The 55,336-nt window shown below is 62.0% G+C and carries 54 protein-coding genes and 2 pseudogenes (1 of these 56 only partly in view); 32 read left to right on the top strand and 24 right to left on the bottom strand.

Annotated elements, in window-relative coordinates; genetic code table 11:
- From fadD1 to ACIPO9_RS19855, 3 genes are all read left to right on the top strand, one after another.
- Positions 1-453: the final stretch of a long-chain-fatty-acid--CoA ligase FadD1 gene (gene fadD1, locus ACIPO9_RS19865; RefSeq protein WP_274134306.1), read on the top strand. It extends 1,245 nt beyond the left edge of the window; only the last 453 of its 1,698 coding nucleotides appear in the window; its start codon lies off the left edge, out of view; its stop codon occupies positions 451-453.
- A 335-nt stretch (positions 454-788) separates the two neighbouring features.
- A complete protein-coding gene (hrpA, locus tag ACIPO9_RS19860; RefSeq protein ID WP_400782937.1) occupies positions 789-4,700 on the top strand; it encodes an ATP-dependent RNA helicase HrpA in 3,912 nt (1,303 codons plus the stop codon).
- Between the two features lie 298 nt (positions 4,701-4,998).
- Complete coding sequence (locus ACIPO9_RS19855) at positions 4,999-6,120, top strand: beta-ketoacyl-ACP synthase III (protein WP_400604404.1); 1,122 nt, start codon at positions 4,999-5,001, stop codon at positions 6,118-6,120.
- A 264-nt stretch (positions 6,121-6,384) separates the two neighbouring features.
- Here the strand turns inward: ACIPO9_RS19855 and ACIPO9_RS19850 are convergent, their stop codons facing one another.
- Positions 6,385-7,701, bottom strand: a complete 1,317-nt coding sequence (locus tag ACIPO9_RS19850) for a putative porin (RefSeq protein WP_274134309.1) — start codon at positions 7,699-7,701, stop codon at positions 6,385-6,387.
- Between the two features lie 279 nt (positions 7,702-7,980).
- Between ACIPO9_RS19850 and ACIPO9_RS19845 the strand changes: the two genes are divergently transcribed.
- Positions 7,981-9,105 carry a GNAT family N-acetyltransferase gene (locus ACIPO9_RS19845; protein ID WP_400782936.1) on the top strand — a complete coding sequence of 375 codons (1,125 nt, stop codon included), beginning with the start codon at positions 7,981-7,983 and terminating at the stop codon, positions 9,103-9,105.
- 98 nt (positions 9,106-9,203) lie between these two features.
- On the opposite strand, the gene ACIPO9_RS19840 is transcribed toward ACIPO9_RS19845, so the two are convergent.
- From ACIPO9_RS19840 to ACIPO9_RS19825, 4 genes are all read right to left on the bottom strand, one after another.
- Positions 9,204-11,063: an ABC transporter ATP-binding protein gene (locus tag ACIPO9_RS19840; protein ID WP_400782935.1), complete on the bottom strand. Its 1,860-nt coding sequence runs from the start codon at positions 11,061-11,063 to the stop codon at positions 9,204-9,206.
- Positions 11,064-11,244: 181 nt separating this feature from the next.
- The gene (locus ACIPO9_RS19835; protein WP_274134312.1) at positions 11,245-11,802 is read right to left on the bottom strand and encodes a peptidylprolyl isomerase; all 558 of its coding nucleotides are present in this window, start codon (positions 11,800-11,802) and stop codon (positions 11,245-11,247) included.
- A gap of 179 nt (positions 11,803-11,981) precedes the next feature.
- Positions 11,982-12,779, bottom strand: a complete 798-nt coding sequence (locus ACIPO9_RS19830) for an alpha/beta fold hydrolase (protein WP_400782933.1) — start codon at positions 12,777-12,779, stop codon at positions 11,982-11,984.
- 24 nt (positions 12,780-12,803) lie between these two features.
- A complete protein-coding gene (locus ACIPO9_RS19825; protein WP_400604395.1) occupies positions 12,804-13,730 on the bottom strand; it encodes a LysR family transcriptional regulator in 927 nt (308 codons plus the stop codon).
- A gap of 51 nt (positions 13,731-13,781) precedes the next feature.
- Between ACIPO9_RS19825 and ACIPO9_RS19820 the strand changes: the two genes are divergently transcribed.
- From ACIPO9_RS19820 to ACIPO9_RS19795, 6 genes are all read left to right on the top strand, one after another.
- Entirely contained in the window at positions 13,782-14,096 is a 315-nt protein-coding gene (locus ACIPO9_RS19820) for a 3-phosphoglycerate kinase (RefSeq protein WP_274134315.1), read from the top strand.
- A gap of 153 nt (positions 14,097-14,249) precedes the next feature.
- Positions 14,250-14,849, top strand: a complete 600-nt coding sequence (locus tag ACIPO9_RS19815) for an FMN-dependent NADH-azoreductase (RefSeq protein WP_400782932.1) — start codon at positions 14,250-14,252, stop codon at positions 14,847-14,849.
- A gap of 316 nt (positions 14,850-15,165) precedes the next feature.
- Positions 15,166-16,032, top strand: a complete 867-nt coding sequence (locus tag ACIPO9_RS19810; RefSeq protein WP_400782931.1) for a carboxylate/amino acid/amine transporter — start codon at positions 15,166-15,168, stop codon at positions 16,030-16,032.
- A 152-nt stretch (positions 16,033-16,184) separates the two neighbouring features.
- Positions 16,185-16,421 carry a hypothetical protein gene (locus ACIPO9_RS19805; protein ID WP_274134318.1) on the top strand — a complete coding sequence of 79 codons (237 nt, stop codon included), beginning with the start codon at positions 16,185-16,187 and terminating at the stop codon, positions 16,419-16,421.
- A gap of 243 nt (positions 16,422-16,664) precedes the next feature.
- Positions 16,665-17,000: a hypothetical protein gene (locus ACIPO9_RS19800; RefSeq protein WP_400782928.1), complete on the top strand. Its 336-nt coding sequence runs from the start codon at positions 16,665-16,667 to the stop codon at positions 16,998-17,000.
- A gap of 229 nt (positions 17,001-17,229) precedes the next feature.
- Positions 17,230-17,457: a hypothetical protein gene (locus tag ACIPO9_RS19795; protein WP_400782927.1), complete on the top strand. Its 228-nt coding sequence runs from the start codon at positions 17,230-17,232 to the stop codon at positions 17,455-17,457.
- Positions 17,458-17,660: 203 nt separating this feature from the next.
- Here ACIPO9_RS19795 and ACIPO9_RS19790 read toward each other — a convergent pair whose 3' ends face one another.
- Genes ACIPO9_RS19790 through ACIPO9_RS19775 form a run of 4 tightly spaced genes read right to left on the bottom strand, consistent with a single transcriptional unit; the run spans position 17,661 to position 22,796 of the window.
- Positions 17,661-17,882 carry a formate dehydrogenase subunit delta gene (locus tag ACIPO9_RS19790; RefSeq protein WP_274134321.1) on the bottom strand — a complete coding sequence of 74 codons (222 nt, stop codon included), beginning with the start codon at positions 17,880-17,882 and terminating at the stop codon, positions 17,661-17,663.
- Complete coding sequence (fdhF, locus tag ACIPO9_RS19785) at positions 17,879-20,764, bottom strand: formate dehydrogenase subunit alpha (RefSeq protein ID WP_400782925.1); 2,886 nt, start codon at positions 20,762-20,764, stop codon at positions 17,879-17,881. The genes ACIPO9_RS19790 and fdhF overlap by 4 nt, the downstream gene beginning before the upstream one ends.
- Positions 20,761-22,320 (bottom strand): formate dehydrogenase beta subunit, encoded by a 1,560-nt coding sequence (locus ACIPO9_RS19780; RefSeq protein ID WP_400782923.1) that lies wholly within the window; start codon positions 22,318-22,320, stop codon positions 20,761-20,763. Before ACIPO9_RS19780 ends, fdhF begins: the two co-directional genes overlap by 4 nt.
- A complete protein-coding gene (locus tag ACIPO9_RS19775) occupies positions 22,320-22,796 on the bottom strand; it encodes a formate dehydrogenase subunit gamma (RefSeq protein ID WP_274134324.1) in 477 nt (158 codons plus the stop codon). The genes ACIPO9_RS19780 and ACIPO9_RS19775 overlap by 1 nt, the downstream gene beginning before the upstream one ends.
- Before the next feature lie 392 nt (positions 22,797-23,188).
- Between ACIPO9_RS19775 and ACIPO9_RS19770 the strand changes: the two genes are divergently transcribed.
- On the top strand, positions 23,189-24,541 hold the full coding sequence (locus ACIPO9_RS19770; protein ID WP_400782920.1) for a DEAD/DEAH box helicase: 1,353 nt from the start codon (positions 23,189-23,191) through the stop codon (positions 24,539-24,541).
- Between the two features lie 113 nt (positions 24,542-24,654).
- Here the strand turns inward: ACIPO9_RS19770 and ACIPO9_RS19765 are convergent, their stop codons facing one another.
- The gene (locus tag ACIPO9_RS19765; RefSeq protein WP_400604377.1) at positions 24,655-24,930 is read right to left on the bottom strand and encodes a hypothetical protein; all 276 of its coding nucleotides are present in this window, start codon (positions 24,928-24,930) and stop codon (positions 24,655-24,657) included.
- Positions 24,931-25,111: 181 nt separating this feature from the next.
- On the opposite strand from ACIPO9_RS19765, the gene ACIPO9_RS19760 reads away from it, so the two are divergent.
- Positions 25,112-25,507, top strand: coding sequence for a transcriptional regulator (locus ACIPO9_RS19760; RefSeq protein ID WP_274134327.1), 396 nt, complete (start codon positions 25,112-25,114; stop codon positions 25,505-25,507).
- Between the two features lie 116 nt (positions 25,508-25,623).
- Here ACIPO9_RS19760 and ACIPO9_RS19755 read toward each other — a convergent pair whose 3' ends face one another.
- The 4 genes from ACIPO9_RS19755 to ACIPO9_RS19740 all read right to left on the bottom strand — a co-directional run bounded on the left by ACIPO9_RS19755 (position 25,624) and on the right by ACIPO9_RS19740 (position 28,317).
- Positions 25,624-26,493, bottom strand: a complete 870-nt coding sequence (locus tag ACIPO9_RS19755; protein WP_400782919.1) for a DUF6279 family lipoprotein — start codon at positions 26,491-26,493, stop codon at positions 25,624-25,626.
- 63 nt (positions 26,494-26,556) lie between these two features.
- Entirely contained in the window at positions 26,557-27,300 is a 744-nt protein-coding gene (locus tag ACIPO9_RS19750; protein ID WP_400782918.1) for a TorF family putative porin, read from the bottom strand.
- 170 nt (positions 27,301-27,470) lie between these two features.
- On the bottom strand, positions 27,471-27,956 hold the full coding sequence (locus ACIPO9_RS19745) for a hypothetical protein (RefSeq protein WP_400604370.1): 486 nt from the start codon (positions 27,954-27,956) through the stop codon (positions 27,471-27,473).
- A gap of 181 nt (positions 27,957-28,137) precedes the next feature.
- Positions 28,138-28,317 carry a hypothetical protein gene (locus ACIPO9_RS19740; RefSeq protein ID WP_274134331.1) on the bottom strand — a complete coding sequence of 60 codons (180 nt, stop codon included), beginning with the start codon at positions 28,315-28,317 and terminating at the stop codon, positions 28,138-28,140.
- Between the two features lie 368 nt (positions 28,318-28,685).
- On the opposite strand from ACIPO9_RS19740, the gene ACIPO9_RS19735 reads away from it, so the two are divergent.
- Both ACIPO9_RS19735 and ACIPO9_RS19730 read left to right on the top strand, forming a co-directional pair.
- Positions 28,686-29,522: a S1 RNA-binding domain-containing protein gene (locus tag ACIPO9_RS19735; RefSeq protein WP_274134332.1), complete on the top strand. Its 837-nt coding sequence runs from the start codon at positions 28,686-28,688 to the stop codon at positions 29,520-29,522.
- A 27-nt stretch (positions 29,523-29,549) separates the two neighbouring features.
- Positions 29,550-29,957 carry a DUF2177 family protein gene (locus ACIPO9_RS19730; protein ID WP_274134333.1) on the top strand — a complete coding sequence of 136 codons (408 nt, stop codon included), beginning with the start codon at positions 29,550-29,552 and terminating at the stop codon, positions 29,955-29,957.
- Positions 29,958-30,090: 133 nt separating this feature from the next.
- Here the strand turns inward: ACIPO9_RS19730 and ACIPO9_RS19725 are convergent, their stop codons facing one another.
- Entirely contained in the window at positions 30,091-30,471 is a 381-nt protein-coding gene (locus tag ACIPO9_RS19725) for a hypothetical protein (protein ID WP_274134335.1), read from the bottom strand.
- A 241-nt stretch (positions 30,472-30,712) separates the two neighbouring features.
- On the opposite strand from ACIPO9_RS19725, the gene ACIPO9_RS19720 reads away from it, so the two are divergent.
- From ACIPO9_RS19720 to def, 3 genes are all read left to right on the top strand, one after another.
- Entirely contained in the window at positions 30,713-30,904 is a 192-nt protein-coding gene (locus ACIPO9_RS19720) for a CsbD family protein (protein WP_274134337.1), read from the top strand.
- A gap of 244 nt (positions 30,905-31,148) precedes the next feature.
- A complete protein-coding gene (locus ACIPO9_RS19715) occupies positions 31,149-32,135 on the top strand; it encodes a YihY/virulence factor BrkB family protein (protein ID WP_274134339.1) in 987 nt (328 codons plus the stop codon).
- A 58-nt stretch (positions 32,136-32,193) separates the two neighbouring features.
- Complete coding sequence (def, locus tag ACIPO9_RS19710) at positions 32,194-32,733, top strand: peptide deformylase (protein ID WP_274134341.1); 540 nt, start codon at positions 32,194-32,196, stop codon at positions 32,731-32,733.
- Between the two features lie 138 nt (positions 32,734-32,871).
- Here def and ACIPO9_RS19705 read toward each other — a convergent pair whose 3' ends face one another.
- Positions 32,872-33,702, bottom strand: a complete 831-nt coding sequence (locus ACIPO9_RS19705; RefSeq protein ID WP_274134342.1) for a class I SAM-dependent methyltransferase — start codon at positions 33,700-33,702, stop codon at positions 32,872-32,874.
- Between the two features lie 155 nt (positions 33,703-33,857).
- Between ACIPO9_RS19705 and ACIPO9_RS19700 the strand changes: the two genes are divergently transcribed.
- From ACIPO9_RS19700 to ACIPO9_RS19670, 7 genes are all read left to right on the top strand, one after another.
- Entirely contained in the window at positions 33,858-34,799 is a 942-nt protein-coding gene (locus ACIPO9_RS19700) for a fatty acid desaturase (RefSeq protein WP_400782917.1), read from the top strand.
- Positions 34,800-34,814: 15 nt separating this feature from the next.
- A complete protein-coding gene (locus ACIPO9_RS19695) occupies positions 34,815-35,594 on the top strand; it encodes a phosphate/phosphite/phosphonate ABC transporter substrate-binding protein (protein WP_400782915.1) in 780 nt (259 codons plus the stop codon).
- A 218-nt stretch (positions 35,595-35,812) separates the two neighbouring features.
- Positions 35,813-36,319 (top strand): sigma-70 family RNA polymerase sigma factor, encoded by a 507-nt coding sequence (locus ACIPO9_RS19690; protein ID WP_400782914.1) that lies wholly within the window; start codon positions 35,813-35,815, stop codon positions 36,317-36,319.
- A gap of 65 nt (positions 36,320-36,384) precedes the next feature.
- Positions 36,385-37,398, top strand: coding sequence for an ABC transporter substrate-binding protein (locus tag ACIPO9_RS19685; RefSeq protein ID WP_274134272.1), 1,014 nt, complete (start codon positions 36,385-36,387; stop codon positions 37,396-37,398).
- Positions 37,399-37,495: 97 nt separating this feature from the next.
- Complete coding sequence (locus ACIPO9_RS19680; RefSeq protein ID WP_400782913.1) at positions 37,496-38,044, top strand: GNAT family N-acetyltransferase; 549 nt, start codon at positions 37,496-37,498, stop codon at positions 38,042-38,044.
- Between the two features lie 82 nt (positions 38,045-38,126).
- Positions 38,127-38,627 (top strand): hypothetical protein, encoded by a 501-nt coding sequence (locus ACIPO9_RS19675; RefSeq protein ID WP_400604350.1) that lies wholly within the window; start codon positions 38,127-38,129, stop codon positions 38,625-38,627.
- A gap of 26 nt (positions 38,628-38,653) precedes the next feature.
- A complete protein-coding gene (locus ACIPO9_RS19670; protein ID WP_274134270.1) occupies positions 38,654-39,091 on the top strand; it encodes a nucleoside deaminase in 438 nt (145 codons plus the stop codon).
- 111 nt (positions 39,092-39,202) lie between these two features.
- Here ACIPO9_RS19670 and ACIPO9_RS19665 read toward each other — a convergent pair.
- The 5 genes and pseudogenes from ACIPO9_RS19665 to ACIPO9_RS19645 all read right to left on the bottom strand — a co-directional run.
- Positions 39,203-39,640: pseudogene (locus ACIPO9_RS19665) on the bottom strand (methyl-accepting chemotaxis protein); the annotation flags it as partial.
- Between the two features lie 99 nt (positions 39,641-39,739).
- A pseudogene (locus ACIPO9_RS19660) lies at positions 39,740-40,522 on the bottom strand (PAS domain-containing protein); the annotation flags it as partial.
- A 435-nt stretch (positions 40,523-40,957) separates the two neighbouring features.
- Positions 40,958-41,959, bottom strand: a complete 1,002-nt coding sequence (locus ACIPO9_RS19655) for a diaminopimelate epimerase (protein WP_400782912.1) — start codon at positions 41,957-41,959, stop codon at positions 40,958-40,960.
- Between the two features lie 55 nt (positions 41,960-42,014).
- Positions 42,015-42,626, bottom strand: a complete 612-nt coding sequence (locus ACIPO9_RS19650; RefSeq protein ID WP_400782911.1) for a LysE family translocator — start codon at positions 42,624-42,626, stop codon at positions 42,015-42,017.
- 54 nt (positions 42,627-42,680) lie between these two features.
- Positions 42,681-43,517, bottom strand: a complete 837-nt coding sequence (locus ACIPO9_RS19645; RefSeq protein ID WP_400782909.1) for an AraC family ligand binding domain-containing protein — start codon at positions 43,515-43,517, stop codon at positions 42,681-42,683.
- A gap of 370 nt (positions 43,518-43,887) precedes the next feature.
- Between ACIPO9_RS19645 and ACIPO9_RS19640 the strand changes: the two genes are divergently transcribed.
- On the top strand, positions 43,888-44,223 hold the full coding sequence (locus ACIPO9_RS19640) for a hypothetical protein (RefSeq protein ID WP_274134265.1): 336 nt from the start codon (positions 43,888-43,890) through the stop codon (positions 44,221-44,223).
- Between the two features lie 59 nt (positions 44,224-44,282).
- The gene (locus ACIPO9_RS19635; RefSeq protein ID WP_400782907.1) at positions 44,283-45,443 is read left to right on the top strand and encodes a PQQ-dependent sugar dehydrogenase; all 1,161 of its coding nucleotides are present in this window, start codon (positions 44,283-44,285) and stop codon (positions 45,441-45,443) included.
- 19 nt (positions 45,444-45,462) lie between these two features.
- On the opposite strand, the gene ACIPO9_RS19630 is transcribed toward ACIPO9_RS19635, so the two are convergent.
- Positions 45,463-45,894 carry a PACE efflux transporter gene (locus ACIPO9_RS19630; protein WP_274134263.1) on the bottom strand — a complete coding sequence of 144 codons (432 nt, stop codon included), beginning with the start codon at positions 45,892-45,894 and terminating at the stop codon, positions 45,463-45,465.
- 114 nt (positions 45,895-46,008) lie between these two features.
- On the opposite strand from ACIPO9_RS19630, the gene ACIPO9_RS19625 reads away from it, so the two are divergent.
- Positions 46,009-46,908, top strand: a complete 900-nt coding sequence (locus ACIPO9_RS19625) for a LysR substrate-binding domain-containing protein (RefSeq protein ID WP_400782905.1) — start codon at positions 46,009-46,011, stop codon at positions 46,906-46,908.
- 127 nt (positions 46,909-47,035) lie between these two features.
- Here ACIPO9_RS19625 and ACIPO9_RS19620 read toward each other — a convergent pair whose 3' ends face one another.
- On the bottom strand, positions 47,036-47,674 hold the full coding sequence (locus tag ACIPO9_RS19620; RefSeq protein ID WP_400604337.1) for a LysE family translocator: 639 nt from the start codon (positions 47,672-47,674) through the stop codon (positions 47,036-47,038).
- Positions 47,675-47,845: 171 nt separating this feature from the next.
- On the opposite strand from ACIPO9_RS19620, the gene ACIPO9_RS19615 reads away from it, so the two are divergent.
- Complete coding sequence (locus ACIPO9_RS19615; RefSeq protein WP_400782902.1) at positions 47,846-50,017, top strand: TonB-dependent siderophore receptor; 2,172 nt, start codon at positions 47,846-47,848, stop codon at positions 50,015-50,017.
- Between the two features lie 264 nt (positions 50,018-50,281).
- Positions 50,282-50,758: a GNAT family N-acetyltransferase gene (locus ACIPO9_RS19610; protein WP_274134259.1), complete on the top strand. Its 477-nt coding sequence runs from the start codon at positions 50,282-50,284 to the stop codon at positions 50,756-50,758.
- A gap of 105 nt (positions 50,759-50,863) precedes the next feature.
- On the opposite strand, the gene ACIPO9_RS19605 is transcribed toward ACIPO9_RS19610, so the two are convergent.
- Entirely contained in the window at positions 50,864-51,331 is a 468-nt protein-coding gene (locus ACIPO9_RS19605) for an REP-associated tyrosine transposase (RefSeq protein ID WP_400782901.1), read from the bottom strand.
- A 246-nt stretch (positions 51,332-51,577) separates the two neighbouring features.
- Between ACIPO9_RS19605 and ACIPO9_RS19600 the strand changes: the two genes are divergently transcribed.
- The 3 genes from ACIPO9_RS19600 to ACIPO9_RS19590 all read left to right on the top strand — a co-directional run bounded on the left by ACIPO9_RS19600 (position 51,578) and on the right by ACIPO9_RS19590 (position 55,139).
- Positions 51,578-52,348 (top strand): AraC family transcriptional regulator, encoded by a 771-nt coding sequence (locus tag ACIPO9_RS19600; protein WP_400782899.1) that lies wholly within the window; start codon positions 51,578-51,580, stop codon positions 52,346-52,348.
- 110 nt (positions 52,349-52,458) lie between these two features.
- Entirely contained in the window at positions 52,459-53,778 is a 1,320-nt protein-coding gene (locus tag ACIPO9_RS19595) for an MFS transporter (protein ID WP_400782898.1), read from the top strand.
- Between the two features lie 83 nt (positions 53,779-53,861).
- Complete coding sequence (locus ACIPO9_RS19590; protein WP_400782896.1) at positions 53,862-55,139, top strand: RNA polymerase sigma factor; 1,278 nt, start codon at positions 53,862-53,864, stop codon at positions 55,137-55,139.
- The last annotated feature ends 197 nt before the right edge of the window (positions 55,140-55,336 follow it).

The following is a 55,336-nucleotide window of genomic DNA, read 5'->3' as shown; positions in this document are numbered from 1 at the left end:
AAAGGCTACTGGCAGCGCCAGGAAGCCACCGACGAAATGCTCGACGCCGAAGGCTGGCTCAAGACCGGCGATATCGCGGTGATCCAGCCCGATGGCTACATGCGCATCGTCGACCGCAAGAAGGACATGATTCTGGTGTCCGGCTTCAACGTCTACCCCAATGAACTGGAAGACGTACTCGCGACCCTGCCGGGCGTGCTGCAATGCGCAGCCATCGGCGTGCCGGATGAAAAATCGGGCGAGGCGATCAAGATCTTCGTGGTGGTCAAGCCGGGCGCGACCCTGACCAAGGAACAGGTGATGGAGCACATGCGCGCCAACGTCACCGCCTACAAGGTGCCACGCAGCGTGGAATTCCGCGATGCATTGCCGACCACCAACGTCGGCAAGATCCTGCGCCGCGAGTTGCGTGATGAAGAGCTGAAGAAGCTGGCGCTGAAAAAACCGGCTTGATTCATCGCAACACCGACAGACCCCGCCTTCGTGCGGGGTTTGTTGTTTAGAACCCGACACGGTCCTGTAGGAGTGAGCTTGCTCGCGAGGCGGAGTGTCAGGTGCACCGCCATCGCGAGCAAGCTCACTCCTACAGGATTCATGGCGTGACCAATGCGATGTGTATTCCGCGCAATTGTAGGAGCGCGCTTGCCCGCGACGGCGGTGTATCAGTCGGCAAATATGTATCAGGCATACCGTCATCGCGGGCAAGCGCGCTCCTACAATGTGTCGTCCGCGAGCAAATCTGCGACAATCCGCGCCCTGAATTCAGACAGAAAAGACTTCGCGCCCTGATGACCGACGAATCGACCTCCATCGACCAACTGTTCAAGAACCTCGACCACGCGATGACCAGTGACCGTCATCGCCTGCGTCGCCAGTTGCACGAACTGCGCAAGAAGCCCGACGAGGCGAAGCTTGCGCAGTGGGTCGAGCGTGTCCAGGCGTCGTGCGCGCAAGTGGTCAGCCGTCAGCAGAGCGTGCCGGCGATCCGCTATGACGACAACTTGCCCATCGCCGCCAAGCGCGACGAGATCAAGGCTGCGCTGCTCAAGCACCAGGTGCTGATCATCGCCGGCGAAACCGGCTCGGGCAAAACCACCCAGTTGCCGAAGATCTGCCTGGAAATCGGCCGCGGCCAGCATGGCCTGATCGGCCACACCCAGCCTCGGCGGATCGCCGCGCGCAGTGTCGCCAGCCGTGTCGCCGAAGAGATCGGCACGCCGCTGGGTGCGCTGGTCGGCTATCAGGTGCGGTTCGAGGACCAGAGCGACAGCAACACCCTGATCAAGCTGATGACCGACGGCATCCTGCTGGCCGAAACCCAGCACGACCGTTTCCTGGAACGCTACGACACGATCATCGTCGATGAAGCCCACGAACGCAGCCTGAACATCGACTTCCTGCTGGGCTTCCTGAAGACCTTGCTGCCTCGCCGCCCGGACCTGAAAGTCATCATCACCTCGGCGACCATCGACCTGGAGCGCTTCTCGGAACACTTCGACAAGGCGCCGATCATCGAAGTCTCGGGCCGGACCTTCCCGGTGGAAACCTGGTATCGCCCGATGACCGCCGAGCAGGACGAAGAGGGCAACAGCGTCGAGGAAGACCTGACCGTCGATCAGGCGATCCTCGCCACACTGGACGAGCTGGCCGCGCTCGAACGCAGCGAGCGCAAGTCGCCGGGTGACGTGCTGGTGTTCCTGCCGGGCGAGCGGGAAATTCGCGATGCCGCCGAGGTGCTGCGCAAGGCCCAGCTCAAACACACTGAAATCCTGCCGTTGTATGCGCGACTGACTCCGGCTGAGCAGCAGAAGATTTTCCAGTCCCATCCCGGGCGCCGTGTGGTGCTGGCGACCAACGTTGCCGAAACCTCGCTGACCGTGCCGGGCATCCGCTACGTGATCGACACCGGCACCGCGCGCATCAGCCGCTACAGCTACCGGGCCAAGGTTCAGCGCCTGCCCATCGAGGCGATTTCCCAGGCCAGCGCCAACCAGCGCAAGGGCCGTTGCGGCCGGGTCGAGCCAGGGCTGTGCGTGCGGCTGTACAGCGAAGAGGATTTCCTCTCGCGCCCTGAATTCACCGACCCTGAGATCCTGCGCACCAACCTTGCGGCGGTCATCCTGCAGATGCTGCACCTGCGCCTGGGCCAGATCAACGATTTTCCGTTCATCGAGCCGCCAGATGGCAAGGCCATCAGCGACGGTTTCAATCTGTTGCAGGAACTGTCGGCGGTCTCCCGCGAGAACCAGTTGACGCCTCTGGGCCGTCAACTGGCGCGCCTGCCGGTAGACCCGCGCATGGGCCGCATGCTGCTGGAAGCTGCGAAACAGGGCAGTCTGCAGGAAGTGCTGATCGTCGCCAGCGCCATGTCGATCCAGGACCCGCGCGAGCGTCCGCCGGAGCGTCAGCAGGCCGCCGACCAGGCCCACGCGCAATGGAAGGACCAGGATTCGGACTTCGCCGGGCTGGTCAATCTCTGGCGTGGCTTCGAGGAACAGCGCCAGGCTTTGACCGCAAGCCCGCTGCGCAACTGGTGCCGGCGCAACTTCCTCAACTACCTGCGTCTGCGCGAATGGCGTGATTCCCATCGCCAGCTCAGCCTGATCTGTCGTGAGCTGCAATTGACAGTCAACAAGGAACCGGCTGACTTCGCCAAATTCCACAAGGCGGTGCTTTCGGGCTTGCTGAGCCAGATCGGCCAGAAAACCGAAGAAGGCGATTACCTCGGTGCCCGTCAGCGCCGCTTCTGGGTGCACCCGTCTTCTGGGCTGGGCAGAAAACGCCCGCAATGGATCATGGCCGCCGAGCTTGTGGAAACCACCAAGCTGTACGCGCGAATGGTGGCCAAGATCGAGCCGGACTGGATCGAGCCCCTGGCGAGCCATCTGCTCAAGAAGAATCACTTCGAACCGCACTGGGAGAAGAAGCGCGGCCAGGTCGTGGCCTTCGAGCAGATCACCTTGTTTGGCCTGATCGTGGTCGGGCGCCGGCCTGTGCACTTCGGGCCGATCGATCCGGTGGTGTCCCGCGAGTTCTTCATTCGCGAAGGCCTGGTGCGCGGCGAGATCCAGTCCAAAGCCAAGTGCCTGAGCGCCAACACCAAGCTGTTGGAACAGCTCGACGAACTGGAAGCCAAGGCCCGCCGCCGCGACATTCTGGCGGATGAGGAAACCCTGTTCGCCTTCTACGACGAGCGCCTGCCGGCCGAGATCCACCAGACCGCGACGTTCGATGCCTGGTACCGGATGGAGAGCCAGAAAAATCCGCAACTGCTCATCATGCGCGAAGAGGACGTGCTGGCCCGCGAAGCCAGTGAAGTCACCGCCAACCTGTACCCGGACACCCTGCGCCTGGGCGATTTGACCCTGCCACTGAGCTACCACTTCGAGCCCAACCATCCACGTGATGGCGTGACCCTGCGCGTACCGGCGCCGCTGTTGTTGTCGCTGCCGGCCGAGCGACTGGAGTGGCTGGTGCCGGGCTTGCTGGAAACCAAGTGCGTGGCGCTGGTGCGCAACCTGCCCAAGGCGCTGCGCAAGAACTTCGTGCCGGTGCCGGATTTCGTCAAGGCGGCGCTGCAACGCATGGTCTTCGCCGAGGGCTCGCTGCCCCAGGCGCTGGGCCGTGAACTGCTGCGCATGACCGGCGCCCGCGTGCCGGACGAGGCTTGGACCGAAGCCGCCCAGCAGGTGGAAAGCCACCTGAAGATGAACCTGGAAGTGGTCGACGCCAACGGCAAGTTCCTCGGCGAAGGCCGCGATCTGGACGAGCTGACCGCACGCTTCGCCGAAGCCGGGCAGGCCGCGCTGGCCGTGCCGCAAACGGCGAAAAGCCAGCAGCCGGTAGAGGCCAAGGGCTTCGCGGCGGTGGCAGAGAAGACCCAGCAGAAGATTGCCGGGCTTTCCATGACGGTCTACCCGGCGCTGGTGGAAGAGGGCGGCGCGGTCAAGGAAGGGCGTTTCTCGACGGCGGCCGAAGCCGAGTACCAACACCGCCGCGCCTTGCAGCGCCTGTTGCTGCAACAGCTGGCCGAGCCTGCGAAGTTTTTGCGCAGCAAGCTGCCCGGGCAGACTGAGCTGGCGCTGTTGTACCGCGACATGGGCCGGGTCGATGCCTTGATCGAAGATATTCTGCTGGCAAGCCTCGATACCTGCATTCTCGAAGGCGAAGCCACCTTGCCACGCGATGGCGCGGGGCTGATGTCGCTGGCCGAACGCAAGCGCGCCAGCCTCACCGAACACGCCGAGCGCCTGGCGCGGCTGACGCTGGAGATTCTCAAGCTCTGGCATGGCCTGCAAAAGCGCTTCAAGGGCAAGATCGACCTGGCCCAGGCGGTGGCCTTGAACGACATCAAGGCGCAGCTCGGCAAGCTGGTGTACCCAGGTTTCGTGCGCGAGACCCCGGCGCAGTGGCTCAAGGAGCTGCCGCGTTATCTGAAGGCCATTGAGCTGCGCCTTGAGAAACTCGGCTCGCAGGTGCAGAAGGACCGGGTGTGGAGCATCGAGCTGGGCAACCTCTGGGCGCAATACCAGACCCGCGCCGACAAACACGCCCAGGAAGGCAAGCGCGACCCGGAACTGGCGGTCTACCGCTGGTGGCTGGAGGAATACCGCGTGTCACTGTTCGGCCAGCAACTGGGGACCAAGGTGCCGATTTCGGACAAGCGCTTGAGCAAGCAGTGGAGCGCGGTGGAGGGCTGAGGTGCACCGCCGGCCTGTAGGAGCGCGCTTGCCCGCGAGGCGGTGTGTCAGGCGCCCAATGTGTGGCAGACCTGGCGCAATCGCGGGCAAGCGCGCTCCTACGGGGATCGTGCATGCCTAGCGCCAAATCCCGGCCGTTATGGCAAACTTCACGGCTAAAACCTCAAGTGTTACTAATAGCAATCCTCCGTATAACGGGGGATTTTACCGTTGCATTGGTACTGTCGTTCCAGAAATGGCCAGCACCATGCTTGCGCAGGCGCTTTGTCTGCTGCCATCCAAAAAGAGAGGAACGACCGTGTACGACGTCGTGATCAGTGGCACCGGGCTCTATACCCCCTCCAACAGCATTTCCAATGAAGAGCTGGTTCATTCCTTCAACACCTACGTCGCGCAATTCAACGCCGACAACGCCGCCGCCATCGAGGCGGGCCAGGTGCAGGCGCTGACCGAATCCAGCGCGGCCTTCATCGAGAAAGCCAGTGGCATCAAGAGCCGTTTCGTCATGGACAAGGACGGCATTCTCGATCCGCAGCGCATGAAGCCACGCCTGCCCGAGCGCTCCAACGACGAATGGTCGATCCTCTGCCAGATGGGCACAGCGGCCGCCGAACAGGCCTTGCAGCGCGCCGGCAAGACTGCCGCCGATATCGACGGCGTGATCGTCGCGTGCTCCAACCTGCAACGCGCCTACCCTGCGATTTCCATCGAAATCCAGGCGGCATTGGGTGTGCAGGGGTTCGGTTTTGACATGAACGTTGCCTGCTCCTCGGCCACTTTCGGCATCCAGACCGCCTGCAACAGCATCAAGCTAGGCCAGGCGCGGGCACTGCTGGTCATCAGCCCCGAGATCTGCTCGGCTCACCTGAACTTCCGTGACCGCGACAGCCACTTCATCTTCGGTGACGCCGCCACGGCCGTAGTGGTCGAGCGCGCAGACCTTGCGACCTCAGCCGAACAGTTCGACATCGTCAGCACCAAGCTGCTGACCACCTTCTCCAACAACATTCGCAACAACTTCGGCTTCCTCAACCGCACCGCCGAAGAAGGCGAAGGCAAGGCGGACAAGCTGTTCGTGCAGGAAGGCCGCAAGGTGTTCCGTGATGTCTGCCCGATGGTCGCCGAGCTTGTGGGCGCGCATCTTGAAGAAAACAACCTGAACGTCAGCGACGTGAAACGCTTCTGGCTGCACCAGGCCAACCTGAGCATGAACCACCTGATCGTCAAGAAACTGCTGGGCCGCGACGCCACGGTCGAAGAAGCGCCGGTGATCCTCGACACCTACGCCAACACAAGCTCAGCGGGCTCGGTCATCGCCTTCCACAAATACCAGGCCGACCTGCCGAGCGGCGCACTGGGCGTGCTCAGCTCGTTTGGTGCGGGGTATTCGATCGGCAGCGTGATCTTGCGCAAGAAGTAGCAGATATCCACGACCCTGTAGGAGCGCGCTTGCCCGCGATGGCGTCGGGTCAGGCGCATCCCGGGTGATTGACCCGACGCCATCGCGGGCAAGCGCGCTCCTACGTGCAAACAAAAACAGCCCGGAACTGACCTGTCGAAACGGATGATGGGGATCCGACAGGGCAATACCAGGCTGTGAGATTCAGCTCCAACCCCGAGGGAGCACCCGGGGTTGGAGGTGTGTTGCGTGTAGCTTGCCGCTTGAAGCCCGCGGCGGGTGTTCTTAGAACTTGGCAATCACATCCAGTTGCAGGGTGTTGGCATCCTGGTCACGCGCAGCACCTGCGAACGCGAAGTCTGCCTTGGTCAGGAAGTACGTGGCGCCCAGGGTGAAGTTCTTGTCAACATCGTAGGAAACGCTCAGCTTGTGACCGCGCGAACCGGTGGTGCCGTTGGCGAAGTCCGAGTCGGTGAAGGCGCCAACCACTGCGTTACGCTGAGTATCGCGATAGTTGTAGTCCAGGCCGAAACCGAACACCTTGGTCTTCACGCCAGCCAGCCATGCAGTGTCCTGGTCGCTGTCGGTGGCGCTGTTGACCACGTACTGGCCGTACAGACCCACTGGAACGACTAGGCCGGTCAGGTCGAGTTGACCGAAGCCTTCATACAGACGGAAGTCGTTGGTGTTGTTGCCGTTGATGCCCAAGCCACAGAACGTGGTGCTGGTGCTGGCCGCAGCCGGGTTGCAGTCGTTGGAGTGCTGGTACTGGTAAACGGAACCGCCCAGGGTCATCTTGACGTTGTCGGTGACCGCGATACGTGTACCCAGCTGACCGGCGTTCAGACGCAGGTCGTTCTTGAACTGCGTGCCGTCGCCGCTGATGTTGTCCTTGAGGGTGTAGGTACCGGCACTACCGAACAGCTCGAAGCCCTTGGTGACTGGCACGCTGTAAGTGGCTGCCAGACCTTCCGGGTTGATGTCGCTATCCCAGATCACGTCGCCTTCGCTGACCCATGGCTGGGCCATCTTGCCGCCGATCACGTGCAGGTTCTGGATGGCAGTCGGGTGGTAGTCGATATAGCCCTGATCCAGCCACAGGTCTTTCTTGGTGAAGTAATCGTTCTGGTCAACGTTGGTGGAGTTGGCCTTGTTGTCGCCGCCAGTGGCGATACGAATACCAGTGCTGACTTGTGGGTTGATGTCGGTGTAGGCGCCCAGACGAACACGGATACGCTGACGGTTCTTGTCCTGGCTGTTGTTTTGATCGTCGATCTTGACGGTCTCTTGGCGGACACGTACGTCACCCTTGAACTGGGTCTTGGCAGCCCATGCCACTTTCTGCTCGAAAGCCGACAGGTCGGAAGACTTGGCGGTGGCGGCGGCGATCTGGTCGGCTTGTGCCTTTTGTGCTTGAGCTTGAGCCTGCTGATCCTTGGCAAGTTCGGTTTGCAGTTCGCTGTACTGAGCCTGCGAAATCGAACCGTTGGCCTTGAGCATGTCGAGCAGTTTCGCGTCGACTGCGGCGCTGGCCGGAACACTCAGGGCCAGCAGCATACCGCCACACAGGGCTGCCGCAGTTTTCGTGGAAGCAAGACGCATATCAATCTCCGTAGATGAGAAGGGATGACAAAGGCCATCCAGGGAACAACCGACCCGGAGTGGGCGGAAAAAAGTCAGGTTTTAAGAACCGGGGGCTCTAAAAACAGGCGCCAGTATTGCGACGGATTATTACGAAACGATGGCTATGTGATGGCATGTCGATGACATGTGAAAATTTCGTGGAACCCGCGAGCTAGAGCGCTGTCATCGCAAATTTCATGTGCAATGGGTTTCAATAAGTGATAATGCGCAAACGTTGGCGCGGTTCTGGAGGGGGCGATGTCGTTACACCGTTTGGACAGGCTGTCGGATCTGGCACCCTGGGAGTGGGATGCGCTGATCCCCGGCGATTCACCGTTCCTGCGCCACGGTTTTCTCAGTTCGCTGGAAGACAGCGGCAGCCTGGGGCCGCGTTCGGGCTGGCGTGCCGAGCATCTTCTACATTACGAAGATGAACGCCTGATTGCCGCGATGCCGACCTATCGCAAGTGGCATTCCTATGGCGAGTATGTGTTCGACCACGCGTGGGCCGACGCCTGTCGCCGGGCAGGGATCACCTACTATCCCAAGCTGCTGGTGGCCGTGCCGTTCAGTCCGGTCAGCGGGCCGAGGTTGCTGGCAAAAACGCCTGAGGACGGGCGCGAACTGCTGGCCTGCCTGCCCGGTTATGCCCAGGCCGAGGAGCTGTCCAGCGTTCACGTCAACTTCAACGACCCGGTGATCGATACGATGCTTGCCGGCCAGCCGGACTGGCTGCAGCGCATCGGCTGTCAGTACCACTGGCAGAACCGCGGCTATCGCGACTTTCAGGATTTTCTCGACGCCTTGAGTTCACGCAAGCGCAAACAGATGCGCAAGGAACGTGAACAGGTGGCGGGGCAGGGGTTTGATTTCCAGTGGCTGGAAGGGCATGAGCTGAGCGAGGCCCATTGGGATTTTGTCTATGCCTGCTATTCCAATACCTACGAAGTCCGTAGGCAGGCGCCTTATTTGACGAGGGAATTCTTCAGCCTGCTGGCTGAACGCATGCCCCGGGCGATTCGTGTGGTGCTGGCCAGGCAAGGTGGACGACCGGTGGCGATGGCGTTCAGCCTGATCGGTGGCGACAGTTTCTACGGGCGCTACTGGGGCTGCCTGGCCGAATTCGACCGGCTGCATTTCGAGACGTGTTTCTACCAGGGCATGGACTACGCCATCGCCAACGGCTTCAAGCGATTCGATGCTGGCGCCCAGGGCGAGCACAAGTTGATTCGCGGGTTCGAACCGGTGATTACCCACTCATGGCACTACCTGGCCCACCCCGGATTGCGCGAAGCGGTGGCCGGGTTTCTGGAGCAGGAGAGGGCGGGGATTCTGGCGTACGCCGAGGAAGCGCGATTGGCCTTGCCGTATCGGCAGGCCTGACCGACGCCCCCGCCCGTAGGAGCGCGCTTGCCCGCGAACGCGGTGTGCCAGACACGCGAATATCGACTGACACACCGTCCTCGCGGGCAAGCGCGCTCCTACAACGATTGCGGGGCCAGGGGGAAGTCCTCCACCCCCACAAACCCACCCGTCTGATGCGCCCACAACCGCGCATACAGCCCTTTGTTCGCCAGCAGTTCAGCGTGGGTGCCGCTCTCGGCGATGCGGCCGTTCTCCAGCACGATCAGCCGGTCCATCCGGGCAATTGTCGAGAGACGGTGGGCAATGGCGATGACGGTCTTGCCCTGCATCAGGGTCTCCAGGCTTTCCTGAATGGCGGCTTCCACTTCCGAGTCCAGCGCCGAGGTCGCTTCGTCCATGATCAGGATCGGCGCGTCCTTGAGCAGCACGCGAGTGATCGCGATGCGCTGACGTTGCCCGCCTGAAAGTTTCACCCCGCGTTCGCCCACATGGGCGTCGAGCCCGGTGCGGCCTTCGGAATCGGACAACAGCGGAATGAACTCGTCGGCCCGGGCCTTGCGCATCGCTTCCCACAACTCTGCATCGGTGGCGTTGGGCTTGCCGTACTGCAGGTTGTCGCGGATCGAGCGGTGCAGCAGCGACGTATCCTGAGTGATCATGCCGATGTGCGAGCGCAGGCTTTCCTGAGCGACGTGGGAGATGTCCTGATCGTCGATCAGAATTCGCCCGCCCTGCACGTCATACAAGCGCAGCAGCAGGTTCACCAACGTCGATTTGCCTGCCCCGGACGGTCCGATCAGGCCGATCTTCTCCCCAGGCTTGATGTCCAGGTTCAGGTCATGGATCACACCCTTGCCTTTACCGTACTGGAACTTCAGGTGTTCGAAGCGCACTTCGCCGCGGCTGACGTTCAGTTTCGGCGCGGCCTCGCGATCGGTGACGCCGACCGGCTGGGAAATGCTCTGCAGGCCGTCCTGCACCATGCCGATGTTCTCGAAGATGCCGTTGACCACCCACATGATCCAGCCGGACATGTTGACGATGCGGATCACCAGGCCCGTGGCCAGCGCAATCGCACCCACCGAGATCATCGACTGGGTCCACAGCCACAGCGCAAGGCCGGTGGTCCAGACGATCAGGATGCCGTTGAGGGTGGTGATCACCGTGTCCATTTCGGTAATGACGCGGCCCGCCAGCTGGGTCTTTTCGGTTTGTTCGCTGATCGCTTCCCGTGCGTATTGCTGCTCGGAGCTGGTGTGGGCGAACAGCTTGAGGGTAGTGATGTTGGTGTAGCCATCGACGATTCGCCCCATCAGTTTGGAGCGGGCGTCGGAGGACACCACCGAACGGGCCTTGACCCGTGGCACGAAGTACCACAGCGCGATCACGAACCCGGCGATCCAGCTCAGCAGCGGGATCATCAGCCGCCAGTCGGCCTCGGCAAACAGCACCAGTGCGCCAATCGAGTAGATCAGCACGTGCCACATGGCATCGACCGTCTGCACGGCGGAGTCGCGCAAGGCGTTACCGGTTTGCACGATGCGCTGGGCGATGCGGCCGGCGAAGTCGTTCTGGAAGAAATTGACGCTCTGCTTGAGCACGTAACTGTGGTTCTGCCAGTTGATCATGCTGGTCATGCCGGGGCTGATGGTCTGATGCACTAGCAGGTCGTGCAGGCCGACGAAGATCGGCCGCAGGATCAGCGCGACGATGACCATCCACGCCAGCTCGAAAGCGTGGTCGCTGAAGAAGTTCGGGTTGGGCGCACCCTGGGCCAGGTCGATGATGCGGCTCAGGTAGCTGAACAGTGACACCTCGATCAGCGCACCGATCAGGCCCACCACCAGCAAGGCCAGGAAGCTTGGCCATACCTGTTTGAGGTAATACACGTAGAACGCGACGACCTGGTTGGGGGGCGCGGCGGTCGGGGCGTCGCGGAAGATGTCGATCAGCTTTTCAAAACGACGATAGAGCATTGGCTATGACGCCCACGCTTGAGCGGGCTCTCCATTCTGAGGGGCGGGTCGGGCAGTGCTTTTTTTCAATCGCATGGGTTCTGACCGCATGAAATCACGAATGCTCGGACTCTTTCCCGTGACTGTGTCCCAGAAATGCAAAAGCCGGGCAGGGCGCCCGGCTTTTGCGCACTCAGGTAGCTTAGTTCACGCGCTTGGCCGACTTGATCATGATCGGGTCCAGCGGCACGTTTTGCATGCCTTGCTTGTTGCCAGTCTGCACGTTGACGATCTGGTCGACCACGTCCATGCCCTTGACCACCTTGCCGAACACCGCGTAGCCGTAGTCGCGGGCGCCGTGGTCGAGCATGGCGTTGTCGACCACGTTGATGAAGAACTGGCTGGTGGCCGAGTTCACGTCCGAGGTGCGGGCCATGGCGATGGTGCCGCGTACGTTATGCAGGCCGTTGTCGGCTTCGTTCTTGATCGGATCGTTGGTCGGCTTCTGCACCATCTGCGCGGTGAAACCGCCGCCCTGGACCATGAAGCCCGGGATCACACGGTGGAAAATGGTGTTGGAGTAGAAGTTGCTGTCCACGTACTTGAGGAAGTTGGCAGTGCTGACCGGCGCCTTGTCCTGGTTCAGCTCGATCTCGACCTGGCCGAAGCTGGTGTCCAGCACGACGTGTGGCGCGGGAGCGGCCATCAGGTTGGAAGCGAACAGCACGGCGGCGGCAGAGAGGGCGATTTTTTTCAGCATGGGGCACAAGTCCTGATTGATTGTTCGACTGCAAACAGTTGGCAAGGGAAGCACGTTTGCGCAGGTTTGGACAGAGGCAGGTGGCGCGATCCCACGTAGCAGCACGGCTTGCCGGCGGGAGCGTCCTGCCATGCAATACATCATTGACTGACACACCGCCCCGCCGGCAAGCCGTGCTGCTACGCGTGGGCGACCTCCTGCTCTTCAATGAATTCCAGTAGCAATTGATTGAACACTTTTGGCTGGTCCAGTGGCGTTGCATGCCGTGAATCTTCGATCACCATCAGTTTCGCGCCAGGAATTAAATCGGTGTAGGCCTGTTTCAAAGCCACCGGTGTGTAGTCCCGATCCGCCGTGACGATCAGCGTCGGGCAACTGATTCGCGATAACTTCTCCTGCACACCCCACCCGACAATCGCGCTGAAACTGGCGAGATAGGCGCGTTTCTCGTTCTGCGCCCAGCGTTTGGCGATCTTGTGCCGCAGGTCGGTTTGTTCGGGCTTGGGAAACAGGTTCTTGCCCAGCCCCTTGCCAATGGTTTCCATGGGAAGCAGCCGTGCCAGCAACCAGCGTTTGGCGAACTGTTTGAAGTCGTCCAGGCGTTTGATCTTCACCTCAGGGGCGCTGTTGACGATGGTCAGGCTCTTGAGCAATTGCGGCTGATCGACTGCCAGTTGAAAGCCGATCATTCCGCCCATGGAAAGCCCCACCAGGTGCACCGGGCCCAGGTGCAGGTGATCGATCAGGGCTTCGATGTCGGCGCTGAAACCGGGGATGCTGTAGCGCTCGCGGGGTTTGTCGGAGCGCCCGTGGCCGCGCACGTCAACGGCAATCACCCGATGATGCGCGGCCAGGGCCGGGATCTGGTATTCCCAGTCCTGGCAGCTCGAGCCCAGGCCGTGGACCAGCAGCACCGGGCTGCCGTGGCCATATTCTTCGTAGTGCAGGGAGCAGCCGTCGTGTTCGAACCAGGGCATGGGTTACGTCCGTGTGTGTCAGTGTCACACCGCCTGCTGCGGCGCCGCGAAGGGCGCATCCAGCGGCGCGGTGTCGAAGGTCTGGATCAGCTCGATGAGGATCTGCGTTGCAGGCCCCAGCGGCTTGTCCTTGCTGGAATAAAGATAGAAGGTCGGGCTGCGGCTGCCACCTTTGTCCAGCGGCAGAATTTTCAGCACGCCTTCGCGCAGTTCTCGCTCGATCATGTGCCGCGGCAGCCAGGCGAAGCCCAGCCCGCTGCTGACGAAGGTCGCGGCGGTGGCAAGGCTGCCCACGGTCCAGCGCTGTTCGGCACCCAGCCAGCCCACGTCGCGGGGTTGATTGCGGCCGGAGTCGCGGATCACCACCTGCAGTTGGCTTTCCAGGTCCTGGAAGGTCAAATCACGCTGCACCAGATGCAAAGGGTGCTCGGGATGAGCCACGGCGACGAACTCGACGCTGCTCATTTCGGCACCCAGATAGCCTGGAATAGTGAAGCCGCTGATCGCCAGATCGGCCACGCCTTCAAGCAACGCTTCCTCGACGCCTGACAGCACCTCCTCGCGCAGCCGCACCCGGCAGCCACGGCTCTGCGGCATGAAGGCGGTCAGTGCGCGCACTAACCGTGCATTGGGGTAGGCGGCGTCGACCACCAGTCGCACTTCGGCCTCCCAGCCCTGTTCCATGTGGTGGGCGAGGTCTTCGAGCTGGCTGGCGTTCTTCACCAGTTGCCGTGAGCGACGCAGCAGTACTTCACCGGCCTCGGTCAGCACCGCCTTGCGCCCGTCGATGCGCAGCAGGGGCACGCCGAGCTGGTCCTGCATCCGAGCTACCGTGTAGCTCACCGAAGACTGGGACCGGTGCAGCGCCTCGGCCGCCTGGGCAAAGCCGCCATGATCGACAACGGCCTGCAGGGTGCGCCATTGATCAAGGGTTACGCGGGGCGCTTTCATGTGTGGATCCTTCTGTCCTAAGCTGGCAGCCTCATAATTGGAGACTGCCGCATGAAAAGATTCTGTTGTGTGCTGCTGACGATGTTGCCCCTGAGCGCCTTTGCCTACCCGATCGATGTGGAAAAACACCTCAACGGCATGCAGATCGACTACAACAGCCACGACACGGCCTACGACATCGGCAACATCACGATTAACAACTACGGCGACGTGCCTGCCAAGTGCACTGCGGTGTTCAACAACGGGCCCGAAGCCCCTCGCACGCGCAGGGTGCAGATCGCGGCAAAGAGCAGCAGCAACGTCACGGTCAAATTCAGCCGCGAGATCATCAAGCTGCGGGTCAAGCTCAGTTGCGAGCCGCAGTAGACGTCAGCGTCATGGCGAGAGAGTAAATCGCTCTCGCTGTTAAAACAAATTAATAGATATTTAGTAGCAGTTTTTTGCGCTTTTTAATCGAATTGTTGCTCGTTACTCTGGCCTCCATCGAATCCACACCATCATTCGCCAGAGGCCAAACCCATGTCCCGCGTACTCGTCATCGAAAGCAGCGCCCGTCAGCAAGACTCGGTATCCCGTCAGTTGACCCAGCAGTTCATCAGCCAATGGCGCGGCGCGCACCCGGCCGACGAGATCACCGTGCGTGATCTGGCGGTGAAACAGGTTCCGCACCTGGACAGCGAGCTGCTGGGTGGCTGGATGAAGCCGCAGGATCAGCGCAGCACCGTTGAACAGGCTGCGCTGGAGCGCTCCAACGAGCTGACCGACGAACTGGTGGCCGCCGACGTGGTGGTGCTGGCAGCGCCGATGTACAACTTCGCGATTCCGAGCACGCTCAAGTCCTGGTTCGACCACGTGCTGCGCGCCGGTGTGACCTTCAAGTACGGCGACACCGGCCCCCAGGGCCTGCTGACCGGCAAGCGCGCCTACGTGCTGACCGCTCGCGGCGGTATCTACGCCGGCAGTTCGCTGGACCATCAGGAACCCTACCTGCGTCAGGTGCTGGGCTTTGTCGGTATCCACGACGTCACCTTCATTCATGCCGAAGGCCTGAACATGGGCGGCGACTTCTCGCAGAAAGGCCTGAATCAGGCCATCGCCAAACTCGCCCAGGTGGCTTGATGGGAAGGACTTAACGGTCGGTTAATCCTGGCCTGCGATTATCTTCACGTTCATCGACACTCCTTTGGCACTCGAACCGCTCCTGAGTGCATTGCCCGATAGACCCGCCTGATCGCGCCGGGTCATCGGGTTTTTTATTGCCTGCAAGGTCCACCACCCCCCCTGTAGGAGCGCGCTTGCCCGCGATGGCAGTGTGTCAGTCATATTCATGTATCTGACCCGGCGCAATGGCGGGCAAGCGCGCTCCTACAATTGCTGCGCTTGAACTGCTCTGGCTGAACCCGCTAAGGTCGCCGCCTTCGAAAAAGGGGCAATCATGGGTTATCTACTCTTTGTGACGCTGATCCAGGCGTTTTCCTTCAGCTTGATCGGCGTTTATCTGGCAGGTCACGTCGACAGTTACCTGGCCGTGCTCATCCGCGTCGTGCTGGCCGGGCTTGTGTTCATCCCGTTGACCCGCTGGCGTCAGGTCGAGCCGCGTTTCATGCGCGGGATGCTGCTGATCGGCGCATTGCAGTTCGGCGTGACCTACGTCTGCCTGTACCTGAGTTTCCGGGTGCTGACGGTGCCGGAAGTGCTGCTGTTCACCATCCTCACGCCCTTGCACGTGACCTTGATCGAGGATGCGCTCAATCGCCGTTTCAATCCCTGGGGCCTGCTGGCGGCCATCGTCGCGGTACTGGGGGCGGTCATCATCCGTTATGACCGTGTCGATTCGAACTTCCTCGGCGGTTTCCTGTTGTTGCAACTGGCCAACTTCACCTACGCAGCAGGGCAGGTGCTGTACAAACACCTCGTGGCCCGCCACCCCAGCGATCTGCCGCACTACCGCCGCTTCGGCTACTTCTATCTGGGCGCGCTGGCCGTGGCACTGCCCGCATTCCTTCTGTTCGGCAATCCCCAGCACCTGCCCGAGGGCCCGCAGCAGTGGGGTGTGTTGCTGTTTCTGGGGCTGGTGTCCACCGCACTGGGCATGTACTGGTGGAACAAGGGCGCGTGCCTGGTCAACGGCGGCACCCTGGCGGTGATGAACAACCTGCATGTGCCGGTGGGGCTGTTGATCAACCTGCTGATCTGGGGCCGCAACGAAGACCTGGGCAAGCTGTTTTTCGGCGCTCTGGTGATCGTTTTCTCGGTCTGGATCAGCCGTCGCAGTGCTGCGCAGCCGCAATCGATTCGCTGAAACACCGGTGCTAGACGCGCTGCTCGTCTGCATCATCGCGGCTGATGTTTGATATCTGCACGGGTGGTTTTTCATGTTGGGGCCGATCCAATAGATTGGCTCCAACGAAACGAATTACCCAACTTACCAACACTTCTGCGGAGATCAAGACCATGAAAAAATCCATCGCTATCGGCTTTGCACTTTCGGTTCTGGCAGCAGGTTCTGCTTTCGCCGCCCCACAAAAGACTTACCAGCGTGCTATCGTCGATGCTTCCAGTGCTACTGTTCTGGACAGCAAAGTGGCCAGCAAAGATGCGGTCAAACCTTTCGACAGCAAATCGACCAGCACTGTGATCGTCGCTGAAAACCGCAAAGAGTTTGGTTCGAGCTATCAGCGTTACGAGTAAGAAGTGCAAGTTCAGTCCGACCTGAACGCACAGTAAAAAGCCCGGCAGATGCCGGGCTTTTTTGTTTTTTCGAACATAAAAAAGTTGCCCCGTCCCTGTAGGAGCGCGCTTGCCCGCGACTGCGGTGTATCAGACACGCAAATGTGAACTGACACACCGCAGTCGCGGGCAAGCGCGCTCCTACAGGGGAAAGCGTTGAGCCAGAGCCTTTGGTGGCACCCATCACCGCCAATGATGTTCAGTATGCCGACGCTTGGTTTTTCAATGACAGGCCGTTCGATTAACTTGGCTCCAACGAAACGAATTACCCAACTTACCAACAGTTCTGCGGAGATCAAGACCATGAAAAAATCCATCGCTATCGGCTTTGCACTTTCGGTTCTGGCAGCAGGTTCTGCATTCGCCGCTCCAGAAAAAACTTACCAACGCGCCATCGTCGATGCATCCAGCGCTACTGTCCTGGATAGCAAAGTGGCCAGCAAAGATGCGGTCAAGCCTTTCGACAGCAAATCGACCAGCACTGTGATCGTGGCTGAAAACCGCAAAGAGTTCGGTTCGAGCTACCAGCGTTACGAGTAATACGTGCAAGTTCAGTCCGACCTGAACGCACATGAAAAAGCCCGGCAGATGCCGGGCTTTTTGTTGTTTGTGATTTGCCGATGTGCATCGTCTATCGGCCCGATAGTGTAAACACTATTATCAGCGCTCCTGATGTCTGGAATAAATAGTGGTGGTTTTTAATCTTTTGGTGACGGGCATAAATTGGCTTCAACAAAACGATTCACCCCCACTTACCGGAGATACCATCATGAAAAAATCAATCGCCCTGGGCTTCGCATTTTCCTTCCTGGCCGCCGGCTCTGCCTTCGCCACCCCTCAGGCTGCCCGCCAGACTGTCGTACTGGAACCTACCTACATCCACGCCACCGCTGACAGCAAACAAGTCGCCAAGCCCTTCGCCAGCCAGTCGAGCGGCACTGTGATCGTCGCTGAGAACCGCAAGGAATTCGGCTCGCACTATCAGCGTTACGAGTAACAAGCGGCACCCGGTTCAGATCGAACCGACCCCATATCAAAAGCCCGGCGGATGCCGGGCTTTTTGTTTGTGCAATTACCTATACCGCCTGTAGGAGCGCGCTTGCCCGCGACAGGGGTGTGTCAGGTACGCAACCATAGAATGACACACCGCCATCGTCCGAATGCGGCCCAGACCAAGCGCGCTCCTACAAAAGCGACAGGCTATGACCCCCAACCCGCACCACTGACCGCTACCTGCGCCAGCGGGTGCAGCTGGGCGCCCTCATGTCCGCTCTGCAGCGCCAGCAATTCCTTGCGCATCCCGGGCGTCCAGAACATCTGCATGTGATTGCGAACGCCCTTTACCGCCACTTCTTCGTCAGGTTCGGTGCTGAAGTACTGGGCGATCTGGTTGGCCATCTTGATCAGGCTTTCATTGCTCATCGGCGCACCTCGACTTTCGCGTCAGCGCGTGCCTGGCGGCGTTCATCGAGCAGGCGTTGTTGCTCGTCGCTGAACGCCTGGTAGCGTTTCTGCCATTCGGAAGGGTGGTAGACGCGGCTGACCTCCACGGCAGTGACCTTGTATTCCGGGCAGTTGGTGGCCCAGTCGGAGTTGTCGGTGGTGATCACGTTGGCGCCTGATTCCGGGAAGTGGAAGGTGGTGTACACCACGCCCGGTGCGACCCGTTCGGTCACCCGTGCGCGCAGCACGGTCTGCCCCGAGCGGCTGCCGATGCCGACCCAGTCGCCCTCGTTGATGCCACGGCTTTCGGCGTCGGTGGGGTGGATTTCCAGCCGGTCTTCCTCGTGCCAGGCGACGTTTTCCGTGCGCCGTGTCTGGGCGCCGACGTTGTACTGGCTGAGGATGCGGCCAGTGGTCAGCAACAGTGGATAACGGGTGTTGACCTTCTCCTCGGTGGGCACGTAGCCGGTGAGCATGAAGCGCCCCTTGCCGCGTACGAATGCATCGATGTGCATGGTCGGCGTGCCGTCGGGCGCTGCTTCGTTGCATGGCCATTGCAGGCTGCCGTGCTGGTCCAGGCTTGCGTAGCTGACGTTGGTGAAGGTCGGCGTCAGGCTGGCGATTTCATCCATGATCTGCGACGGATGGCTGTAGTTCATCGGGTAGCCCAAGGCGTTTGCCAGCGCCACCGTGCCTTCCCAGTCGGCCTTGCCGCCCAGCGGGTCCATGACTTTGCGCACGCGGGAAATGCGGCGCTCGGCGTTGGTGAAGGTGCCGTCTTTCTCCAGAAACGAGCTGCCCGGCAGGAACACGTGGGCGAACTTGGCGGTTTCGTTGAGGAAGATGTCCTGCACCACCACGCACTCCATGGCTGACAGTGCTGCGGTCACGTGCTGGGTGTTCGGGTCGCTCTGGGCGATGTCCTCACCTTGGCAATACAGGCCCTTGAAACTGCCCGCCAGCGCCGATTCGAACATGTTCGGGATGCGCAGGCCCGGGTCGGGTTGCAGGGTGACGTTCCACGCCTGCTCGAACTGCGCGCGCACCACTTCGTTGGAGATGTGCCGGTAGCCGGGCAATTCGTGAGGGAAGGAGCCCATGTCGCAGGAGCCCTGGACGTTGTTCTGTCCGCGCAAGGGGTTCACGCCCACGCCTTCACGGCCGATGTTGCCGGTGGCCATCGCAAGGTTGGCGATGCCCATGACCGAGGTGCTGCCCTGACTGTGTTCCGTGACGCCCAGGCCGTAATAGATCGCCGCGTTGCCGCCGGTCGCGTACAGGCGCGCTGCTGCGCGGATGTCCTCGGCCGGTACGCCGCAGATCAGGCCCAACACTTCAGGGGCGTTTTCAGGCTGGCTGACAAAGGCGCTCCAGCGGGCGAAATCGACGGTTTCGCAGCGCTCGTCGATGAACGCCTGGTCGAGCAGGCCTTCGGTCACGATGACGTGGGCCAGGGCGTTGAGCATGGCCACGTTGGTGCCCGGACGCAGGGCAAGGTGCAGCTCGGCGCGGGCGTGGACCGAATCCACCAGATCGATACGCCGTGGGTCGATGACGATCAGCCGCGCGCCTTCACGCAGACGACGCTTGAGCTGGGAGCCGAACACCGGGTGGGCGTCGCTGGGGTTGGCGCCCATGACCAGGATCACGTCGGCTTTCATCACCGAATCGAAGCTCTGGGTCCCGGCGGATTCACCCAGGGTCTGTTTCAGGCCATAACCGGTGGGCGAGTGGCAGACGCGGGCGCAGGTGTCGACGTTGTTGTTGCCGAACGCGGTGCGCACCAGTTTTTGCACCAGATAGGTTTCTTCGTTGGTGCAGCGGCTGGAAGTGATGCCGCCGATGGAGTCGCGGCCGTATTGCTGTTGCAAGCGGCGGAATTCACTGGCGGCGTAGGTAACCGCCTCATCCCAGCTGACTTCCTGCCACGGGTCATTGATGTGCTTGCGAATCATCGGCTTGGTGATGCGATCCGGGTGGGTGGCGTAACCCCAGGCGAAGCGACCCTTGACGCAGGAGTGGCCGTGGTTGGCCTGGCCGTTCTTGTCCGGGACCATGCGCACCAGTTGATCGCCCTTCATCTCGGCGCGGAACGAGCAGCCGACGCCGCAATAGGCGCAGGTGGTGATCACGCTGCGCTCGGGCTGGCCCATCTGCACCACGCTTTTTTCCATCAGCGTGGCGGTCGGGCAGGCCTGCACGCAGGCGCCGCAGGACACGCACTCGGAATCCAGGAAGTCCTCGCCACCGGCGGCCGAAATACGGGATTCGAAACCGCGCCCGGAAACAGTCAGCGCGAAGGTGCCCTGGGTTTCTTCACAGGCGCGCACGCAGCGGTTGCAGACGATGCACTTGCTGGGGTCGTAGTCGAAATAGGGGTTGGAGGTGTCTTTGGCGTCGCTCAGATGGTTCTCGCCTTCATAGCCGTAGCGCACCTCGCGCAGGCCCACCTGGCCGGCCACGGTCTGCAGCTCGCAGTTGCCGTTGGCCGAGCAGGTCAGGCAGTCCAGCGGGTGGTCGGAGATGTACAGCTCCATGACGTTGCGGCGCAGGGTGGCGAGCTTGGGCGTCTGGGTGTGCACGCTCATGCCTTCGCTGACCGGCGTGGTGCAGGACGCGGGATAGCCGCGCATGCCGTCGATTTCCACCAGGCACATGCGGCACGAGCCGAACGCTTCCAGGCTGTCGGTGGCACAGAGTTTGGGGATGGTGGTGCCCATCAGCGCCGCGGCACGCATGACCGAGGTGCCTTCGGGCACGGTGATGCTGCGCCCGTCGATGTTGAGGGTGACCTGCACCTGACTTTCCCGCGCCGGCGTGCCCAGATCGATGTCGGTTTTCGGATCGAAAATAGTGATCATTGTTCGGCCTCCGAGGCTTGCAGACCGAAGTCGGCGGGGAAGTATTTGAGTGCGCTGGCGACCGGGAAGGCGCTCATGCCGCCCAACGCGCAAAGCGAGCCGTACTGCAGGGTGTCGCACAGATCCTTGAGGACGATGGCCTGTTCCGTGCGCTTGCCCTGGTCGGGCGCGGCGAGGATGCGGTCGATGACCTCCATGCCACGGGTCGAGCCGATGCGGCAGGGCGTGCACTTGCCGCAGGATTCTTCGGCGCAGAACTGCATGGCGAAGCGCGCCATGTGGGCCATGTCCAGGGTGTCGTCGGCGACCACCACGCCACCGTGGCCGAGCATCGCGCCGATGGCGGCGAAGGCTTCGTAATCCAGCGGGGTGTCGAAATGTTCAGGCGGCACCCAGGTGCCCAGCGGGCCGCCGACCTGGGCGGCTTTCAAGGGCCGGCCACTGGCCGTGCCGCCGCCGTAGTCTTCCACCAGCTCGCGCAGGGTCAGGCCGAACGCCCGCTCCACCAGCCCGCCATGGCGAATGTTGCCGGCCAGTTGGAAGGGCATGGTGCCGGTGGAGCGGCCCATGCCGTAGTCGCGATAGAACTGTGCACCCTTGGCCAGAATGATGGGCACCGAAGCCAGGGTCAGCACGTTGTGCACCAGGGTTGGCTGGCCGAACAGGCCTTGCAATGCGGGGATCGGCGGCTTGGCGCGAACGATCCCACGCTTGCCTTCCAGCGAATCCAGCAGCGCAGTTTCCTCGCCGCAGATGTAGGCCCCGGCGCCGACTCGCACTTCCATGTCGAACGCCAGGCCGCTCCCGCCGACATCGGCGCCCAGGTAGCCGGCGGCGCGGGCGATGCCCAGTGCTTCGCGCAGGGTGGCGATGGCTTGCGGGTATTCCGAGCGCACGTAGATGTAGCCGTAGTTGGCACCCACGGTGATCCCGGCGATGGCCATGCCTTCGATCAGCAGGAAGGGGTCGCCTTCCATCAGCATGCGGTCGGCGAAGGTGCCGGAGTCGCCTTCGTCGGCGTTGCACACGATGTATTTCTGCGCAGCCTGGGTGCCGCGCACCGTGCGCCATTTGATCCCGGCGGGGAACGCCGCACCGCCGCGTCCGCGCAGGCCCGAATCGAACACCTCGGTGGCGGTCTGTTCGCCGCCGACGGCGATGGCCCGGGTCAGGCCCTCGAAGCCGCCGTGGCTGCGGTAGTCATCCAGCGACAGCGGCTGGGTAATGCCCGCGCGGGCAAACAGCAGGCGTTGCTGGGATTTGAGATAGGGCAGCTCTTCCACCAGGCCCAGAGCCAGCGGATGGCTTGAAGGTTCACCTTGCAGGGCGTCGAGCACGCCGGGCACGTCTTCGGCGGTCAGCGGGCCGAAGCCGATGCGGCCTTGTGGAGTGTCCATTTCCAGCAGCGGTTCGAGCCAGTACAGGCCCCGGGAGCTGGTGTGGTGCAGGTCCAGCGGCAGGTTGCGTTTGCGCGCCTCGCTGGCCAGGGCCACGGCCACCTCATCGGAGCCCACGGCGCGGGCCAGTGAATCGACAGGCAGGTAGAGATGGGTCATCACGCACCCTCCTGACACGCGTCGATCAGCCTGTTCAGGCGCTCGGCGCTCAGGCGCGCATGAATCTTGCCGTCCAGTTCCAGCGCCGGTGAACAGGCGCAGGCTCCCAGGCAATAGACCGGGCGCAGGCTGATGTTGCCGTCGGCGCTGCTGCCGTGGTCGTCCAGATGCAGGCGCTCGCGCAATTGCGCGGCCAGTTGCTCGGCGCCGCGGCTCTTGCAGGACTCGGCACGGCACAGGCGCAGGATGTGGCGCGCGGGCGGCGCGGTGCGAAAGTCATGGTAGAAGCTGATCACCCCGCGCACTTCGGCCTGGCTCAGGTTGAGGGCGTGGGCTATTTCGGGGACGGTGACATCGGGGATGTAGCCGATGCCCTCCTGAATCTCATGGAGAATGGGCAGCAGCGCGCCGGGGGAGCCTTTGTGGCGCTCCAGCACGTGGTTGACCATCGGCAGGTACGACATCTCATCAGGCATACAGCATTCCTCACGGTCACGGACATACCAGGGGTAGTCGGTTGTCCGAAAGTGTCGGCTGCGGCCGCGCCACGTCACGGCTTCGTGGCAGTTCAGGCCGTTGGCCAGGGCACCCTTGTCGGGCGTCTTGTTTTGCCCGGTGCGGTCTGCGCCACACCTCATCAAGGGCTAAAGGGCAGCTTGCCATGGCGCTTTGGCCGATCGCGCACCAAAGCGACCTGTTCGGTTCTCTCTGCGACCACCCCTTGAGTGTAGAAGGGAACCGCCACAAGCCAGTGCACAGGCGAAATCCTGTAACAAAATCGGCCGTTGGCGCTAAAGAGGCTCGGCTAAGGCGCCTTAAACCGGTAACCTATGCGACTGTTTTTTCGCATTCCGCCGAGGTAACACCCGTGTTCTCCCAATTCGCCCTGCACGAACGCCTGCTCAAAGCCGTGGCCGAACTCAATTTCGTCGAGCCTACGCCTGTGCAAACAGCGGCCATTCCGCTGGCGCTGGAAGGACGCGACCTGCGGGTGACGGCGCAAACCGGCAGCGGCAAGACCGCCGCGTTCGTGCTGCCGATGCTCAACCGCCTGATCGGCCCGGCCAAGGTGCGCGTCGACATTCGCGCACTGATCCTGCTGCCGACCCGCGAGCTTGCGCAGCAGACCCTCAAGGAAGTCGAGCGTTTTTCCCAGTTCACTTTCATCAAGGCCGGCCTGATCACCGGCGGCGAGGACTTCAAGGTCCAGGCCGCCATGCTGCGCAAGGTCCCGGACATCCTGATCGGCACCCCTGGCCGTCTGCTGGAGCAACTGAACGCGGGCAACCTGGACCTCAAGCAAGTTGAGCTGCTGGTGCTGGATGAAGCCGACCGCATGCTTGACATGGGCTTTGCCGAAGACGTCGAGCGCCTGGCCGGCGAGTGCGCCAACCGCCAGCAGACCATGCTGTTCTCCGCCACCACCGGTGGTTCGGGCCTGCGCGAGATGATCGCCAAGGTGCTCAAGGATCCACAGCACCTGCAGGTCAACAACGTCAGCGAACTGGCCGAAGGCACCCGTCAGCAGATCATCACCGCTGACCACAACGTGCACAAGGAACAGGTCCTGCACTGGCTGCTGGCCAACGAGACGTACAAGAAGGCGATCATCTTCACCAACACCCGCGCCATGGCCGACCGCATCTATGGCCGTCTGGTCGCGCTGGAGTACAAGACCTTCGTGTTGCACGGCGAGAAGGACCAGAAAGACCGCAAGCTGGCGATCGACCGTCTCAAGCAGGGCGGGGTGAAGATCCTTGTAGCCACTGACGTCGCGGCCCGTGGCCTGGACGTCGAGGGCCTGGACATGGTCATCAACTTCGACATGCCGCGCACCGGCGACGACTACGTGCACCGCATCGGCCGTACTGGCCGTGCCGGCGCCGAGGGTCTGGCGATCTCGCTGATTACCCACGGCGACTGGAACCTGATGTCCAGCATCGAGCGCTACCTGAAGCAGAAGTTCGAGCGCCGCACCATCAAGGAAGTCAAAGGCACCTACACAGGACCGAAGAAGGTCAAGGCGTCGGGCAAAGCCGTGGGCGTGAAGAAGAAAAAGACCGACGGCAAGGGTGACAAGAAGGGCGACAAGAAAAAAGCCGTCGCCAAGGGCCCGACCAAGCGCAAGACGGTGAATCGTCCTAAGGCCGAGTCGCTGGTCAGCCAGGACGGAATGGCGCCCCTGAAAAAGCGCGTGACCCGTCCCGCGGTCAGCGAGTAACCCACGCCCTACACTTGTAGGAGCGCGCTTGCCCGCGATTATTGTGTCTCTATGACGCATTTATCGTCTGACACACCGCAGTCGCGGGCAAGCGCGCTCCTACAGGGGCTGATCTATCCGTCGGCTTTTTTTGCGGCTTCATCCATCTCCTTCAACCGCTGATCGATCAACTGGCATTTGTCCGGCAGATCCTTGGATGCGGTTTCCAGTTGCATGTCCTTGATCTCCTGATTCAGCTCCTTGGCCTTGGCCGGGTTCTGCTGAGTCAGTTTCTCGACTTCCTGCGCCAGTTGTTCGCGCTTGGCTTGTGCCTCCTCGGGCGTGCAGGCCCAGAGGGGCGTGGCCGCCAGCAGCATGAGCGCAGCGGTAATGCTTGTCAGGGTTTTCATGGGTGGCCTCTGTATCCAGTGCGGGCTTACTTGAATGGAGGCGCAAGGAGAGGGGAAAGTTCAGGCATTGACCGCTGGGCCAGCCGGCTGAACGGCTACCGCTACGCCCGGTCACAATTCTGAGCACCAAGCCCGCTGGCCGGACGTCACGGGTTTTCATCCCTGCTCCTGGAGGTTGGATATGTCTGACAAATACGACTGGGATCTGATCGAACGTCTGCTGCATGAGGTGCAAAACAGCGCCGACAAGCCGTTTGCTCCCCGCAAATACGCCGAGGAACACGCCGCCGCCAAGGCCGCCGAGGGTGAAAGCACCGGTGACCTGGACGCCCTGAAAATGCGCGCTGCCGACTTTGAGGCGTTGCTGTTCAAACGCGGATTCATCGAATCGCGTCCGGAAGAAGAGGGCGGCAATGGCGAGAATTTCGTCCTGACTCCGCGCGGTGCGAGCCTGCTGGCGATGATCGACAGCAGCATCCCAGGCAACGACCACCCGCGTCAGGTGCTCGATGAGCAGGCCGATGCGCTGGACCCGGACACCTTTGACGAGGTGTCGTCCAAGGCGCAGGTGGCATAGCGGGAGACCGTTGTAGGAGCGCGCTTGCCCGCGACGGCGGTGTGTCACACGATGAATGCGTCACAGATACACCGCCATCGTCCGGATGCGGCCCAGGCCAAGCGCGCTCCTACGGGTTATGTGTTTTTGACGGCCTTCAAGCAACTCAGATTATTGAAATCCTGCCGCACGTCCGCGATCTTCTCCATCAACTTCTGACGCTGCTCCAGTGAGCTTTGCGCCATCAGGTCGCTGATCAACGCTATCGCCGCTTGCTCGGTATGGTCGTAGGCCGCGCGATATTCGGGCGTCCAGAACGTTTCGCGATCCTGCAGCAGTTTGGCAATCTTCTGATCGAAATCCGGCGCCTGACGCTGTTTGACCGCCGTCACGAGCAATGACTGCCAGTGGGCGCGGTTGTCGATCCACAGGCGGTTCTGCTCCCCCAGCGAAGTTGACCACTGCATCACGCGCTCGCGTTGCACCGGACTGAGTTTGCCGATCCACGGGTTCAGACGTTTTTCCATGCGCTGTGCGCGGTCGGCGACCTGGCGGTCCAGTGGCTGGTCCACGTATTCGGATTCGTGCTTGCGCATGTCCTTGGCAAAGGCCGCTTCCATCTCCGCCACTTGCTGGTCATTAAGCTGACGCAACAATTCGACCGCCGACGGCGTGATCTCCCGCGAAACGGTGGCAATGGCCTGACGCGCTTCGGCGGTGCGCGCCTTGAGTTGGGCTTCGTTGACCTGATTGCTCTGCACCATCCCCTCAAGGCGATCGAGCCAGGCCAGGTAGTCGGGAATCTGCGTGGTGCAGTGCCAGCTCAGGTGCTCCTTGAGGCGCTCGTCGAGCCAGTCCTTTTGCGTGGCATTCATGTCCAGGTAGTCGTTGAGCGACCAGGGAATGATGAGGTCCAGATGCCGGTACGTCAGACCGATCTGACTGCAGCCCGCCAGCAGCATCAGGCTCAGCCACAACGCAATGCAGGTCTTGAACAGGGTACGCATGACAGCTCCTTGCCGTTTCGTCTCCCAGTTATAGAGCAAGCCGGGCCGTGGCGGTTCAGCCCATCAGAAGAATGAGCGCACCACTTTGAGCGTCACCGTGCTTTCGCACTGGCTGTTATGCCCGCTGTAGGCGGTGCAGCTCGCGCCGCTCAGGCTCGAACCGCTGTACATCAGGTTCATGTCCATGCCGAGCCAGGGACGGGAGACGTTGAACGACCAGTCGTTATAAGCGCTGACCATGCCACCACCGTCGATGATGGCCGGAGAGTCGAGCTGGTGATTGCCGTATTGCATGCGCATGTCCAGGCCCAGCGGCACGATCCCGCCAAGGTCCAGGAACAGAGTGCTGTCCTGGCGCCCGGCGTCGGTGCTGAAAGCGGTGCCGATGCGGCTGTCGAAGATGCGAAACCCGGCGTACAGCTCGTGGCTGTCGATCTGGTCGGTGTTGGGGTAGCTGTAGCGGATGACGCCCAGCTCGTAGCCCAGGGTCTTGTCGAACGGCTTCTTGAAGCCCATGTATGAATCGACTTCCAGCGTGGTGTCCGGCGTCAGCCCTGCGCTGGGGGACCATTGGCCGAAGTAGAAGCCGCTCTCGTGGGTCAGGTCCAGGCCGCCATGAAACGCCGAATCCCCCGCGCTGGGCGTCACCAGCCCCTGGGCCATGCTGCGGCTGGGCGTGGTGCCGAGCTTGAGGCTGAAGTCGCCAAGATCGCGCTCCATCACCTGGGCGCTGGCGTGCGCGTGCACCAGCAGGGCACAGACGAGCAGGGCAGTGGTCTGCCGGTTGAAAAGGCGAGCATGAGGCATGCTTCACTCCTTGGGATTGCGAGGAGTGGATCGAAAATGTCCTGTCGGCGTTGTGGCAAAACCCCGATGATACGACAGGAACCGCGAGCTAGAGCCTCGCAAGCATACCGGCGAATGCCGCGATGTTTCGACCGCTGGTCGATTCGTCGCAGAAAATCCGAACTTCGCGATCAGTTGTTCTGGGAAATCAGCTTGTTGACCACCACCAGCGCCTGGGCAAATGACGGATAGCCGCTTTTGGCGACGTCCAGTTCATCGTATTTGAGGCGGTACATGTGGGCCTTTTCCTGGTCTACCGATCCCGACAGCTGCGCCAGCAATGCGATGGACAGCGGGTACTTGCGATCGGCCGATTCCTGGAGCATGTCGTGGACCTGAGAGCCCGAGGCGTTCAGGCGCAGTAACAGCACGGCCTGATAAAACTCGGCCTCGCCGGTCTTGTCCTGGCGAGCCGCGCGGGCCAGCAGCGCATTGGCCAGCTCGTAGCTCTCCTGGCGGCGTTCGTTGATGATCCACTTCGCCTGGAGCATGTCATTCTGGAAAAGGAGGTAGTCCGTGCGGCAGTTGCTGCCTACGGTGGCGGTGTCACAACCGTGTGTCGCACATCCACCCAGGCCAACGCATAGCAGTGCGCCGAGAAACATCCATTTTTTCATGTAGGGGTTCCGCAGAGATGTCTGGTGATCAGGGCATCGTCCAGCCTGTACGCCTGGGTCGTTCAGGACGAACGCATCATGACGTGACAGTAAAGCAGAGCTTTTTCGGAACAGCAGGGCGATGGACCTGGCGCCCTGGAATCAAGGCGCCTGGATGTCGACCGCGCAGGCGGGGAAAAATTTACTTTTTACCCAGGGAGATCTGCTTGGAGGTGGTGTAGGTCTGGCCGCTGACGCCTTTGGCAATCTGCTGGATTTCACCGCCGGATTTCAGGAAAGCTGCGATCTGAGCGTTGATCGAGTCGCTGGTTTCAACGGCGGGAGCAGGCTTGGCTTTCGACTGGGATGCTTTTACGCGCATGGCTGTAATTAACCTATAAAAAATTAATACGGCCGGCCATCTTATCTCACTGGCCACAAAATAGCCCGGTAAATATAGCCTTGACAGCCAGTGGCCCGAATTTCACGAGGCTATTCATTTCCCGGAACAATCGTCTAACTGCCTGTTTTAATTGCCGGCTTGCCGGATTTTTGCGAGCTCATTGGGCTGCGATATCTTCGCCGCAACCTGACGAGCGGCCCGCCTGCCGAACCGGTCAAGCTGTCCGGTGCTGCCAATACCTTGATTTTCAAGGCGTGGCGAAGGCTTCGAGGCGGCTCGTTCGCAGGACCGCGAATGTGCTGCCAAACTCGGGTAGAATGCCGCCCACGTTATGAGGGTATCTGCACATGGCTTTAATCGGGCGTTACAACAGTTTGCAAGTGGTTAAACATACAAACTTCGGTCTGTATCTTGATGGGGCACAAGATGGCGAGATATTGCTGCCCAATCGATATATTCCCAAGGATACGCCCAGTGAAGATGAAGACTGGCTTAATGTGTTCATTTACATGGACAGCGATGACAAATTAATCGCAACGACCGAAAAGCCGAAAGTGCAAGTCGGTGAATTCGCCAGCCTCAAAGTGGTTGAAGTCAACAGCATCGGTATCTTCCTGGACTGGGGCCTGCCCAAGGATCTGCTGCTGCCGTATTCCGAGGAAAAACGCCCGCTCAAGGCCGGTGACTACTGCGTGGTGCACGTCTACCTCGACAAGCACACCCGCCGCATCACTGCCACCACGCGCCTTGACCGTTACCTGGACAAGACGCCTGCCAACTACAGTGCAGGCCAGGAAGTGGACCTGCTGGTGGTGGAAGAAACCGCGATGGGTTTCAAGGCCATCATCAACAACCGGCACTGGGGCCTGATCCACAAGAACGAAGTGTTCAAGTTCCTGCGTTCGGGCAAACAGGAGAAAGGCTTCATCAAGGAAGTGCGCAGTGACGGCAAGATCAGCCTGAGCCTGCAACCGGTGGGCGAACAACTGGCCACGGGCCTGAATGCCAAGATCATCGGCAAGTTGCGTGAAAACAACGGTGTGTTGCCGGTAAGCGACAAGAGCGATCCGGCGGTCATCAGTGACCTGTTCGGCGTGAGCAAGGGCAACTTCAAGAAGGCCATTGGCGCGTTGTACAAACAGGGCCAGATCGTGATTCACCCAGACCGCATCGAGCTGGTCTGACCACGCTGTTCACCAGAGGATGGTCCCATGAAACGACTGCTCGGCGCGTACCTGTCCACTCTCGCAGCGTTCCTGCTGCTCGACGGGCTCTGGCTTGGGCTGTTGATGGGGCCGACCTACCGCGACTGGCTCGGACCCTTGATGCTGGCGCAGCCGGTGATATTGCCGGCGGTGCTGTTCTATCTGATCTACGTCGCCGGTATCGTGGTGTTTGGCGTGTTGCCTGGGGTGCGCGCGTCGAGCCTTGGGCATGCGGCGGGCCACAGTGCGCTGCTGGGGTTGATGGCCTACGGCACCTATGACCTGACCAACTGGGCAACGCTTAGCGGCTGGCCCGCGCAACTGGCGCTGATCGACTGGGCCTGGGGCACCTTTGCTTCGGGCGTGGCAGGCGCGGCGGGCTACCTGGTGGTACGCCGATTTGGTTCTCTGTAGGAGTGAGCTTGCTCGCGATGGCGGCTTGTCAGGCACTCATGCAATAACTGACATACCGTCATCGCGAGCAAGCTCACTCCTACAGGAACGTGGTCTACGCGCAATCCCGATATAACCGGGCGTCCCTGAAGCGTTACTTCTGCACAAACCCCGCAAAACTCAGGTTCGCGCCGTTGGGACGCATGTCCTTGAGGTACGAATCCTTGTCCGCCGACAACTCCAGGCTCACCGTGGACTTGCGCTTGCCTTCGTTGCGAATCACCACGCCTTCCTTGTGCTCGCGCAGGAATCTGGTGGTCACTTTCAGGTGGATCAGCTCATCGGTGCTGGGGGTGTGCAGCAGCAGGTGCAGCCATTCGTACTGACCCACCGCCAGGCGGCTCACTGGGAGGTCGAACCACCAGATGTTGCGCTTGTGGTCCAGTACCGCGAAGTGGGTGTTGTTGGTGCCCAGCACGGCACCGCCCAGTTGCTCATTGCGGCGCGCGATGGCCTGCTGTTTGTCGAGTTTCATAATGTTCCCGGGATCTGATGTTTCGTGAACCTGACGCTGCATGATAGGCGCAGGTCGGCTCGGCCGCGCATTCTCCGGGGTTGCGGGGCAAACATAAAGTCAAAACTCATCTCGCGTCGTGAAAAGCGCCGTTACATCTGCTCGCGAACCGCTGGGAAAAATAATTGAAACTCTGCGCGACACAGGCCAGTCAACCGTTGCGTCGAGGTGATGACACCTTTCAAGCCCAGGAGAAATTCCCATGAGCAGCACTACCGATAAAGTAAAAGGCATGGCCAACGAAGCAGCCGGTAACGTCAAGCAGGGTGTAGGCAAGGCGACCGACAACGACAAACTGCGCGCAGAAGGCAAGGCGCAAGAACTCAAGGGCGAAGCGCAACAAGCGGTTGGCAAGACCAAGGACGCCGTGAAAAAAGGCGTCGACAAGGCCTGACGGCCATCGCGCTTGCAGGATCATGACCTCAAGCGGAACAAGTGAATGAACGATGACGGCCATCCCTTGATGGCCGTCATCGCATCCGGTCAAAGATGTCCTGAAACCAATCAGACATGGCAAAAGTGCTTAACTCTATGTAAAAACCCGGTCCGTACAGGCGGCCGCACGGAATTTCAGAGCGTTTGCTCGCTCGTATAGGTGAATGTGTTTCAGATACGTCTACGTCGCGAAAGGAGACGCCATGATATTCCCGGATTTGCGCCAGTTACGTCTGTCGACGGTGCTGGTCAGAACGGTCAAAGAGTTTCTCGACGACGAGATGTCGACCTACGCCTCGGCGCTGGCCTACCAGATGCTGTTCTCGCTGTTTCCGTTCCTGCTGTTCCTGATCGCCCTGATCGGTTTCCTCCACCTCCCTGATTTTTTCAGCTGGCTGCGCTTGCAGTCCGAGCTGGTGCTGCCGCCCATGGCCCTGGAGCAGGTCAATCCGGTGATTGACCAGTTGCAGCAGTCCAAGGGTGGATTGCTGTCGATCGGTATCGTCATCGCGTTGTGGAGTGCCTCGGCGGGCGTGCGCCTGATGATGAGCGCCATGAACGCGGCGTATGACGTGGTCGAAGAGCGTCCGGTGTGGAAGCGCATTCCACTGTCGGTGCTGTACACCGTGGGCTTTGCCGGGATGTTGCTGGCGGCTGCTGCGCTGATGGTTACGGGCCCTGTGGTCATGAACTGGCTGGCTGCGCAGATCGGCATGGAAGATTTCATCGTCACCTTGTGGACCATCCTGCGCTGGCCGGTGATCATTCTGCTGCTGATGATTTCGGTGGCGACCATGTATTACGTCATGCCCGACGTGGAGCAGGAGTTCCGCTTCATTTCTCCTGGGTCGGTGCTGGCGGTGGTGGTGTGGATTCTTGCGTCTCTGGGCTTTGCCTACTACGTGAAGACGTTCGCCAACTATGACGCCATGTACGGCAGCATCGGGGCGATCATCGTGCTGTTGCTGTATTTCTACATCTCGGCCTCGGTGTTGCTGCTGGGCGCGGAGATGAATGCGGTGATCGAGCACATGTCCGCGGAAGGCAAGGACAAGGGCGAGAAGGTCGCCGGTGACGGCGGCGTCGATTCGACCTACACCAAGCAGCATGTCTCGGGCCTTGGCCGTGATCACTCCCTTGATCACGACGATCTGCAGCCTGACCCGGTGTTGCGGACCGACAAGCACTGACCGGTTTTGTGGCAGGATGTGTCTGAACGGCGCATCCGCCCACTGACAAGGTTCTCTCATGATCCATGAAATTCTGAAGATGGGCGATGAGCGTCTGCTGCGCATCGCCCCGCCCGTACCCCAATCGATGTTCGGCTCCAAAGAGCTGAAGACGCTGATCGACGACATGTTCGAAACCATGCGCAGCGTCGGCGGAGTCGGGCTCGCGGCGCCGCAGATCGGCGTAGACCTGCAACTGGTGATCTTCGGTTTCGAGCGCAGCGAGCGCTATCCGGATGCCGAAGCGGTGCCCCAGACCATCCTGCTCAATCCCCTCATCACGCCGCTGGAACAGACCCTTGAAGAAGGCTGGGAGGGTTGCCTGTCGGTGCCGGGGCTGCGCGGCGTGGTCGACCGTTACGAGCACATTCGCTACGAAGGCTTCGACCCCGATGGCAAGGCGATCCAGCGCGTTGCCCGGGGCTTTCACGCGCGGGTAGTGCAGCACGAATGCGACCACCTGATCGGCCGCCTGTACCCGTCACGCATTACCGATTTCAGCCGCTTCGGGTTCACCGAAGTGCTGTTCCCGGACATGGACCCGAATGCGGATGATTGATCGTTGATCGCCCATCATCTGGCACCCTCGAACCTGTAGGAGTGAGCTTGCTCGCGATAGCTACATGCCTGACACACCGCTATCGCGAGCAAACTCACTCCTACAGGGTGGGTGTCTGGCCTGAGAGTAACGACAGCCTCACTTCCCCGGCTTGATAAACCGCAAGGTCATGCGATCCGACTCGCCGATGGCCAGGTATTTGTCTTTGTCCACGTCACCCTTGACCAGCGCCGGTGGCAGTGTCCAGACGCCGTCGGGGTAATCCTTGGTGTCCTTGGGGTTGGCGTTGACTTCGCTTTCGCCGGCCAGGGTGAAACCTGCGGCCTTGGCCAGGCTGATCACGTAGTCAGTGGGCAGGTAGCCGTTCTTCTCGTTGTCCCTGGCGGTGGTGCCTGGCTTGGCGCGGTGGTCGACCACGCCCAGGGTGCCGCCCGGTTTGAGCACTGTGTAGAACGCCTTGAAGGTCGCTGCTTCGTTGCCGGCATCCACCCAGTTGTGCACGTTGCGGAATGTCAGCACGGTATCGGCCGAGCCCGGCTTGCCGAACACCGGCGCCTTGGGCAGGTACTGGACCACCTCGACCTTGCCGTAATGCGCAGGGTCGGCTGCGTATTTCTGCTTGAGGCTCTCAGCGGACTTCTTCGCGTAGTCGCTCACGGTCGGGTCGACAATCGCCGCCACATAGTGCCCCTTGTCCTTGAGCAACGGCGCCAGCAACTCGCTGTACCAGCCGTTGCCAGGGGTGATTTCGATGACGGTCTGGTCGCTGCGCAAACCAAAGAATTGCAGCGTCTGCTCGGGATGACGGTACTGATCGCGGGCCGCGTTTTGCGGCACGCGCCAGTCGCCCTTGAGCACCTGGGCGAACTGTTCGTGGCTGACGTTGGACGTGGGGGCGGGGGTTGCGGCAGAGGCATGTGTCGCGGCAAAAAGCGCCGCAAGAGAGAAAGCCAGAAGCGTCGGTTTCATGTGCGTCCCGTTCAACTGCATGAGGTGATGGGCGAGGCTAGCACGCGCCACCGGGCAGCGGATGGCACATTTGGTTTGGTCGAGATAACCAATTGATCTACAGGATTTTCATCGCTCGTTGCACCTAGTGATATGACTCAGGTGCAGGAGTGAAAATGCCCAATTATCTCGACGACGCCCAGCGTGACGACATCACCCGTCTGCGCGCGTCCTTTACCGGCCGCACCGAGTGGCCGACCTGGTTGCTGTTGATCGGCGTCTACAGCGCCTGGCCTGGGTTGCTGCTGCTCAGCCCGCAACTGGGTCTCTGGCCGACCACCCTGCTGCTGATTCCTCTGCTGGTGTTGTGGATGTCGTTGCAGCACGAGCTGCTCCACGGCCACCCGACGCGCTGGCTATGGATGAACAAGGTGCTGGGCTACGCGCCGTTCGCGGTCTGGTACCCCTACACGCTGTATCGTGACACCCACATGCAGCACCATCGTGACGAGGACCTGACCGTGCCGGGGCTGGATCCGGAAAGCCGCTACCTCAGTCAGTCGGGCTGGCAGCGCACGGGCCCGGTGATGCGCCTGCTGCGCTGGCTCGACAAAACCCCGCCCGGACGTCTGGTGTTCGGTGTTCCCCTGGCGCTGGGCAGTCTGGTCGTCGAGCAATCCGAACGGCTGGTGCGTGGCGACGACAAAGCCTGGTTCATGTGGTCGACCCACGGCTTCTTTCTGTTGCTGATGTTCAGTTTCATCGAGCGCGTCAGCATCATGTCCGGCTGGCACTACCTGCTGTTCATCACGATTCCGGCGCTGGCGATTTCCATGGTGCGCTCCTACTACGAGCACCGCCCCGACGAGCATCCGCAGCAGCGCACGGTGATCAACGAGGCTGGCTGGCCGTGGCGCTGGCTGTTCCTGAACCTCAACCTGCACCTGGTGCACCACGACTTGCCGGGCTTGGCCTGGTATCACATTCCCACTGTGTACCGCGCCCGGCGCGAGCAGTGGCTGGCGCGCAGCGGTGGTTTTCTGCTGCCGGGGTATGCTGAACTCTTTCGCCGCCACAGTTTCAACCCTGTGGACAGCCCCCAACATCCTCACGTCTAGCGCCGGTAACTGAATATGGCCCAGGGTTTCGCCGAATTATTGATGTATGTCAGCCCTGAGCGGGTGGAGCAGGCCCAAGGTCGCTGGCTGGCGCGTGTGCTTGAAATTCTCAGGGCTGAGCGCCTGGATGCTGCTGGTCTGGACCTTCACGCGCTATGGCGCTCGCCGCAATTGCTGCTGACCCAGACCTGCGGCTATCCGCTGATGACGGCGCTGCGCGGGCAGGTGCAAGTGGTGGGGCGGCCGGTGTATGAGCTGCCCCATGCCAGCGAGGGTTTTCATTGCAGCCTGCTGGTGGCCCGCGCCGATGACCCGCGCGAGCAACTGGTGGATTTTCGCGGCAGTCGCGGTCTCATCAACTCAACCGACTCCAACTCGGGGATGAACCTGTTGCGCCATGCCTTGGCGCCGTTGCAGCAGAGCGGCCGGTTTTTCGAAACGGTGTCGGTCACCGGTGGGCATCGCAACAGCCTTGCGGCGATCAAGCAAGGGCGGGGCGATCTGGCGGCCATCGACAGCGTGACCTTTGACTACCTGGCGCGGGATGCCAGTGACGAAGTCGCGGGGTTGAAGGTGATAGGCCGCACGGCGGCGGGGCCCTGCCTGCCGTACATCACCCGGCTGGAGGCGGATGGGGAAGGGATTCGCCGGGCAATGAACCAGGCGCTCAGGGATTTGCCTGAGGTGGCGGCGGTGTTGGCGATCCGGGAAGTGTTGCCAGCGAGCGAGGCGGATTATCAGGTGCTTCTGGACTATCAGCGCCAGGCGCGAGAGGCGGGTTTCGAATTTCCGTAGCAGCACGGCTTGCCGGCGGGGGCGTCGTGTCAGGCAACGCATGTGTAACTGACCCACCGCTCCCGCCGGCAAGCCGTGCTGCTACGGGGGGCCTGTTTGTTATTCAAATTGGATCTATAAGCAGTATTTTTAGGTATTTTTAGCGCATAAGCGTCCCTTGCTAGGATGGCCTCACCGGAACACCGGACAGAACCATCATCCATGCCAGGGGAAGTCCCATGTCCGGCGCCGAATTCGCCCATCGCCACACGCTTGGCGAGCTGTTCAATTCGCATTACCGCTGGTTGTGCGAGCGTCTGAGCCGTCTCGACGGCCATGACAGCGCCCAAGACATTGCCAGCGAAACCTTTGCCCAGTTGCTGGCCTCGCCCAGCGTGGTGCCGATCCGCGAGCCCCGTGCACTGCTGATTACCATCGCCCGGCGCCTGGTCTGGCAGCGCTGGCGGCGGCGCGATCTTGAGCGCGATTTCCTGCAAGCCCTGGCGATAGACGACCTGCAGCCGGGCGATTCTCCGGAAGACCTCGCCGCCACCCTGCAAGGCCTGGCGCTGATCGAGCGGCGCCTCAATCGCCTGCCCGCCAAGGTCAGGACCACCTTCATGCTCGCCCGCGGCGATGGCCTGACCTACCCCGAAATCGCCCGGCACCTGGGCATTTCCATGCGTTCGGTCAGCAGCTACATGCAGAAAGCTGAAACCTGTTGCCTGCGCGCAGGTCTGGAATGAAACGGGTGCTGTGCTAAACCCAACGCAACCCTTCCTTATCAAGAGCCTCACCACGAGAGACAACAATGACATCGATCAAACAATGGCTGGGCGGTTCGCTGCTGGCGCTCTCTGTGCTGGCGCATTCGGCGTACGGGGCGGACAAGGCCGCGCCGATCCACTTCGGGGACATCACCTGGGAAAGCGGCAGCCTGATCACCGAGATCCTGCGCACCATCGTCGAGAAGGGCTATGGCTACCCCACCGACAAACTGCCGGGCAGCACCGTGAGCCTTGAGGCCGCGCTGGCCAAGAACGACATTCAGGTGATCGGCGAAGAGTGGGCCGGACGCAGCCCCGCGTGGGTCAAGGCCGAGGCCGAAGGCAAGGTGCATGGCCTGGGCGACATCGTCAAAGGGGCGACCGAAGGCTGGTGGGTGCCGGAATACGTCATCAAGGGCGACCCTGAGCGCGGCATCAAGCCGCTGGCGCCGGACCTGAAATCGGTGGCGGACCTGCCGCGCTACAAGGACGTGTTCAAAGACCCGGAATCCCCGGACAAAGGCCGCTTCCTCAACAGCCCCACCGGCTGGACCTCGGAAATCGTCAACACCCAGAAGCTCAAGGCCTACAAGCTCAACGACAGCTTCGTGAACTTCCGCACCGGCTCCGGTGCTGCGCTGGACGCCGAGGTGGCCGCGTCGATCCGCCGTGGCAAGCCGGTGCTTTTCTATTACTGGTCGCCGACGCCGCTGCTGGGCCGCTTCAAGCTGATCAAGCTCGAAGAGCCGCCGTTCAACGAGGCTGCATGGAAAACCCTGTCCGATGCCAGCAACCCCAACCCCATCGGCTCAAGCTCCCTGGCGGCGCACCTGGCAATCGGCGTTTCCGAGCCTTTCGCCAAGCAGTACCCGGATTTGGTGACCTTCTTCAAGAAAGTCGACCTGCCCATCGATCAGCTCAACAAGACCTTGGGCGAGATGAGCGAAAAGCGCCTGGAACCGGACGCCGTGGCCAAGTCCTTCCTCAAGGATCACCCGGAGATCTGGACACCGTGGGTGCCTGGGGACGTCGCGAAGAAAGTGACCGCCGGGTTGTAATGGCGATTAACGCGGGTTTAAATTTCAAACTGGCGACCCCAGCAACCATGCGCCATGCTCATGGGTGGTCATCGATCCACCCGTGAGACCCGCCATCATGAACACTCCACGATCCCCCCTCGATACCCCACGTCTGATCCTGCGCGAACTCACCCCCGACGACACACCGGCACTGGCGAGGATTCTGGGCGATGCCCAGGTCATGCGCCATTCGGTGCGCGGCGTGATGAGCGAGCAGGCCACCGGCGAGTTCATCGACTGGTGCCGCCGGTCCTATCGCGTCCACGGTTTTGGCCCGTGGGCGGTGCAAGACAAATCCTCCTCAACCTTGGCCGGATTCTGCGGTCTGAATGCCGAGCGCGTGGACGACGCCGATGAAATCGAGATCGGCTACCGCCTTGCGCCTTCGTTCTGGGGCAAGGGACTGGGTACGGAGGCGGCACGCCGTGCGCTGAGCCACGGTTTTGACAAACTCAGGATTGACTCGCTGATCGCCATTGTCGAGCCGGCCAACGTCGCCTCGGTCAAGGTCATTCAGAAGCTGGGCTTCAGCGGCTTCATCCATAGCCAGTATCACCGCCACGGCGTGCGGATCTACCGCATGAACGCCCGGCAATGGTCATCGCGACCCACGCGGGAGGAGTGACTGGAAAACCGTTGTTCAGCTGCTAGCGTCACCCTGCAGTCAATGCGTTGATCACATCGATAAAAGTCGCCGGGGAGAGGACATGGGATATAGCAGATCGACTGCGTTGACGACTGTTCATGGGCTGCTGTTGGGGATGTTGCTCATCGCGCCGGGCGTGGCGCTGGCGGCCGAGGCTGCGCCGGTGCCGCCGAGCGCCCTGGCGTTCGTCCAGGATCGGCATCTGGGGGAAAGCCTGGGCTGGCTGGGGTACCAGGTCGCCTCGCGCACACCGACCTTCGCCACCATTGTCGAGACCGTGGGGCGCACCAAGGCCCAGGAGATCGTCCAGGACGAGTTGCAGTACCTGCAGCCGCAATACCAGCAGGAATGGGACCGCAACCTGGCGGCCGCCTACGCGGCGTCTTTTACCGCCGAAGAGCTCACGGCGCTGGATGTGGGCGATCCGCCGCCGGACGTCGCCAAGAAATTCCGCGACAAACAGCGCGACGTCGGCACCGACATGAAAGCCCGCTCAAGCAAGCTGCTTGAAGTCTATGTGTCCACTTCACTGGACAACGCGCTGAAAAAAGCCAAGCCTTAGCATTCGTTTTCAATCAGGGGGAAACCATGGACCCATTCATGCAGGCGGCCATCGATGAAGCGCAAAAGGGCTTGGCCGAGGGCGGCATTCCGATTGGCTCGGTGATTGTGCACGACGGCAAGATCATCGGCCGCGGCCACAACCGCAGGGTGCAGGAAGGCAGCGCGATCAAGCACGGCGAAATGGATGCCTTCGAGAACGCCGGACGCCAGCCGGCCCGTGTCTACCGGGAGGCGACGCTGTACACCACGCTGTCACCCTGCGCCATGTGCAGCGGCGCGATTCTGTTGTACGGCATTCGCAAGGTGATCGTCGGCGAAAACCAGACGTTCATGGGCGAGGAAGAATTGCTGCGCGGTCGCGGCGTGCAGGTGGACGTGGTGCACAACCCGACCTGCATCGGCCTGATGAAGCAGTTCATCGCCGACAAGCCTGAGTTGTGGAATGAGGATATCGGCGAGTAACACTCTGCCCCCGTAGCAGCACGGCTTGCCGGCGGGGGCGTCGTGTCAGGCGATACATCTGTAACTGACACACCGCTCCCGCCGGCAAGCCGTGCTGCTACGGGGTGTGGGCTATTCCAATTGCAACGTCGAACTGAACTGGCTGATCGCATCCACCACATGCCGTGAACCCTGCTGAATCTCCAGGATCACCTCGCCCGCTTCATTGGCCAGCTCGACCCCGGTGCCGGTGCGGCTCAGGCTTGACTGCATGCTCGACACCGCGCTCCTGGCCAGCTCGTTGTTCTGCCGCACCACGTCGACGATTTCCACCGTCGCCTTGCTGGTGCGCGCCGCAAGCCCTCGCACCTCATCGGCCACCACCGCAAAACCACGGCCATGTTCGCCGGCGCGGGCCGCTTCGATGGCGGCGTTGAGCGCCAGCAGGTTGGTCTGGTCGGCGATGCCGCGAATGGTCTGGACGATGGTGGCGATGATTTCCGACTGTTTGTTCACCGCGTCGATGCTGCGCGCGGCCTCGTTCAGGTCGCAGGAAATCTGCTCGATCACCTCGACTGTCTGCTGGACCACGCTCGAACCCTTCTGAGCGCAGGCGTCGGTGCGCACCGAGGTGTCATGGGCAGTGGTGGCGGCGCTGCGCTGGATGGTGACCTGATCGGTGATGTCGCTGGCAAACTTGACCACCTTGTACAGCCGGCCCTTGGCGTCGAACAGCGGGTTGTAAGTGGCCTCCAGATACACCGACTGGCCGTGCTTGTTCACCCGTTCGAAACGATGGGAATGGTACTCGCCGCGATTGAGCGACGCCCAGAAGGCCTTGTACTGCGGCGAATCGACTTCGGCGCGGGTGCAGAACATGCTGTGGTGCTGGCCGACCACCTCGCCCAGCGAATAATGCATGGTGGTGAGGAAGTTATCGTTGGCGGTAATCACCCGGCCGTCCGGGGAGAACTCGATCACCGCCATGGAACGGCCGATGGCGTTGATCATGCTCTGGTTCTCGTGATCCTTGTAGGCGCGCGCGGTGATGTCCGACGCCACCTTGATCACGCTCTGCACATTGCCGTCGTTGTCGTGCACTGGCATGTAGCTGGCTTCCAGCCAGATCTCGCGGCCGGATTTATCCAGGCGCATGAAGGTGCCGCACAACGGTTCGCCGCGAGCCAGGTCGCGCCACAGTTTGCGATAGGCGTCGCTGTCGCAGAACGCTTTCTCACAGAAGATGCGGTGGTGTTTGCCCACCAGCTCGCCAGGCTCGTAGCCCATGGTCCGGCAGAAGTTTTCGTTGGCTTCGAGAATGATGCCATCGGGGGTGAACTCGATCATCGCCATGGAACGGCCAATCGCGGCGAGCTTGGCCCGGGACTGGCACAGTGCGGCGGTGGATACCTGCAACTCGGCTTCGACGGCCTTGCGGTGTGAATTGAACATCTGCCACCTACCTCGATAATGACGAAACGGCGGCCTGAATGACCGTCTTCCTTGATGGGCTACACGGGAATCGACACCGGAGATGCCGGCTTGAGTCATGGCGGGATGACATCAGTAACCAGGGAGCATTGCAGCAGACGGCTGAAAGCCGCGGGCCAGAGCGTCAGGTGGGGAAATTCACAAAGGGATGCCGACCGTCTGATCGCGGTCGAAGCGATCAGTGGTCGTCGAGCGGGGGAGAATTTTGCCGGATGCGACGGACAATCCATATGCGCGACCCACTTCCTGTGCCGGAAACCGCTGCAACCCTTGCCAGGCCGTTCATGGGGTGGTCAGCGGCGGTTGCTCGAAGCATAGACAAGGGCTCAGCGGATGCAATCCGGATGGTGGCATTTTCGTATCCGATTGCGTGGGCGTTCGCATTACGCGCTGCGATCAGCGTTGCAAGTGCGCGGCCCCGAACAATTGCACTTGCTGCAGCGCGCCTTCCTGTTCGATCAGGCGCACCGGCGCCGTGCCGCCGGGCATCACCACCTCGACCATCCCGGCATTGACCCAACCCGCCAGCCAGGCGGCGGAAGCCACGGCGCTGGCGCTGGTGCCGGAAGAGGCCGTCGGGCCTTCGCCACGCTCGAACACCCGCGCCATGATGCGGTGTTCTCCTTCTTTCGCCGCCCATTGCAGGTTGACCCCGGCAGGGCACGGATCGCCCTTGCCAAACTCGCCCGCTGCGAAGGCAATCCGCGTGAGCGCCGGATTGAGCGGCGCCTGGTGCAGTTGTTCGAAACCGGGCAGGGCGTCGATGGCTGGCACCAGCGTCACGCAGTGAGGATTGCCGACGCGCACGAACACGCTGCTGTGCCAGTCGGGGTGCAACTCGGCCAGGCGTTCGACCCGGCTGACGCGTACCTCCTCAAGCAACGCTCCACGCACGCCCGGCCCTCTGGCGCCCACCGCGTCGGGGCCGAAACCTGGGGTGCCGATGTCCAGCCAGAAGCCTGGGGTGCCATCGATCTCGGCGGGAACGACCTGGGTGGGCACGGGGCTTTCGCTGTCGTGGTTGTCGTGATGCACGCGCAGGGTGAAGCCTTCGCCATCGGGTGCGCGACCGGTGTCGGTCAGTGACTGGGCAAAAATGGTCAGGCCATTGCCGCTGCGTTCGGCCAGGGTGCCGTCGGTGTTGACGATCAGCACGTCGAAGGGCGCGGCGTCCTGAAACGGCCCCACCAGCAGGCCGTCCGAACGGTGGGACTTGCTGCCGGCCGGGCGCTGGCCTTCGGGCCAGTCACAGATGGCGCTGACCGCGTGTGCGCTCCAGCTTTGTCGGGTCAGCGCCGCCTGGGCGGCAGCATCAGGAAGGTCAACGCCCAGCGCACGTAGCGCCTGGGGAGAAATCACGGCGTAGATGTTGCCGCGTGCATCGTAAAAGGGGGCCATGGCGGGTCCGCAGGCAGGATCGGGAGCTGCATTAAATCATGGCCGCCGTGGGACCTCACACCACCAGCGTGCCCCAGGCCGAGAGCAGCAACAGGATCGCCATCGCCTGGTTGAAACGCTGCATGCTGCGGGCGGTGCGAAAGACTTTCCCCGCGCTCACGCCCAGATAGGCCCAGGCGCACATGCAAGGAATCGCCACCAGAAAGAACACCAGCGACAGCCACGCCACCCGCGTCAGCCGGTCACTTTCGTGCCCGGCGAAGACGCTGACCACCGCCAGCGCCATCATCCAGGTCTTGGGGTTGACCAGTTGCAGTGTGGCCGCGCCCCACAGGCCGAGCCTGGGCCCGCGGCTTTCGGCTGCCGGGTCGATGGCCTGCGCAGGCGCGCTGAAAATCTGCCACGCCAGCCAAGTGAGCCAGCCGATACCGGCCCACGCCATCACAGTCTGGACCTGCATGTGCCGCGCCAGTGCATCGCCGAGCCCGGTGCCCACCAGCAGCACCAGCAAAGCCGCCCCAGCGCAGGCGCCGACGACGATGGGCGCGGTGCGCAGCATGCCGTAGCGCGAGCTGTTGGTCAGCACCAGAATATTGGTCGGCCCCGGGGTGATGGAGGCGACGAAAGCGAACAGCAGAAACGGCAGGAAGCTTTGCAGGGTTTGCATGGGAAGACTCGGCAGCAGTGGATCATGGGGCGATGATCGCTGCGAAGGCGGGGGTCAGTCTGGAAGATTTGAGCAGCGGCGGCGGTAGTCCGCAGGCGTCATCCGGTAAGCCCGCTGGAACCAGCGGCCCAGATGGCTCTGGTCGGCGAAACCCAGCGCTGCGGCGACGTTCACCGGCAGTTCGCCGCGGGCCAGCAGATGGCGGGCACGGGTCAGGCGCAGTTGAATCAGGTAGGCGTGGGGCGCAAGCCCAAAGGCGCTCTTGAAGGCACGGCTCAGGCGAAAACGGTCGACGCCCGTGGCCAGCGCCAGATCGTCCAGGCCAATGTCCTGATGCAGGCGGCTGTGTAAAAAGTCCCGTGCCCGTTGCGCCACCAGTGGCAGGCGAGGGTCGGGGCTGATCCGCGCGCGCCAGTGCAAGTGCCCGGTCAGGTTGGCCAGCAGGTTGTCCAGCGCGGTCTGGCGCACGATGCGCAATTCGTTGCTGTGCATGGCCTCGAAGGCATTGGCCGTGGCAATCGCCAGGCGCGGGTCATCGGCCAGGGTCGCGGCGAAACTCAATTGCGCGTTGTCCGGCGCCTCCTCGAACTGCGCGCGCAACTCGCGCTCCAGCCAGTGTGGGTCCAGGTACAGGGTGCGGTAGGTGAAGCCGTCCACTTCCGGGGCGTTGCCGTCGTGGATGTCCCCCGGCTCCAGCAGGAATACGTGGCCGGGCGTGCTGTTGTACTGCTGGCGCCGGCAGTTGAACTGCTGCACCCCTTGCTCGGTGATGCCGACCAGGTAGCTGTCGTGCCAGTGCGGATCGTAGGCATGCCCCTCGAAATGCGCGCGCATCGTCTCGATGCCGGACGTGGCGTCCTGCTTGAGATCGATCCAGTTGCGTTCGGGCATGGGGGTTCCTTTCACGTTTGAACGTATGACACCCCACCCGTAGCAGCACGGCTTGCCGGCGGGGGCGTCTGACCTGCCAGCATCGAATACGGGCCGATCACTGCCTAGCTTATCGGCATGGGGGCGTTGGGTCTGGAAGATTTGTGCATGCGGCGACCGAATGCAATTTCCAACTCAAGAACATCGGCGCTCGTTCGGCCGTTCCCGCTGGCAAGCCATGCTGCTACACGGACGTGAACCCCCGTTGCGGACTATTCTTGTTACAAACCCAACCCCCCTGCGCATTGCTCCGTCATGCGCTTGGGGCGAACCTACGCCTTCGATCGCCATCAAACACCGCATGTGTCACCCAATCGACAGCAGGTAAATGATGAACAGTTTTCTGCGAGGCTTCGCGATCTTCCTGCTCGGCGGCTTCCTGAGCGTCGGGCTGTTGAGCATCGGGCTGGTCCAGGCCGGTGAGTTCGCGCCGTTCCAGTTGGCCGCAAGCTCCAACAATCAGCCGGACAACGGCGCCATCCGCCGCGCCAACCCCAACAGCCGTCAAGGCACCGAATCCATTTCACCGACGATGCGTGGTCCCAACCTTGGGCCTTCCCAGGCCCGCCCGCCAACCCTTGAGAACGGCGGCATCCGCAACGGCTACCCGACCCGGGAGCAGTCCCCCAGGCCCACGAACGGCGGGACCCAGCGGCCCTCCAACTGAATCGGCAACACCCTTTTTTCGACAGCCAGAGTCAATTTTCCAGCCAAAAGGAATCGCCCATGTTGCGTAAGAACATTTTCCCGGGGACCCTGCTTGCCAGTGTTTGCGCATCGGCGTTGCTGAGCCTTTCGCTCAACGCCGCTGCCGCCACCTATCAAAGCGAGGAGGGCACGCTGACCGTCGATGAGGTAGTCGGCGGCCTGCAGCATCCCTGGGCCGTGGCCTTTCTGCCGGGTAACAAGGGCATGCTGGTGACCGAACGCACCGGCGCCCTGCGGCGGGTGACGCCCGAAGGCAAGCTATCAGCGCCGATTTCTGGCGTGCCCAAGGTCTGGGTGCAGGGGCAGGGCGGATTGCTGGATGTCGAGCTGTCACCGGATTTTGCCAAGGACCGAATGGTCTATCTGACCTACGCCGAGGCGGCCAGCGATGGCAAGACCGGCGGTACGGCGGCCGGCCGCGGACGCCTGTCGGATGACATGACCAGGCTTGAAGGCTTCACCCGCATCTTCCAGCAACAGCCAAAACTGTCGGTGGGCAACCACTTCGGCTCGCGCATCGTTTTCGACCGTGACGGCTACCTGTTCATCGCCCTGGGCGAAAACAACAACCGGCCCACGTCCCAGGATCTGGACAAACTGCAGGGCAAGGTCGTGCGTCTCTACCCTGATGGCTCGGTGCCCAAGGACAACCCCTTCGTCGGCCAGAAAAACGTGCGCCCGGAAATCTGGAGCTACGGCCACCGCAATCAGCAAGGCGCCGCGCTCAACCCCTGGACCGGGACCCTGTGGACCAACGAACACGGCCCCATGGGCGGCGACGAAATCAATATCATCGAACGCGGGGCCAACTACGGCTGGCCCATTTCCACCTTCGGCATCGACTACAACGGCCAGCCTATTCCCGAATCCAAAGGCAAGATCGTCGAAGGCGTGAAAAACCCTTTCCATGTGTGGGAGAAGTCCCCGGCCATCAGCGGCATGGCTTTCTACAACTCGGACACCTTCAAGCAGTGGGACCATAACGTGTTCATCGGCGCACTGGCCGCCGAGGTGCTGATCCGCCTGGAACTCAAGGATGACAAGGTGGTGCACGAAGAGCGCCTGCTGGGCGAGCTCAAGGCCCGCATCCGCGATGTGCGTCAGGGGCCGGATGGCTACCTGTACGTGCTGACCGATGATGACAGCGGCAAGCTGTTGAAGGTCGGGTTGGCGAATTAGTACCCAGCCCCGAAAGATGTCAGTCGGCGCACGCCTGCGCCGACGCTGGCACATCGAACACCCGGTCAAAACCCCACTGAAACACCAGCGCGTAGAAAAAGAAGAACACGAACAGCCCAAGGTCGGTCACCAGTGCCGCCCACCAGGAAATGTCCAGCCACCAGGCCACCAGTGGCACCAGCAGCACCACCAGTCCGCCTTCGAATCCGAACGAGTGCAGCAAGCGCCGCGAAAGGGTGCGGGTGCGGCTTTGTTGCCGGGCTTCCCAGAATTCGAACAGGTAGTTGTACAGCACATTCCAGATCAGCGCGCTGGCCGACAGCATCACTGACAGGGCGCCGGCGTGGGCGAGCCCGTCGTCGTAGATCAGCGAAAGGGTCGGCGATAGCACCGCAATCGCGATGGCTTCGTACAGCACCGCCTGGACCAGCTTTCGGGTGGGGCCTTGCATGGTTGACTCCTGAGGGTGAGGGTTTGCATGTCGGCCACGCTACCGATCGGTCGGGCGTTCGAAAAATGAGATAAATTGAACCCGCTTCAATTCATTTCATGCAGGGAGCTTGCTGTGTTTTCCAACCTTCCGCTCAACGCGCTGCGCACCTTCGAGGCGGCCGCGCGGCTGGGCAGTTTCAAGGCGGCTGCCGAAGAGTTGTCAGTCACGCCAGCGGCGATTTCCCATCAGGTCAAAACCCTTGAGGCGTGGCTGGGCGCGATGCTTTTCGAGCGTTCCGGCCAGGGCGTGGCGCTGACGGAGGAGGGCGAGCAGCTGTACCGCCAGACCCACCGTGCGCTGCTGGAAATCAGCCGCAGTCTGGAAAGTTTCTGCCCGGAAACAGCCTCCCAGACCCTGACGATATCGACCACGCCGGGCCTGGCGGCATTGTGGCTGATTCCCCGGTTAAGCCGCTTCTATCGGGCGTTTCCCCAGTTCAATGTGCGAATCGACACCCGTAATGAGCTGGTGGACCTGCTGCGTGATTCCAGCATCGACCTGGCGATTCGTGCGGTCAGCCGCGACGACCCGAATCTGTATCGTGCGGAATTGATGAGCGAGCGCTTTGCGGTCTATGGCGCGCTCGATCTTCTGGCCTCGCTCAACGGCGCAGAAGTCGAGTTGATTGACCTGCGCTGGCAGATTCCCGGTGCCTATGGGGTGAACTGGCAAAGCTGGTGCGCGGCGGCAGGTTGCGAGCAGTGGCTTGCGACGGCGCGAATGCGCGAGTTCGACGACGAACACTACGCCCTTAGCGCGGCGGTCGCCGGCCACGGGCTGGTGCTGGCGAGCAACGTGCTGGTGGCGGACAGCTTGCAGCGGGGCGAGCTGGTGGGGTACCGGCCTGAGATCAGCCTGCCAGGCCCGCGTTACATCGCCGTATGCGTGCCGGGGCGCGAGCGCGATCCGCAGGTCAAGGCGTTTCTGGCGTGGCTGGCCGAAGAAGCGGCCGCCACCCCCCTCAACACCTGACCTGTAGGAGCGCGCTTGCCCGCGACGGCGTCATATCTGACACATTTGCGGCGCCTGACACGCCGCATTCGCGGGCAAGCGCGCTCCTACAGGCAGACCGTGGCGATCATTCAATAGGCGGTAGTCTTCAGGGCCTGCGCGGCAGCAGGCTCGGCACCGCATGCATCAGCGCATTGATCGCAAACCCGATGAACATCACCCCGCACAGCCGCGTGATCGTCAGCTCATGCCGTTGATACACCGCACGCACATGGCGGGCGCCGACCACGCCGACGATGATCCCGTACGCTGCGATCCCGCCCAGGGTGCTGATCAGGATCAGCAACGGCAGCATCGACCAGTTGAGCAGGTCGGCGCGGCTGGAGAGCAGGGCGGTGAAGGTCGCCACGGCCACCGGATACGCCTTGGGGTTGGTCAGGCCGAACATGATTCCGTGCCAGAACGGATGCCGCGACGGCGCCTTTTCCTCTGTCTCGCTGCTGCGCTTGGCGCGAATCGCACGCCAGCCGAGCCAGAACAGAAACAGCCCGCTGATGATCCCCAAGACATCAAATGCCGTGGTGCCGATCACCCGCGCACCGATGATCGCGGCCAGCGCCGTACTGCACCAGATCACATCCCCTAGCAGATGTCCGCAGAGAAAAGCCGCGCCCGCGCGCCTGCCTCTGGACGCACCGATGCCGAACACCGCCAACACGCCGGGCCCCGGCGAGATGGCATAGATGAAACCAGAAGCGAGTACGGCAAGCAGCAGCGACGGGGTCATGGCAGGCGTTCCTGATGGCGGGCATGCGAGGTCAATTCCCGAGTGTAGATGAGGGGATGACTAATTTTCGAGATGTTTCATACGTTTATGAAGGTTGTATCGCAGTTGTAAAAAGTCGGTGCAGAACGTAAAACATGCGCCCACAAAAATCCTGCCGGAGCTGTACCTCAGATGACCACCCCACACCGACCTGCCGCAGGCTTCACGCGCCGCTTGCTGCCCCTGAGCATCGCCTTCGCCTCGCCGTGGCTCGCCGCTCAGGAGGCCGAGCCGCTGACCCTGGATGCGGTCAAGGTGTCGGGGGAACAGGCGTCGGTCTATCAGGCCGAAAATGCCTCGGTGGGAGGGTTCGCTCCGGCGCCATTGCTCGACACGCCGGCGTCGATTTCGGTGTTCACCGAGCAGCGCCTGAAGGATCAGCAGGCCAAATTGTTGAGCGAAGTGCTGCGCAACGACGCCTCGGTGGGCGACAGCTACGCGCCGATTGGCTACTACGAAAACTTCGTGGTGCGCGGGTTCTCGCTCAATGCCGCCAACAGCTACCGGATCAACGGCCGCAGCATCACCGGCGAGCAGAACGTGGCGCTGGAAAACAAGGAACAGGTCGAACTGCTCAAAGGCTTGTCAGGCCTTTCCAGCGGCGTGTCGGAGCCTGCGGGCGTGGTCAACTACCAGACCAAACGACCGGCCGATGTGCGCTCGGTGACGGTGTCCACCAATGAGCACGGCGAGCGCTATCTCGCCACCGACGTGGGCGGCTGGTTCGGCAGCGAGAAACAGTTCGGCCTGCGCGCCAACGTCGCCCATGAGGACATCCGCTCCTACGTCGAGCACGCCGACGGCAAACGTGATTTCGCTTCCCTGGCCTTCGACTGGAACATTAACGAGCAATCCACCCTGCAACTGGACGCCGAATACCAGACCCGCGAACAGCGCTCGGTCCCGGGCTATCAACTGCTGGGCGGCAGCGAACTGCCCCACGACGCCTCGCCGCGCAAACTGCTGGGCTACCAGAGCTGGTCGAACCCGGTGGGCATCGATTCGTTGAATCTGAACGGCCGCTATGAATACCGCTTCAACGATGCCTGGAAAGCCAGCCTCAGCGCCTCGCGCAGCCGCGTGGTGATCGACGACTACAGCGCGTTCGCCTACGGCTGCTATTTCCAGGACAACTGCCCTACGACCCCCATCAACGGGCATTTCACTCCGGACGGCGGTTACGACATCTATGACTTCCGCAGCCCTGACGACACACGCCGCAACGATGAAGTCGAGGCGTCCATGACGGGGTTGTTCAACACCGGCTGGCTCAAGCATGAGCTGACGTTCGGCACCAGCGCGTTCCGTCGCACGGTGGATACGCGGCCCTATTTCAGCGAGTTTGTCGGGACTGGCAATATCCATGAAACGCCGCCGGCCCTCGCGCCGTCGGACTTGCCGGTGGGCCATACCGAACGGCGTCTGGACAGCCGCCAGTACGGCCTGTTCGCCACCGACCGGATCAGCTTCAACGAGCATTGGCAGACGGTTTTGGGTGGTCGTCAGGTGCGCCTCGATGAAAAGGCCTACAACGAAGACGGCAGCGACAATCGCCACACCCAGCGCTCGATCTTCCTGCCCCAGGCCGCGCTGATCTACAAGCCGGTGGACAATGTTTCGCTCTACACCAGCTACAGCAAAGGCCTGTCGCTGGGCGGCACGGCGTCGGTGTTCGACACCAATATCGGTGAAATCCTCGCGCCGACGATCTCCCGTCAACTGGAGGCCGGGGTCAAGTACGACTGGCAGCGCATGAGCTTCACGGCGGCGCTGTTCCAGACTCGGCAGGCCTATCAGTACTCCAGACCCAATGACGACGGCAGCCTGACCTTCGTGCAGCAGGGCGAGCAGAAGAACACCGGGCTTGAGCTGAGCGCCAACGGCTGGCTGACCTCGCAATTGCAGGTGTCGGCCAGTGTTGCCGCCATCCGCGCGCGGGTGGAAGGCAGTGGCACCGCAGCCTATGAAGACCATCAGGCGATCAACGTGCCCAAGTACCGGGCCAGCCTGTCGGCGGACTACAGCCTGCCGATCCCGGGCCTCGCACTGCTGGGCGGCATGCAGTACAGCTCCAGCAAATACGCTAACCGCGAGGGATCGGTGAAGGTCGACGACTACGCCGTGTTCAACGCCGGAAGCCGCTACAGCACCAAGCTCGATGGCTACGACACGGTGTTCCGGCTGACTGTCGACAACCTGTTCGACAAACGCTACTGGCGCGACGCAGGCGAGTACCTGGGCGACGACTACCTGTTCCTCGGCGCACCGCGCACGGCAAGGCTTTCAGCGACTGTGAGTTTTTGACCTACCCGGATGCATCACCGCCTGACACGACGCCCCCGCCGGCAAGCGGAGCGCCGCCCGGCCGGGCTGCTACGGACTTCGGGCGTACCCATTATCCGGGTTCACCTTGGACCCGTAGCAGCACGGCTTGCCGGCGGGGGCGTTGGCCCAGACGATACATTTCCACCCCTTCCCACCGCCCCATCCAGAGAGCATCATTTCCAGACGCTCGAAGGCTGTGCAGGGACAGGCCGTCCCTGGTGTTCTTTCTGATGGAGCAGCAAGATGATCGAACTCAAACCCGCGCAAATCCCCGACATTCCCCTGTTATGGTCCTTGCGCACCCGCGCCGTGCGGCAGGTCTGCGCCAGCCATTATTCCCCCGAACAGATCGAAGTCTGGAGCGATTCACCGCCCCCTGAATCCTACCTGCGCCTGCTCGCCACCGGCTGCGGCCTGGTGGCGCAAGAAGACGGCCAGTTGCTCGGCTACGCCATCCTTGACCGGCAAAGCGGCGAAGTCATGGCGCTCTTCGTGGAGCCCGACCAGCTAGGGCGGGGCATCGGCAAGCGCCTGATGCAAGGGCTGGAAGCGATTGCCGCAGAGGAGCATTTCAACCGGCTCTACCTCTATTCCTCCCTCAACGCCGCCGACTTCTACCGCGCCATGGGCTTCGTCGCCGTGCGCGACGAGCCTTACGCACACCCCAGCGGCATCACCTTGCGTAGTTTGTATATGGAGCGGGCGCGAACTACTGGCTAACGCAAGCACCGTAGCAGCACGGCTTGCCGGCGGGAGCGGTGTGTCAGCAAGTGATGAGTCGCCTGATACGACGCCCCCGCCGGCAAGCCGTGCTGCTACGAGGGGTTATGAATTCAACCAGATGGCATCCCAGAGTGGATATTGCCGCACGCTGGCAACCAATCCTGCCCTCACGGGATTCATCACGATATAGCGCGAGTGGCTTCGAAGATCTTCCTCCTCGCGCAAGGCGTGTTCATGGAATCCCTTCTGCCAAAATTGCCCGCTTCGTCCCATTCGGCGATTGATGCCCAAGGTTGACCTCGACTTGAAACGTGCCACCGCCGATGACAAATCGCCTCTCTGCAATTCCATAAGCCAATGGATGTGATCGGGCATCACCACCCAGCACAAGGACCGCGCGGTGCCTTCCTCTTCGGTTTGCCGCAATGCTTGAACCACGGGGTGGCCACTGGGCCAATCCTTGAATACTGGTTGCCGGTCGGTTACCACGACGGTGACCATGTAAATCCGCCCCGGCTCCGAATATCGGTTCGTACGAAGAAAATGGCGCCGTCTCGCTGGTGTCTGCATCCCTTTGCCCCTGAAACGCAAAAAGTCACCCTATCCACCCCTGCAACTGACTGCACGCCTGACTATTTCACAACATATGTCCCCCCGTAGCAGCACGGCTTGCCGGCGGGAGCGGTGTGTCAGGCGACTCATCACTTGCTGACACACCGCCCCCGCCGGCAAGCCGTGCTGCTACGTGATTGAGTAGTGTACGAAGCTGCGCTGGCTTGCTACCGTCGGCAGGTCTCTTCGCAGGGAAATCGGGCCATGCCAGTCGAGTACCCGTTGCACCGCTTCATCCAGGATGGACGGCCGCTGCAGATCAACGCCCAGCCGTTGCAGGCGAGCACTGATGACGTGCTGCACCGGTATCGCGAAGGGCAGTTGTGGGCGGTGAAGCAGGGGGTGATCACTGCTGAGCTGGACACCGGCAGTTGGGTGGTGCCCGCCCGGCGTATCGGCTGGATCCCGCCCGGCGTCGCCCATGCGGCGCGGGTTCACGCGGCCGCCAGGGGCTGGATGATCTACCTGCGCCCTGACCTGTGCCCACTGTTCCCGAGCACGCCGACGGTGTTCGACATGACCCCGCTGGCCGCCGCGCTGCTGGAACGCATCGACGGCTGGCAGAAAGGCCCGGCCGAGCTTGCGCCGCCACAGCACCGGCTGCTCGATGTGCTGTTCGATGAACTGAAGATTTCCCCTGCCAACCCGCTGTTCCTGCCTATGCCCAGCAGTCCGCATCTGGTGGGCATGACCCTGACCATCGTCGCCGACCCCGCCAACAAGCTCGGCCTGGATGACTGGGCCCGGCGAACGGGCATGTCTCGGCGAGGCCTGACCCGGCACTTCCGGGCCGAAACCGGCATGTCACTGGTGCAATGGCGCATCGTCGCGCGGATGAAACGGGCGCTGGAACTGCTGGCCCAGGGCGACACCGTCAGTCGCGTCGCCCAGCGCCTGGGCTACGACAGTGTCAGCACCTTTATCAGTGCCTTCAGTGCGCAATTCGGCATGACCCCCGGCGCTTATGCCCTGTGATGTGACGCAAGTCCGGTTGTCTGCCAGCCGCCCCAATGGCGCAAGCTTTGTTATCCTGCGCGCCTTTGTCGCACCTAACTGCCGATTCAACCTGCCAAATGGGGTCTTTCATGACAGCCATTCTTCGACCACGTCCACAACCGATCAGCCGGGGCGACTATAAGACCCTGGGCCTGGCGGCGCTGGGCGGGGCACTGGAAATCTACGATTTCATCATCTTCGTGTTCTTCGCCCTGACGTTGAGCCAGCTGTTCTTCCCGCCGGAAATGCCCGAGTGGCTGCGTCTGCTGCAAAGCTTCGGGATTTTCGTCACCGGCTATCTGGCGCGCCCGCTGGGCGGCATCCTGATGGCGCACTTTGCCGACAAACTGGGGCGCAAGCGCGTCTTCAGCCTGAGCATCATGATGATGGCGCTGCCGTGCCTGCTGATCGGCGTGATGCCGACCTACGCCGACATCGGTTACTGGGCGCCGCTGATCCTGCTGGCACTGCGCATCCTCCAGGGCGCGGCGGTGGGTGGCGAAGTGCCCAGTGCCTGGGTGTTCGTCGCCGAGCACGCGCCCAAGGGCCATCGCGGCTATGCGCTGGGGGTGCTTCAGGCCGGGCTGACGTTCGGCTACCTGATCGGCGCACTGACCGCGACCTGGCTGGCCAAGGTCTACAGCCACGCGGAGATCCTCGATTTCGCCTGGCGCATCCCGTTCCTGCTGGGCGGGGTGTTCGGCGTGATCGGCGTCTGGCTGCGTCGCTGGCTGAGCGAAACCCCGGTGTTCATGGCCTTGCACGCCCAGCGCGAAGGCATGACCGAGCTGCCACTGCGCTCGGTGCTGCGTGAACACCGCCAGTCTCTGCTGCCTGCGGCGCTGCTGACCTGCGTGCTGACGTCCGCCGTGGTGACCTTGGTGGTCATCACGCCCACCGTGATGCAGCAGCGTTTCGGCATGAGCCCCAGCGACACCTTCGGCCTGAGCAGCGTCGGTATCGTGTTCCTGAACATTGGCTGCGTGCTGGCCGGCATGCTGGTGGACCGCATCGGCGCCTGGCGCGGGGTGGTGCTCTACAGCCTGTTGCTGCCGGTCGGCGTTGGGCTGCTGTACGCAAGCCTGGTCATCCAGTGGCTGCCGGTAGGCCTGGCCTACGCGGTGGCGGGGCTGGCCTGCGGCATCGTCGGCGTAGTGCCGTCGGTCATGGTCGGACTGTTCCCGGCGAATATTCGGGTGTCCGGCATCTCCCTGACCTACAACATCAGCTACGCACTCTGGGCCAGCACCACGCCGCTGGCGTTGATCGCGCTCATGCCGTGGAGCCCGTGGGTGTGCGTCGGCTACTGCGTCATCATGGGCGCCGTTGGTTTGTTGACCGCAATGTTCTTCGGCATGCGCCGTGGCATGCAGGTGGATGACGTACTGGCTGTCTGCCCGGACAACTGACCGTCGGGGCGTCATGGAGCGACGCCCGATCCACAACTACGCTTGGCCGACCGCTACCTCAATAGTCGTCGGCGAGTGTGGGAATGAGCGATAACTCCAATAAGAAAGATCTCGACACCGCGTCAGCCACACGCCAGGTGGTCGAAACCCTCTATCGCCAGGAATCCCGTCGGGTGCTGGCGACACTGATTCGTCTGCTGGGCAATTTCGAACTGGCCGAAGAAGCCCTGCAAGACGCCTTCATCGCGGCGGTCGAGCAGTGGCCGCGTTCCGGTATTCCGGAGAGCCCGCGGGCCTGGCTGGTGTCGGCCGGGCGCTTCAAGGCCATCGACAGCCTGCGCCGCCGGGCGCGTTTCGACGCCTCGCTCAATGAAATGGCCCGGCAACTGGAGCAGCGTTTCGGCGACGATCGCAGCGAAGTCGACGAGGTCGAGGATGATCGGCTGCGGCTGATTTTCGTCTGCTGTCACCCGGCCTTGAGCCCCGATGCCCAGGTTGCGCTGACGCTGCGTGAGGTCTGCGACCTGACCACCGAAGAAATCGCCAAGGCGTTCCTCATCACCGCCACCACCGTGGCCCAGCGCATCGTGCGCGCCAAGAACAAGATTCGCGATGCCCATATCCCGTACGAAGTCCCGGCGCTGAAAGAGTTGCCCGAGCGGCTCGACGCGGTATTGCGGGTGATCTACCTAGTGTTCAACGAGGGCTATTTCGCATCGAGCGGTGAACAACTGACCCGCAGCGACCTGTCGGCCGAAGCCATTCGTCTGGGGCGCCTGTTACTCGATCTGCTGCCGGAGCCTGAAGTCGCGGGTTTGCTGGCGTTGATGCTGCTGAGCGAGTCCCGCCGTGGGGCGCGGCTTTCCGCGCAGGGCGAGCCGATCATGCTCGACCAGCAGGACCGCAGCCTGTGGCTCCGGTCCTTGATCGAGGAAGGCGAGATGCTGGTGGAACAGGCCCTACGCTCAGGCAGGACAGGGCCCTACAGCGTTCAAGCGGCCATCGCAGCCGTGCACGCCGAAGCCGCACGGCCAGAGGACACCGACTGGCGGCAGATTCTCGGGCTCTATGACGTGCTGCTGCGCCTGGATGATTCCCCGGTGGTGCGGCTCAACCGGGCGATGGCCCTGGCCATGGTGGAAGGGGAGGCGGCGGGGCTGGCGCTGGTCGATCAGTTGCTGGACGACGGTGAATTGTCCGATTACCACCTGGCCTGGGCGGCGCGTGCTGATTTGTGTCGCCGCCTGGGGCGTTACGAAGATGCGCGCAGCGCTTACGGCAGGGCCATCGAGCAGGCGAACCAGGCGGTTGACCGGGCCTTCTTGCAGCGGCGGCTTGATGAATTGCCGGAGCGTGAATGACCGTTCGTCCGTTCGCTTGCGAGTGTGTCGATCTGCCGATACGTCATTCGACTACTTCACAAATGCCCCCGCCGGGCAGCCCGGGGGGGGGGGGGGGGGGGGGGGCGACCCCCCCCCCCCCCCCCCCCGGGGGGGGGGGGGGGGGGGGGGGGGGCGGGTATGGGGGGCCCCCCCCCACCGAAGGGGGGGGCCCAAAA

The organism is Pseudomonas sp. NPDC090203 (assembly GCF_044746765.1).
Taxonomy (GTDB): Bacteria; Pseudomonadota; Gammaproteobacteria; order Pseudomonadales; family Pseudomonadaceae; genus Aquipseudomonas; species Aquipseudomonas putida_AD.
Note: the sequence above shows the minus strand (reverse complement) of the source record. Positions and strands in the feature narration are given on the sequence as shown.

Bases quoted from the DNA above. Each gene is read 5' to 3' on its own strand.
- ACIPO9_RS19700 (WP_400782917.1), top strand. From the start codon at position 33,858: ATGCCCAATTATCTCGACGACGCCCAGCGTGACGACATCACCCGTCTG.
- ACIPO9_RS19615 (WP_400782902.1), top strand. From the start codon at position 47,846: ATGACCACCCCACACCGACCTGCCGCAGGCTTCACGCGCCGCTTGCTG.
- fdhF (WP_400782925.1), bottom strand. From the start codon at position 20,764: ATGATCACTATTTTCGATCCGAAAACCGACATCGATCTGGGCACGCCG.
- ACIPO9_RS19690 (WP_400782914.1), top strand. From the start codon at position 35,813: ATGTCCGGCGCCGAATTCGCCCATCGCCACACGCTTGGCGAGCTGTTC.
- ACIPO9_RS19655 (WP_400782912.1), bottom strand. From the start codon at position 41,959: ATGGCCCCCTTTTACGATGCACGCGGCAACATCTACGCCGTGATTTCT.
- ACIPO9_RS19775 (WP_274134324.1), bottom strand. From the start codon at position 22,796: ATGCCTGATGAGATGTCGTACCTGCCGATGGTCAACCACGTGCTGGAG.
- ACIPO9_RS19840 (WP_400782935.1), bottom strand. From the start codon at position 11,063: ATGCTCTATCGTCGTTTTGAAAAGCTGATCGACATCTTCCGCGACGCC.
- ACIPO9_RS19680 (WP_400782913.1), top strand. From the start codon at position 37,496: ATGAACACTCCACGATCCCCCCTCGATACCCCACGTCTGATCCTGCGC.
- ACIPO9_RS19805 (WP_274134318.1), top strand. From the start codon at position 16,185: ATGAAAAAATCCATCGCTATCGGCTTTGCACTTTCGGTTCTGGCAGCA.
- ACIPO9_RS19635 (WP_400782907.1), top strand. From the start codon at position 44,283: ATGTTGCGTAAGAACATTTTCCCGGGGACCCTGCTTGCCAGTGTTTGC.
- ACIPO9_RS19795 (WP_400782927.1), top strand. From the start codon at position 17,230: ATGAAAAAATCAATCGCCCTGGGCTTCGCATTTTCCTTCCTGGCCGCC.
- ACIPO9_RS19605 (WP_400782901.1), bottom strand. From the start codon at position 51,331: ATGCAGACACCAGCGAGACGGCGCCATTTTCTTCGTACGAACCGATAT.
- ACIPO9_RS19730 (WP_274134333.1), top strand. From the start codon at position 29,550: ATGAAACGACTGCTCGGCGCGTACCTGTCCACTCTCGCAGCGTTCCTG.
- ACIPO9_RS19600 (WP_400782899.1), top strand. From the start codon at position 51,578: ATGCCAGTCGAGTACCCGTTGCACCGCTTCATCCAGGATGGACGGCCG.
- ACIPO9_RS19695 (WP_400782915.1), top strand. From the start codon at position 34,815: ATGGCCCAGGGTTTCGCCGAATTATTGATGTATGTCAGCCCTGAGCGG.
- ACIPO9_RS19685 (WP_274134272.1), top strand. From the start codon at position 36,385: ATGACATCGATCAAACAATGGCTGGGCGGTTCGCTGCTGGCGCTCTCT.
- ACIPO9_RS19815 (WP_400782932.1), top strand. From the start codon at position 14,250: ATGTCCCGCGTACTCGTCATCGAAAGCAGCGCCCGTCAGCAAGACTCG.
- ACIPO9_RS19705 (WP_274134342.1), bottom strand. From the start codon at position 33,702: ATGAAACCGACGCTTCTGGCTTTCTCTCTTGCGGCGCTTTTTGCCGCG.
- ACIPO9_RS19750 (WP_400782918.1), bottom strand. From the start codon at position 27,300: ATGCCTCATGCTCGCCTTTTCAACCGGCAGACCACTGCCCTGCTCGTC.
- ACIPO9_RS19610 (WP_274134259.1), top strand. From the start codon at position 50,282: ATGATCGAACTCAAACCCGCGCAAATCCCCGACATTCCCCTGTTATGG.
- ACIPO9_RS19835 (WP_274134312.1), bottom strand. From the start codon at position 11,802: ATGCTGAAAAAAATCGCCCTCTCTGCCGCCGCCGTGCTGTTCGCTTCC.
- ACIPO9_RS19620 (WP_400604337.1), bottom strand. From the start codon at position 47,674: ATGACCCCGTCGCTGCTGCTTGCCGTACTCGCTTCTGGTTTCATCTAT.
- ACIPO9_RS19595 (WP_400782898.1), top strand. From the start codon at position 52,459: ATGACAGCCATTCTTCGACCACGTCCACAACCGATCAGCCGGGGCGAC.
- ACIPO9_RS19845 (WP_400782936.1), top strand. From the start codon at position 7,981: ATGTCGTTACACCGTTTGGACAGGCTGTCGGATCTGGCACCCTGGGAG.
- ACIPO9_RS19745 (WP_400604370.1), bottom strand. From the start codon at position 27,956: ATGAAAAAATGGATGTTTCTCGGCGCACTGCTATGCGTTGGCCTGGGT.
- ACIPO9_RS19810 (WP_400782931.1), top strand. From the start codon at position 15,166: ATGGGTTATCTACTCTTTGTGACGCTGATCCAGGCGTTTTCCTTCAGC.
- ACIPO9_RS19735 (WP_274134332.1), top strand. From the start codon at position 28,686: ATGGCTTTAATCGGGCGTTACAACAGTTTGCAAGTGGTTAAACATACA.
- ACIPO9_RS19720 (WP_274134337.1), top strand. From the start codon at position 30,713: ATGAGCAGCACTACCGATAAAGTAAAAGGCATGGCCAACGAAGCAGCC.
- def (WP_274134341.1), top strand. From the start codon at position 32,194: ATGATCCATGAAATTCTGAAGATGGGCGATGAGCGTCTGCTGCGCATC.
- ACIPO9_RS19670 (WP_274134270.1), top strand. From the start codon at position 38,654: ATGGACCCATTCATGCAGGCGGCCATCGATGAAGCGCAAAAGGGCTTG.
- ACIPO9_RS19645 (WP_400782909.1), bottom strand. From the start codon at position 43,517: ATGCCCGAACGCAACTGGATCGATCTCAAGCAGGACGCCACGTCCGGC.
- ACIPO9_RS19780 (WP_400782923.1), bottom strand. From the start codon at position 22,320: ATGACCCATCTCTACCTGCCTGTCGATTCACTGGCCCGCGCCGTGGGC.
- ACIPO9_RS19800 (WP_400782928.1), top strand. From the start codon at position 16,665: ATGCCGACGCTTGGTTTTTCAATGACAGGCCGTTCGATTAACTTGGCT.
- ACIPO9_RS19830 (WP_400782933.1), bottom strand. From the start codon at position 12,779: ATGCCCTGGTTCGAACACGACGGCTGCTCCCTGCACTACGAAGAATAT.
- hrpA (WP_400782937.1), top strand. From the start codon at position 789: ATGACCGACGAATCGACCTCCATCGACCAACTGTTCAAGAACCTCGAC.
- ACIPO9_RS19790 (WP_274134321.1), bottom strand. From the start codon at position 17,882: ATGAGCAATGAAAGCCTGATCAAGATGGCCAACCAGATCGCCCAGTAC.
- ACIPO9_RS19850 (WP_274134309.1), bottom strand. From the start codon at position 7,701: ATGCGTCTTGCTTCCACGAAAACTGCGGCAGCCCTGTGTGGCGGTATG.
- ACIPO9_RS19640 (WP_274134265.1), top strand. From the start codon at position 43,888: ATGAACAGTTTTCTGCGAGGCTTCGCGATCTTCCTGCTCGGCGGCTTC.
- ACIPO9_RS19590 (WP_400782896.1), top strand. From the start codon at position 53,862: ATGAGCGATAACTCCAATAAGAAAGATCTCGACACCGCGTCAGCCACA.
- ACIPO9_RS19630 (WP_274134263.1), bottom strand. From the start codon at position 45,894: ATGCAAGGCCCCACCCGAAAGCTGGTCCAGGCGGTGCTGTACGAAGCC.
- ACIPO9_RS19740 (WP_274134331.1), bottom strand. From the start codon at position 28,317: ATGCGCGTAAAAGCATCCCAGTCGAAAGCCAAGCCTGCTCCCGCCGTT.
- ACIPO9_RS19820 (WP_274134315.1), top strand. From the start codon at position 13,782: ATGAAAAGATTCTGTTGTGTGCTGCTGACGATGTTGCCCCTGAGCGCC.
- ACIPO9_RS19765 (WP_400604377.1), bottom strand. From the start codon at position 24,930: ATGAAAACCCTGACAAGCATTACCGCTGCGCTCATGCTGCTGGCGGCC.
- ACIPO9_RS19755 (WP_400782919.1), bottom strand. From the start codon at position 26,493: ATGCGTACCCTGTTCAAGACCTGCATTGCGTTGTGGCTGAGCCTGATG.
- ACIPO9_RS19675 (WP_400604350.1), top strand. From the start codon at position 38,127: ATGGGATATAGCAGATCGACTGCGTTGACGACTGTTCATGGGCTGCTG.
- ACIPO9_RS19650 (WP_400782911.1), bottom strand. From the start codon at position 42,626: ATGCAAACCCTGCAAAGCTTCCTGCCGTTTCTGCTGTTCGCTTTCGTC.
- ACIPO9_RS19760 (WP_274134327.1), top strand. From the start codon at position 25,112: ATGTCTGACAAATACGACTGGGATCTGATCGAACGTCTGCTGCATGAG.
- ACIPO9_RS19825 (WP_400604395.1), bottom strand. From the start codon at position 13,730: ATGAAAGCGCCCCGCGTAACCCTTGATCAATGGCGCACCCTGCAGGCC.
- ACIPO9_RS19725 (WP_274134335.1), bottom strand. From the start codon at position 30,471: ATGAAACTCGACAAACAGCAGGCCATCGCGCGCCGCAATGAGCAACTG.
- ACIPO9_RS19715 (WP_274134339.1), top strand. From the start codon at position 31,149: ATGATATTCCCGGATTTGCGCCAGTTACGTCTGTCGACGGTGCTGGTC.